A 56,020-nucleotide genomic window follows, 5' to 3' on the forward strand; every position below is an offset into this window, starting at 1 on the left:
GCCGTTTCAGACTGTTCTCCACGTTCCAATCGCTCGCTCAAGATGACCACGGGCTCTTCAGTCAGCCTACAAGCTTACTCAACCGGGCGAGGAGACCGATATCTCAGGCTGACTTCAAAACAGACAGCCCTAGTCGTCCTTGAGTATTCGTCAATCGACCAAGTGCCAACTCGACAGTGCGTTGAATTCGGGCGTCACTTGGTCTGCTACGCCCGAATTTGACGGCCTCTCACAGGCTGGTTGGCCAGGGCCAGTTTTGCAGCACCGTGCGGATTGCGGTATCGAAAGGCGTTCGTTGCCCGATCTTCAAAACCTCCAACGCATCCGATGCCAGATGGCAGTTCCGCGGTCGAGGCGTAGTATCGGTCGGCGTGTGCTGTGCCGTGATACGGGCATCAATGTTCAGCACTTGCGCGATCCGCTGCGCAATGTCGAACTTTGTCATTGGCTCATTACCGGACCAGTGCTGAACGCCCGTTACCGCTTCGCCAATTTCGTGACGTTCCAGCAACTGCCGGATCACAACCGCCACGTCGGGCGTGAAGGTGGGGTAGCGCGTCGCCCAAGCGTCCATTAGCGCGGGCGCTATCCCTCGAGCCGATTCCACGATCGCTGGCGTCAAGCTCGTCACTGCTGACTCACCCCGGTCGATCACCGGACCGTACAGGAGCGGCAAACGCAGCACGCAGGACCGCGCACCGCCTCGCAGCAGCGCTCGCTCTCCGTCAAGCTTGCTGCGGCCATAGGCGTTAAGAGGATTCGGTGCATCGTCCGGATGATAGGGCGGTCGTGTGCCATCGAAGACATAGTCGGTCGAGATTGAGAGGATCCACGAACCGATTTCATGTGCGGCGCTCGCGATAGAGCCTAACGCGTCGACATTCAACGCTCGTGCGAGCATCGGGTCATTCTCACAAACGTCCGGACGTCGCTCGGCCGCAGCCACAATGATCGCGTCAGGCACCTGGTCAACAATGAACTCCCGAACAGCGCCTTCATCGAGGATATCGAGCGTGATAGTACTCGCGTCCCCATGACGAAAAGCTGTTCGCACCACCTGCCACCGGGTTATCGAGGCTAGTTCATTTGAAACGGCGCGTCCAAGCAACCCGGACGCGCCAATCAACGCAACCTTAAAGTGCGGCCCGCGAGTCATGCGGCGGTCGCCGATACAACTGTGTAACCCGCTTCATCGATCGCTTCCTTGAGCGCATCGATAGTTTCGGTCGATGCCACCACTACACGTCCGTGCTCGAGATCCACTTGAACTTGCGCGGCGGCATCGATTTCGTGGATGGAGCGCGTGACGGCGGCGACGCAATGCTGGCAGCTCATGCCTTCCACCTTGAATTCAGCCATATCAATTCCTTGCCTGGTTTTTGTAAGAGCGAACCATGCTATACGTTCCTATCGTTGGAAGGTGTAGAGTCTATGGAAAATTTTAGGAGTATCGGCGATGAACATTGGCGAAGCGGCTCGCGCGTCTGGGGTGACGGCCAAGATGATCCGGTATTACGAGAGCGTTGGCCTCTTGCCACCGGTGGACCGGACAACATCTGGGTACCGCATGTACGGGTCCCAGGAGGTCCATGCACTACGCTTCGTTCGGCAAGCACGCCGGCTGGGCTTTCTGGTCGACGATATTCGCAAGCTCCTGGCTTTGTGGCAGGACCGGCAGCGTGCCAGTGCAGAGGTCAAGGCGATCGCGCTGGAGCATGTCGCGGAGCTCGACAGGCGGATCGCGGAGCTCACGGATATGCGGGACACGCTCGCTCATTTGGCGGTTAATTGCCACGGTGACGGACGGCCCGATTGCCCTATTCTGGAAAGGCTGGCAGAGTGATCGTGTTGGTGCATATTGGTAAACCGTTCATCTTACTTGTGCACAATAAATGTGCGAAATAAAAGGGCCGGGTTGAAAATTCCCGAGAAGAGTAGAGAAATCAACTACTTGTTCCGAGGCGGTGCATGCACCATTCCAAAAAAGAATGCACCCAATGCAGGCATTTCACTAACACCTGCGGCACGGTTCGTCTATAATCCGGGTTAACCCTTTCGAGGGATATCCCTGACCCGAACCGCCGGGGATTCATTTGAAATCCTTGGAGAAATAATCATGTTTGCATTCTTGCTCGAAAAAGTCAGCATCTGGTTTGAAACCGCCGAACGTAATCGTCGCGAAGAATATCTGGCGCAATCGTCGGATATCGTCCAGCTCGAAAAGCGTATCCGCTCGTTGGAAACCGAAGGCTACTCGCTGTAATTTCAGCTGAAAACGCCCGGTCGAAAATTGAACAAGCCCCGCATGCGGGGCTTTGTCATTTCCGGGCACCTTTCGCCGATCAGGCCACGTCGCTCACTTTTTCTGAGGATGCGTCGCGAGCCATCGCTTCATGAACGCAATTTCCTTGTCCTGCGAAGCGATGATCTCCTTTGCCAAGGCCCGCAACTTGGCGTCCTTGCCGTACTTCAACTCGATCTTTGCCATCGCGACCGCGCCTTCGTGATGCGGGATCATGTGCGCTACAAAATCATGATCGGCGTCACCGGTGTATTCGACACCGGACATGCTGGACATCATCGAATGATCGGCTGCCTGGAACTCCTTCGTCGACGCAGAATCTCCTTGGCTGCCGCTGGCGGCTGACATGTCCATGCCCGCCATCGATGCTGAGGATGCCGGCGTCTGGGCAAACGCAGCGGGCATCGAGACAACGATTGAGACTGCAAACGCGGCTGCGCCAGCGAGAAAGGTTTTCGGGAACGTCATCGAATCTCCTTGAATATCGACTTTCGGGAGAGCTAGCTTAAAGCTTGCCATCGCGGTAAGGTAAAGCGCTTTTGTATGATATGAACTGAATCGGCCCGATATGCGTGTCGGTTGTCATTCATTCGCTAAGGGGGCGGTATGAGTCCAGAACTTCGACCTGTCAAATATGTGGCGACCGCGGCGCTATGGCTTGTTTCGGGGTTGACGACATTCAACGCAGCCGGACAGGCAGGTGGCCAGCCGCTCATTCTGGATACGCAGGCAGGGATTCATAGTGGCGCAGGGGGCACCGTTTTGCAGACGGGGCCGCTCACTGGTTCTGGCATCGTGCCAGCGCGTCCGACGGCCACGTTGCCCGAATTGCCGCAGCAAGATCAGCAGACGATCATCGTTTCGCCTTACATCGACCTTCAGCAGGGTGGGAATCGTGCAGGGCAGGGGTATGGAGCAGCAACGGGCTCGCAGCCGTCGTCTTCCAATTACCAGCATCGACCACGTACTTCGTCGCCACATTCCGGCGCTTCTTACGGAGTGCCTACCGGCACTCAAACCCAAGCCCCCACTTCGATGCAGCCGGCAGTGCCGCAAGCGAGACAATCTCCGGGCCAGCCTCCCATCATCACGCCGATACCCATCGCAACGCCTCGATCCATCGCGACCCCGAGCCCCGCGCCGACCGTGCCAACCCGATCGTCGGACCGGCATACCGTAACCGGCGTGGTTTCCACGTCGCTTGATTAACGGCGAGGGGTACAGACGTTTTCAGTCGCCGCGATGTTCGAGTTTGAACGCCGCCTTGCTGTCCTGACCGAGTGCGTCGACGAGATACGGCAGCGTCTCTTTCAATTCAGCCGCGAGCGTATATGGTGGATTCACGATAAACATGCCACTCCCGAACAGGCCAAAGCCGTCGACGGGCGGCTTGCTCACGGTCAATGACGCATGCAGCCAATTCTTGGGTTGCACACGCTTTAATTGATCGGCGAAACGCTGGGACTCCAGCCGGGTCACTTGCGGATACCAGATTGCATAAGTGCCGGTCGCAAAGCGCTTCAGGCTTTCCTCAAGGCAGTTCAACGTGCGCGCGTAGTCTCGTTTGTCTTCGTACGACGGATCGATCAGGACAAGCGCGCGACGCGGCGGTGGTGGTAACAGCTTGATGATGCCCTCAAAACCATCGCCTTCGAAGAGCACTGCACGCCGGCCTGCATCGCGGAAATTATGGCGCAGCACGTCGATTTCGGTGGAATGCAGCTCAAACAACCGCATGCGGTCCTGCTCGCGCATTACCCGCCATGCGAGATAGGGCGAGCCGGGATAGAACTGCAGCGAGCCGTCTGCATTCAGCGCTTTGACTTCTTTGACGTAATCCTTGAGCAAGCCCGGCAAATCGCGCTTGGTCCAAATCTTGGCAATGCCTGTTTCAAACTCGCCCGTCTTGGTCGCGAAGCCATCGGTCAGAGAATAAACGCCGGCGCCCGCGTGGGTGTCGATATACCAGAACGCCTTGTCCTTTTGGGCAAGGTGTTGCAGCAACTGCACGACGACCGCGTGTTTCAGCACGTCTGCGTGGTTGCCTGCGTGAAAGGCGTGTCGGTAACTAAGCATGGCAAATGAGTGAGCAAGACGAGAATGAGCGCGTCCTGAGCCAGACGGACGAAGAAAGTGCCTAAGCGCCAAGATGCAAAAGCGCGCCGCGGCACTACAAGGCACACGCGGCAGGGTCGTTATTGTAGCCGACGACCCTGCCTGTCCAAGATCAAGCGTCAGACAAACGCGTCGCCCACGATTTCTTCAATGCGCTGCTTGATCTCCGGCGTGATCTTTTGCACGACGTCGATGGCCTTCATGTTCTCGTGAATCTGCTCGACCCGCGATGCGCCCGTAATCACTGTACTGACATTCGGATTCAGCAAAATCCAAGCGAGTGAAAGCTGTGCCAGCGAGCAGCCCAGCTGGTCGGACACTTCCGCGAGGCGCCCGACAATGTTATTCGCGCCCTTGTCAGTCAGCTTCTTGGCCAACCATTCGTAACCTTGAAGCTGCGCGCGGCTATCCGACGGAGCACCATCGCGATACTTGCCGGTGAGCAGCCCCGAAGCGAGTGGGCTCCAGGTTGTCAGACCCAGTCCAATGTCTTCATAGAGGCGCTTGTATTCGTTCTCGACCCGCTTGCGATGCAGCAGGTTGTACTCGGGCTGCTCCATTACGGGTTTGTGCAGATGATGCCGCTCGGCAATGTCATACGCGGTGCGAATTTCGTCGGCGCTCCATTCCGATGTGCCCCAATACAACGCTTTGCCTCGCGCGATGATGTCGCTCATTGCCCACACGGTTTCCTCGATCGGCGTATGCGGATCGGGCCGATGGCAAAACACGAGGTCGACGTAATCGAGTTGCAGACGCGCAAGCGAGCCGTCTATGGCGTTATGCAGGTACTTGCGGCTGAGCGTTTGCTGCTGGTTTGGTCCTTCGTTGATGCCAAAGAAAAACTTGGTCGACACCACGTAGCTGACTCGCGGCCACGCGAGCTCCTTCAACGCACGGCCCATGATTTCTTCGGACTTGCCTTTGGAGTAGACCTCGGCGTTATCGAAGAAATTTACGCCGTGATCGCGGGCGGCAGCGAGCGACTCGCGCGCCGCGCGATGGTCGACCTGCGTCCCGTAGGTTACCCACGAGCCGATCGACAATTCGCTGACCTGCAGGCCGGAACGTCCTAGCCGACGATAGTTCATGTTCATGATCTCCAGTTTTTGGGTTTCAGTTGCACCAGGCGGGTTTCAAAGCTTAATCCGATTTCAGGATTCGCGCGGCGATGCCCAGCTTGCCGAGCTTTGCGTTCATTGCATTTGTGATCGAACAATAACCCGGCGCGGTGGCGTCGGATACCTGACCAAACGGCCTATGACATTTATCGAGGTTGATCGGCGCCGCGTTGCGTGGTTTCATAGTTCGAACCTGAACAGAGGAGGGGTGGCAAATGACATCACTGAATACGAGTCTGGCGGGCAAGGTGGCGGTGGTCACGGGCGCGGCGAGCGGGATCGGTAAGCAAATTGCCCTGACTCTGGCCGAGGCGGGCGCAGCGGTCGCCATCGCTGATTTGAACCAGGACGCCGCTAACGCCGTGGCGGAGCAGATCAGGTCGCAGGGCGGCCGAGCATTAGGCGTGGTCATGGACGTTACCGATGAGCAGGCGGTGAATACGGGTATCGATCGGGTGGCGGCGGAGTTCGGCTCGGTCGATATCCTTGTGTCGAACGCCGGTGTGCAGATCGTCAATCCGATCGAAAACTACGCGTATTCCGACTGGAAGAAGATGCAGGCCATTCACGTCGACGGGGCGTTCCTGACCACGAAAGCTGCGCTCCAGCATATGTACAAGGACGATCGCGGTGGTGTCGTGATCTATATGGGATCGGTGCATTCGCACGAGGCGTCGGCGCTCAAGTCCGCGTATGTCACGGCCAAGCACGCGTTGCTCGGACTAGCGCGTGTATTGGCGAAGGAGGGCGCGAAGCATCACGTGCGCTCGCATGTGGTGTGCCCTGGTTTCGTGCGTACGCCGCTGGTCGACAAGCAGATTCCTGAGCAGGCTAAGGAACTTGGTATCAGCGAAGAAGACGTGGTTAAGAACGTAATGCTGGGTGGTACGGTCGACGGCGTCTTCACAACGGTGGAAGACGTGGCCCAAACGGTTCTGTTCCTGGCAGCTTTCCCCACGGCCGCCCTCACGGGCCAATCGGTCGTGGTCAGCCACGGCTGGTTCATGCAGTAAGGCTTCAAACAGGAGTTTCGATGGTAGAGCGAACGGGCAGTGCGCGAAGACTCAATGACACGACAGGAACGAAACGGGCGAAGGCGGCGAAGGAGCCTCGCAAGATGACGTCGCTCGACCTTGGCGAACCGTCCGAGGCATTTGCCTTGGGCGGTCCTGAAACGGACAAGCGCATCAAGTTGCCGCCTTATGAAACTATCGCGTTGATGTTGCAGGGCGGTGGGGCGCTCGGTGCTTATCAAGCTGGCGTATATCAGGGGTTGAACGAGGCTGGCATCCATCCGAACTGGGTTGCCGGGATTTCCATTGGCGCGTTGAACACGGCGATCATCGCGGGGAACGCGCCCGAGGATCGCGTGCCGCGTCTGCTCGAGTTTTGGGAGACGATCTGCCAGCCAGCCTTCATGCCGCCGTTGCCCGCTTTCATAGAACACGCGTTCTTCAATTCCACTGACGAGATCCGCAAGGCTTTCACCGCGATGCAGGCCACGAGTGCCTTGGTCGAAGGACAGAGAGGATTTTTCGTTCCGCGGTTTCCGCCGCCGTCACCGTTGGCTGCGGGAGAGCCGGGCACGGCGAGCTTCTATGACACACTTCCACTCAAGGGAACGCTCGAACAGTTCTGCGATTTCGATCGGATCAATTCGCGTGAGACCCATGTATCGGTGGGCGCGGTGAACGTTGCTACCGGCAATTTCGCGTATTTCGACAACACTCGCATGAAGTTGCGCGCGGAGCATTTCATGGCGTCGGGGGCGTTGCCGCCGGGTTTTGCGGCCGTCGAGATCGATGGCGAGTATTTCTGGGACGGTGGCCTGATGTCCAATACGCCGCTGTACGAGATCGTCCATGCTACGCCGCGTCGGGACACGCTCGCGTTCCAAGTCGATTTGTGGAGCGCGCGCGGGCCGGTGCCGGACAGCATTGTCGATGTGATGGGACGCGTCAAGGACATTCAGTACTCCAGCCGGACGCGGCTTGTTACTGACACCTTGCAGCGCTCACAGCGGTTTCGCAACGTATTGAGGGAAGTGCTGGACAAAGTGCCGGTGGATATCCGCAACAGCGACCCGTGGTGCAAGACGGCGGAGGAACTTGCGTGCTCGAAGCGGTTTAACGTGATTCACCTCATATATAGGCACAAGGAGTACGAAGGGAACTACAAGGACTTTCAGTTTGGGCTGTCGACCATGCGCGAGCATTGGGAAAGCGGCTTGTCGGACATTCGCGGCACGCTCACGCATCGGAACTGGCTCGACATGCCGAACAACGATGCAGGTTTCATCACGCACGACATTCATCGCGACGAGCGTTGATCGGGCGTCAAGCTTATCGAGAGGGCGCAAGAGTGGATTCGTGGCCGGTAAAGTGTTTGCAACACACCCGCGACCTCAAAAAAAACGGCGCTCACACGGAGCGCCGTTTTTAGAACACCCAAAGCAAACTTACTTCAGCACGGTCGCAATGGCGTTGGCCACCACTTCAAGATTGCGCGTATTCAGCGCGGCCACGCAGATGCGGCCCGTGCTGACGGCGTAGATCCCGAATTCCTCTCGCAGGCGATCGACTTGCGCCGAGGTCAGGCCCGAGTACGAAAACATGCCGCGCTGCTGGTTCACGAAGCTGAAGTCGCGCTCCACGCCCGCTGCCTTGATGTGCTCGACCAGGCCGTTGCGCATCGCGCGAATGCGGTCGCGCATTTCGCCGAGTTCCTGTTCCCACGTGGCGCGCAATTCGGGCGATGCGAGCACCGCAGCGACAACCGAACCACCGTGCGTCGGCGGATTCGAATAGTTCGTGCGAATCACGCGCTTGAGTTGCGACAGCACGCGCGTGGCTTCTTCCTTGGAGCTCGTGATGATCGACAGTGCGCCCACGCGCTCACCATACAGCGAGAACGATTTGGAGAATGACGACGACACGAATACGTTGATATCCGCTTTGGCGAACAGGCGTACGGCCGCAGCGTCAGCGTCGATGTTCTCGCCAAAGCCCTGATAAGCGATATCGAGGAACGGTACCAGCGAGCGTGCCTTGACCGTTTCCACGACCTGTTGCCATTGCGCCGGGGTCAGGTCGACGCCGGTCGGGTTATGGCAGCACGCGTGCAGCACGACGACCGTTCCCGCCGGGTAGTTGTTGAATGCTTCCAGCATGGCGTCGAACTTCACGCCGTGCGTGGCTGCGTCGTAGTAAGGGTAGTTCACCACGTCGAAACCCGCGTATTCGAACAACGCGCGGTGGTTTTCCCAGCTCGGGTCGCTGATGGCGATTTTGCCCGTGGGATTCAGCCGTTTCAGGAAGTCGGCGCCAATCTTGAGCGCGCCCGTTCCACCGAGTGCCTGAGCCGTGATCACGCGGCCGTCAGCGATCAGTTGTGAATCATTGCCGAGCAGCAGCTTTTGCACGGCTGCGTCATAAGCGGCAATGCCTTCAATGGGCAGATAACCACGCGGCGCGGCGAGTTCCGTGCGCGCTTTTTCGGCTTCGCGAACGGCGCGCAGGAGCGGAATCTTGCCTTCTTCGTTGAAATACACGCCCACGCCGAGATTGACCTTGGTCGTGCGCGGATCGGCGTTGAAGGCTTCGTTCAGGCCCAAAATGGGGTCACGGGGGGCAAGCTCGACGGCTGAGAAAAGAGACATGATTTATCGGCGGTAGTGGATAAGGCGGCACGGGCGATCGGGATGGGAAATCGGCTGTTCAACCGCAGAAAGCGGTGCAAACCGGACCTCAAGGAGCCAACAGGAGCCAACAAAACTCCGTCCCCATCGATGAAAACCCCAGTTCGGCATTGTAACGAATCGGCCGCTGCTTTTCGGCCTGACGAAATGGAAGAAACGCGGGTTTTGGCTATTTTTTTCGGGCAATTTTCTGGGTTTTTACGAAAATCAGCACGACGAGCCACCGCGTGACGGAATATTGTCCTCAAGCTTTCACTAACCAAAACAATCACTTGCGATTTCGCCGTGCTGCCCCATCTTGGAAACATTGGGCATTCTGCGAAAGCTTGGCGCAAATCGCCCGAACCTCTTCTGACAATCCTCATCCGCCGTCCAAACCCGCTCCAGCGCGAACCGCTAGAATGGGTGTTTGCTCTCGGCCAAGGCACTTCATCCTCATGTCCGATACCCCGCTACTCGAAACTGCCGAAACCCTCGACGAATCCAAATTCGTCCGGTTCGAAGGCTCTCCGTTCCAGCTTTATCAACCCTATTCACCCGCGGGCGACCAGCCCACGGCGATCGCAACGCTTGTGGAAGGGATCGAGGACGGTTTGTCGTTCCAGACACTGCTTGGCGTAACGGGCTCGGGCAAGACGTTCACCATGGCGAACGTGATTGCGCGTATGGGCCGCCCTGCCATTGTGTTCGCGCCGAACAAGACACTCGCCGCGCAGCTCTACGCGGAATTTCGTGAGTTTTTTCCTCGCAATGCCGTTGAGTACTTCGTTTCTTACTACGATTACTACCAGCCGGAAGCCTACGTTCCGCAGCGCGATCTGTTTATCGAGAAGGACTCGTCGATCAACGAACACATCGAGCAAATGCGGCTCTCGGCGACTAAAAGCCTGCTCGAGCGGCGTGATGTGGTGATCGTGGCGACGGTATCGGCAATCTACGGTATCGGCAATCCGTCGGAATATCACAAGATGATTCTGACGCTGCGCACTGGCGACAAGATGGGGCAGCGCGACATCATCGCGCGCCTGATCGCGATGCAGTACAGCCGCAACGAAGCCGATTTTTCACGCGGGACATTTCGCGTGCGGGGCGACACCATCGACATCTTCCCGGCGGAGCACGCCGAAATGGCCGTGCGCGTAGAGCTGTTCGACGACGAAATTGAGTCGATGCAACTCTTCGACCCGCTCACTGGCCGCGTGCGCAACAAGATTCCGCGTTTCACCGTTTATCCGTCGTCTCACTATGTGACGCCGCGCGACACGGTCATGCGCGCCATCGAGACAATCAAGCTGGAGTTGCGCGAGCGGCTCGAGTTCTTCCATAAGGACGGCAAGCTGGTTGAGGCGCAACGGCTGGAACAGCGCACGCGTTTCGATCTGGAAATGCTGCAGGAGCTGGGTTTCTGCAAAGGCATCGAGAACTATTCGCGGCATTTTTCCGGCGCGGCGCCGGGCGAGCCGCCGCCAACGCTCGTCGATTACTTGCCGCCCGACGCGCTGATGTTGCTCGACGAGTCGCATGTGCTGATCGGCCAGTTGAACGGCATGTACAACGGCGACCGGGCGCGCAAGGAGAATCTCGTCGATTACGGTTTCCGGATGCCGTCGGCGCTGGACAACCGGCCGCTCAAGTTCAACGAATTCGAACGCAAGATGCGCCAGGCGATCTTCGTTTCAGCCACGCCGGCCGATTACGAAAACCGCACGGCGGGGCAGGTGGCCGAACAGCTTGTGCGGCCGACCGGTCTGGTCGATCCCGATATTGAAGTGCGTCCGGCACGCTCGCAAGTGGACGACGTGCTCGGCGAGATCAATGCGCGCGTCAAGGTGCACGAGCGTGTGCTGGTGACGGTGCTGACCAAGCGCATGGCTGAACAACTGACCGAGTTTCTCGCGGATCACGGCGTGAAAGTGCGCTACCTGCATAGCGACATTGACACGGTCGAGCGCGTGGAAATCATCCGCGATCTGCGTCTCGGCACGTTCGACGTGCTGGTCGGGATCAACTTGCTGCGAGAAGGGCTGGATATCCCGGAAGTGTCGCTGGTCGCGATCCTCGACGCCGACAAGGAAGGTTTCCTGCGCGCGGAACGTTCGCTGATCCAGACGATCGGCCGGGCTGCCCGTAACGTGAACGGCAAGGCGATTCTCTACGGCGACAAAGTCACGGACTCAATGAAACGTGCGATCGGCGAGACCGAACGGCGCCGCACAAAGCAGATTGCGCACAATCTCGCGATGGGCATTACGCCGCGTGGCGTGACCAAGCGGATCAAGGACATTATCGACGGTGTTTATAACGCCGACGATGCCCGCGCCGAGCTGAAGGAAGCCCAGACCCGCGCGAAGTTCGAGGACATGTCTGAAAAGCAGATATCGAAGGAAATCAAGCGGCTCGAAAAGCAGATGATGGATCACGCGAAAAATCTTGAATTCGAAAAAGCTGCGCAAACCCGCGACCAACTGTCGCTTCTGAGGCAGCGCGTGTTCGGCGCGAATGTGGGTGACCACATTACGGGCATCAGCTAAACGTAAGGGATTCAGGGCAGGGAACGCGGCAACCCAAACGGGTTCGCCGCGTTTTTTTTGCCCGAAATTTCGCCGTAAGAACGTCCCGCCCTCTCAACAACCCAACACGCACAAGGCTTGTTGATTTCCATCAAATTGTTCCGTCCTCCGATCAGTGCTAAACTCCACACCCATTGAGAATGGTTCGTATTAACGTTGTTGGTTACGTTCTCATTGCGATTTCCTATCATCGACGTCAAATTGATCGATGAACTGACCGGATTGGAGCGAGCGCACGCAGCGCATCACCGATCAATAACAAGAAGGAGTGACGGATGCAGGTTTCAACTTTTGCACGCGGCGCGGTAGCCGCAGTCGCGCTTGCGGCAATGGCGTCGGCATCGGCTGCCGAATATCCGATCGGCAAGCAGCATATCGAGAACGGCATGGAAGTTGGCGCGGTGTACCTGCAGCCGATCACCATGGAACCGGAAGGCATGATGCGCAAAGCCTCGGATTCCGACGTGCACCTCGAAGCCGACATCCACGCCGTGAAGAACAATCCAAACGGCTTCGCGGAAGGCGACTGGATGCCTTACCTGCAAGTGACGTACGAGCTGACCAAGGTCGGCACGACGCAAACCATCAAGGGCGACATGATGGGCATGGTCGCGAGCGACGGCCCGCACTACGGCGACAACGTGAAGCTGTTCGGCCCGGGCAAATACCACCTGAAACTCAACATCGCGCCGCCGATGCAAACCGGCCACATGGCGTTCGGCCGTCACGTCGACAAGGAAACCGGCGTGGGTCCGTGGTTCAAGCCCTACACGATCGAATACGATTTCCCGTTTGCCGGCATCGGCAAGAAGGGTGGTTACTGAGTAGTCGAGTCAGGCGTCCGGCAACCGTGACATGACGTGAAAACGAAGCGAAACGTCGCGCCGGGCGTCGCAGCCAGGAAGCATGCATGCAACGCAAAACCAAGTTGATCGCCGCCTCGCTAGCCTTGGCGGCTGGATGGTTCGCCAGTGCCGCGGCAGCGCAAGCCGCCGACCTGCCGACCTTCAAGCTGGAAATGAACGACGGCAAGCTCAATCCCACGCGTATTGAAGTGCCGGCGGGGCAGCGCATCAAGATCGAAGTGCACAACATCGGCAAAGGTGCGGCTGAATTCGAAAGCATCCAGTTGCGCAAGGAAAAAGTGCTCGCGCCGGGCGCCGATTCCTTCGTCGTGATTGCGCCGCTGGAGAAGGGTGAGTACAAATTCTTCGACGATTTTCATCAATCGGCGCAAGGCGTCATCGTCGCGAAGTAAGGTCACGCCGGGCCGGTTTGCGTGCTGTCCGTTCAGCGTCACGCGCAACCTGCTTCGGCCTGCAAGAGCGGGGGATAAGTGATGGGTCAGGTTCTTTTCATCGTGTGGCGGGAGAGTGTCGAGGCGCTGCTGGTCGTCGGCATCCTGTATGCATGGCTGAAAAATGGCGATGCCGATGCGCGTCGCGGCATACCGTATTTGTGGGCGGGTGTGGCGGCGGGGTTGCTGGCGGCAGTGGCGCTGGGCGCGGCGCTGGTCGGTTTCACCGAAGAGTTATCCGGTGATGCACAGGATTATTTCCAGACCGGCATGGTCCTGGTGGCGTGCGTACTGATCGTGCAAATGGTGCTGTGGATGAAGCACCACGGGCGGTCAATGAAACGCGACATGGAAGCATCGCTGCAAAAGAGCAAGCAGGACGCGAACTGGTGGGGCGTGACCTTGCTGGTCGCGCTTGCGATTGCGCGTGAAGGCAGCGAGACCGTGATTTTCCTGTACGGCCTCGGCTTCGGCCAGTCGGGCCACGTCGATCCCATGCAGTATCTGGCGGTCGCGATTGGTCTGGCGCTGGCGTTTCTGACGTTTTATCTCCTGCAGCTTGGCGGCAAGATTTTCTCGTGGCGGCTCTTTTTCCGCGTGACGGAAATCATGTTGTTGTTCCTCGCGGCGGGCTTGTTTCAAACGGGTGTCGATAAACTCATCGATAAGGAGATCCTGCCTGTCGTCATGAATCAGGTGTGGGACACGTCCTGGCTGCTCGATGACTCCAGCACCTTTGGCTCGCTGGTCGCCACGCTCACGGGTTATCGCGCGCATCCGGCCGGCATGAACCTGATTGCGTACGCGGTGTACTGGGCGGTGATCTTCCTGCTGCTGCGTCGATCGAAAAACCGGATGGCGCAAAAATCGGCGCGAAGGGTGGCATGAGCGGCATGAGCGACGCGATGAATCGGCCCGGCCGGCTGCAGCAAGCCGGGCAATGGATGCAACAACATGGCAGCCTGATCCGCGGCATTCAGTGGGTCGTGGTTGCCGTGTATGCGTTTCTGATTCTGGTTCCAGCCGTCTTGCCGCTGCCGGACGGTACCGCGCATCTCTGGACCAACCTCACGCTGGCTGCGCAGTTTGTGTTCTGGGGTATCTGGTGGCCGTTCGTGCTGCTTTCCATGGTGATGCTCGGCCGCGTGTGGTGCGGCGTGCTGTGTCCCGAAGGCGCACTGACCGAGTTTGCGAGCAAGTTCGGCCGCGGCTGGGCGATTCCACGCTGGTTGCGCTGGGGCGGCTGGCCGTTCGTTGCGTTCGGCATCACCACCATCTATGGTCAGATGGTCAGCGTTTATCAGTATCCGAAAGCCGTGTTGTTGGTACTAGGGGGCTCGACGGTCGGCGCCATGATTGTTGGCGTGCTGTATGGGCGCGAGAAACGCGTGTGGTGCAAGTATCTCTGCCCCGTGAACGGGGTATTTTCCCTTCTGGCACGGCTCGCGCCCTTCCACTTCAAGGTCAACGAGGACGCGTGGCGCCGCTCGTATAAAGAGGGCGAGCACGGGCATCGCGTGATCCCGGTCAACTGCGCGCCGCTCGTGCCGCTGCGCGCCATGAAAGGCGCGTCGGACTGCCACATGTGCGGCCGTTGCAGCGGTCATCGGGACGCTATTTCGCTCGAGTGGCGCTCGCCTTCGGCCGAAGTCGTGCAACTCGGCGATAAACAAGCGAATCCGTGGGACACCGCGCTGATTCTGTACGGCTTGCTGGGCATCGCTATTGGCGCGTTCCACTGGACCGTGAGCACGTGGTTCGTCGACTTGAAGCAGATCTTTGCGTCGTGGCTGATCGATCACAACATCCTCTGGCCGCTCGATACAAACGCGCCCTGGTTCCTCTTCACGCATTATCCCGAACAAAACGATGTTTTCTCGTGGCTCGACGGCGGGATGGTCGTGGGTTATATCGTGGTCACGGGGCTCGTTTATGGCACGGCGCTTCTGGCCTTGCTGGCCGTTGGAACCCGCATGCTCGGGCGTTTCAGTTTCACTCGCCTGCATCACCTGACGCAGGCGCTGATACCCGTGGCAGGATGCGGCGTGTTCCTGGGTTTATCGGCGACTACCGTGTCATTGCTGCGCGCTGAACATCTGCCGCTCTGGTGGGTGACCGATGTGCGCCTGGGCTTGCTCGGCGTTGCGAACCTGTGGAGCGCGTGGCTCGCCTGGCGCGTCATCGGCCGGTATGCAACTGGGCGTTTTGTCTCGCAAAGCGTTGCGATGCTGTGGTTTATCGCCGCTCTCGCCGTGGTAGATAGCGCCTGGTACCTGATGTTCTGGGGCTTTTCGCGGTAACGTTGCGGGTATCGCGCCAGTCGCGAGCTAATCGCGGGGCCAATCCCTTTATCAACGCAACGACTATCCTCCAACAACAGGTGACGAGAATGAGAACAAAACCCGTATTGACCGACGCGGACGTAAAAACCATCGCGGCCGCGGCTGAAGCGCATGCATTGGCGAACAAGTGGTGCGTAGCAATTGCTGTCGTCGATGACGGCGGCCATCTGCTTCACCTGCATAGGCTTGAGGGCGCAGGCGCAAGCACGGCAGAGATGTCCGCGGGCAAGGCGCGTACCGCTGCGCTTGGACGGCGCGAAACGAAAGTGTATGAAGACATGATCAAGCAAGGCCGCACGGCGTTCTTGAGCGCCCCGATGACTGCCATGCTGGAAGGCGGGGTGCCGATCGTGGTGGGTACGGATATTGTCGGCGCGGTGGGCGTCTCGGGCGTGAAGTCGGACCAGGATGCGGCAGTGGCGCGAGCGGGTATCGCGGCGTTGGGGATCGAAAGCGTTTAAGGTTTCTGACGCGTTCTTCGGAGCAGCTTTGCTTCGCGACGATCAAACTGGTCGGCCTAAACAAAAAAAGCACGTTTTCGCGAGAAAACGTGCTTTTTGCTTATCAAATGGTGCTGTTCAAAGCACACGATGGGAACCAAAAAAAGCGGCTTCGCTGGCTATCGACGACTGGCTGGTGTTTGCACGAAGGGGTCTAAATTCTCGCGTGCAAGCCGTCATTGCTGGCTAGTGCCAAACACCTCTCGAAGAGGTGGTCCCCACAATACCCGGTACTGAAATCCCGTCCTGCGTGTCGATGTGCTCCTGCGCGTTACTTGGTGAGAATCAGCTTGCCCAGTCGCGTGGCGCGCAACTGATAGGTTTCACCGTTATGCATGATGCTGATGTGGCTATGACCTTGCAGCAACGTGTCGCTGCGCAGTGATCGATCGGAACGCTCGCCGCTTTCCGACACGCTGCCCGACGGCGCAGGGCGCGCGGTCGTGACAGCTGCCGTCCGGGGCCGTGAGATAGTGGCTGCCGCGGAGCGTTCGACGGGACGACGTAGCCGAAGCGTGTTGGAGCGCAGGAGGTCGGTCATGTCGAAGAGTCCGTTCGTTGAGTCGATGGAGTAATCTTAATGATAACCATTCCCATTTACAACAACGAAGTATTCATCGATCACACGTTTCGATAGTCATTGGCTGTCTGGCTATCGAAACGGTGTGGCGCCTCAGTGCAGCGGGCCTTCGAGATTGCTGTGAGCGAATTGCCGGATCAGCCGGACGGTGTCGATATCCGCTTCCCGATACGCAGACTTCACAATCTCCTGCGTCTGAAGTGCGTCGGGGCTGGCGTTTGGATCGTCGGCGACGGGCAGGGTGGTGGCGTAGGTGAAACGCAGGAACAACTGGAGCTCGTCCGGTTGCTCGATTGCCATGGTCAGCGAGCCGCCCACGTATTCGGCGGTCGGCAGGATGTCGTAGCGAACACTGGCTTCGGGAATCAGCGTTACGCGGTCACGCACGACGGCCTGACCGTAGTGCAGTTCGCGTTCGAGCACATCGCCGGCACGCGACAGGATCACGCAGCGGTCTAGGCCGATCACGAACAATTGCGGCTGTTCCGCACGCAGCACGAGTCCGTGCCAGACCTGTTCGCGGGTCATCGATTCCACGAATGGATTGAGCGGGTCGTTGATCTGGATGAGGTGTTCGAAATTCAAAACGACAGTTTCCTTGGGTTGTTCGATGAGTGAGCGATCGCGTAGTCCGCGTTGTAGCCCGCTTACGCAGGCGTCAGGCCCGAATGAATCATGATCGCGCCGCTGAGAATCTTGTGCACGGGACACGCATTCGCAATTTGCAAAAGCCGTTCCCGCTGGGTGCCATCCAATTCGCCGGTCAAGAGGATCTGGCGGTCGATCACCGTGCCTTCGGGCGTGATGTCCAGCGTGAGCGTCACGTGCACCGCTTCGAGCGGCCATCCCTTGTGCTTCGCGTACATCTTCAGCGTGATCGACGTACACGCGCCCAGGCTCGACAGTAGCAAGCTGTGGGGCGTTGGGCCGGTATCTGCGCCACCGAGTGTTGACGGTTCGTCGGCGATCCAGTCATGCTGGCCGTCGCTCAGCGAAACCTGAAAAGCCGTTGCACCGATGCGGGCGCTGACAGACGGCGTCACAAACTTTTCGGACATGCGGTACTCCAGAGTTAGCAGATGGGCAGTGCAGGAAAAAACGCAGACGATAAAAAACGGCGCGGCACGAACGACTATTGTGACGCAAATAGTGTCATTCGTGCCGCGCCGGTGAAACATGCACGGTCGGGGCGCTCGAAGGCTTGGGCCAGTCTAGTGGTTGATCGACCCCATGCGTCCCGCCTGGTAATCGACCACGGCCTGGCGGATCTCTTCCTCCGTGTTCATCACGAACGGGCCGTAGCGGACCACGGGTTCCTTCAGCGGCACACCACCGATCAGCAGCAGTTCAAGCGGCTCGTCGCCGGCGGCGAACGTGACCGTATCGCCATCGTCCGCAAACACGACCATCTGCTGCGCCTGCACGGCTTGCTTCGCCTCGCCGTACAGACCGTTCCCCGACAACGCATAACCGAACACTCGAAAATCCCGTGGCACCGGATGCACGATCGACGCGCCCGGTTGCAGCGAAAAATGCTGGTAAAGAATGGGCGTACGCGTTTCGATTGCTGCCTTAACGCCAAGCGCTTCACCCGCGATGACCTTCACGCGCACGCGGCCGTCATCGCTGGTGGCGACCGGAATCCGCTCCGACGCGATTTCCTGATAATGCGGCGCGATCATCTTGTCGCGCCTGGGCAGGTTCACCCAGAGCTGCAAGCCATGCACGCGGCCGCCAGTTCGGGTGAATTCGGGATCGGGCATTTCGCTGTGCACTACGCCCGCGCCGGCCGTCATCCATTGCACGTCGCCCTGGCGCAGTGTGCCGGAATGCCCGGCCGAATCCTTGTGGCCGAACTGGCCCTCAAGCACGTACGTCACGGTTTCGAAGCCGCGGTGCGGATGATCCGGCGCGCCTTTCGCCTCGCCGGGCGCGTAGTCGACGGGACCCATTTCATCGAGGAGCAGGAAAGGATCAAAATCCATCAAGAGCCGCGTCGGGAACGGGCGATGTACGACAAAACCGCCGCCTTCGACGGTGCGGAGCGCGGCAATCGTGCGTTCGATACTGCGTGTGCTTTCCATTTTGTCCTCGCTTGGGTCGGGCCAGCGTGGCCGATGCAACGGGTGAGGCATTAGCGCCAAATTTAAAACATAGCGCTATTATATGGACGCTATTTCGCAGAAAAAGCCGTCAAACCGCAATGGATTGTCCCACCTGTAGAACAACGAGATTCCAACGAAAACACCAATGAGCGCCCTGGCCGCATGAAACCTGATTCGCATGACCTCAATGATCTGATGTATTTTTCGTACGTTGTCGAGCACGGCGGTTTCTCAGCGGCGGAGCGGGTATTGGGTATCTCCAAGTCGCGTTTGTCGCGGCGCGTGTCCGAGCTTGAGACGTCGCTCGGCGTGCGTCTGATGCAGCGGTCCACGCGAAAACTCGCACTGACCGAGGCTGGCCAACTCTTCTACCAGCATTGCAAGGCGATGCTCGCCGAAGCCCAAGCCGCTGTCGATATCGTGCATAGCTTGCGCGATTCACCGCGCGGCAGTGTGCGGGTTAGCGTGCCGGTGACGATCGCGCAGACGTTCTTGTCGGAGGTGATGCCTGATTTCCTGCATCGATACCCCGAGGTTCGCGTCATCCTGAGCGTGACGAACCGCGTGATCGATTTGTTCGAAGACGCTATTGACGTCGCATTGCGCGTGCGCTCGGAGCCACCGGTCAATTCGACAATCGTCGCGCGCCCGCTGTGGCGCACGGAACAGATGCTGGTGGCCGCGCCCTCGCTGCTCAAGCCGAACGCGCCGCCGCTCACGCCGTCGGAGCTCGCCCAGTTCGATACCATCGATGTCCCGGCCACCGATGGCCGCCACGTCTTTCGCCTGATCGCGCCAGACGGCACGCGTCACGAATTCGAGCACGAACCGCGCCTTGTGACCGCGGACCTCGGCATGATCCGGGAAGCGGTGCTGCGGGGTGTGGGTATCGCGGCGTTGCCGGAGATGATGTACGGCGCGGCGCTGCGGACCGGACAAATGTCGCCGGTGATGCCCGGCTGGACTTTTCCGACACCGCAGCTCTATGCGGTGTTTTTATCGCGGCAGGGCATGGTGCCGGCAATTCGCGCCTTCGTCGATTTTCTTGTCGAGTCGATCAATGACAGCAATCGCTTCCCGGGAGAATGTCCTCTCACCACGGAGCCTGCTCGCGAAACAGTGTGACTAATCTCGGCGCAGCCGCAAGTTTCTGACATTGAAGCGGGCGCTTGCGATGGTCAGATTCAATCGGCGCCGGCTTGAACGTGCTGTGCTCGGGCGCTATATTGGAATCTCTTCGCTAAGGAGCTGCTTATGCGAAAACTCACGGCCACTTTTATAGTAGGCCTGATAGGGCTAATAGCGCTGTCCGTGTCGAGCACGGCTGTCGCATGCAGCGATACTGCGGATTCGAATGTCTCGACGCCAAAGTAACCGCTAGCCCGAATGTGCCGGCGCGCACACAAAAAAAGGCCTTCATCATTGCGATGAAGGCCTTTTCCTTTGTGGTTTTTTTAAGCGATGCAAACGCGTCCGTCGGGATGCGTTACTTGCCGCCGGCCTTCGGCTCGGTGACAAACCCTATCTTCGATAACCCGCCGCCTTGCGCGGCCGACATGACATCGGCGACACGCTCATACGGCACCTTGCGGTCCGCGCGCAAACGCAATTCCGGTTGCGGCGTCTGCTTCGAGGCATCGGCTATGCGCGATGCCAGCGCGGTATCGTCGACCTTCTGGTCGTTCCAGAGCACCGTGCCGTCCGCTTCGACGGCAACGTCCACGTGCGCCGGTTTCGTGTCCTGCGGCTGGCTGCTCGCCTTCGGCAAGTCGATTTTCACCGCATGGTTAATCGCGGGAATAGTGACGAGAAAAATGATCAGGAGAACCAACATGACGTCGACGAGCGGCGTCATGTTGATCTCGCTCATCATGCCGTCGTCCTCGTCACTGGAGAAAGGGCTCATGGCCATGGCGACGTCCCCTTAGCTCACACGCGATGCAGGCTGCTTGGATCCAGACGCAGACGCAGATCCGGCAGCCGCCACCGTCGCGGTGCTCGCAGCGTACTGCGTGGCCAGGCGCAGGCCGTCTCCGCGCTTGCTGGACGCGAGCTTGGTGCCCGTCACGAAGAACGCGTGCAGTCCATGCGCAAAACGGTTCAGCTTAGTGACAATAGTCTTGTTCCCGCGCGTCAGTGCGTTGTAGCCGAGCACGGCCGGAATCGCGACGAACAGGCCGAACGCCGTCATGATCAGCGACTCGCCGACCGGTCCTGCGACTTGATCGATCGACGTTTGACCCGTTGCGCCAATGGTCAACAGCGCGTGATAAATGCCCCACACCGTGCCGAACAAGCCGACGAACGGCGCCGTGCTGCCGATCGATGCAAGCACGGCGAGCCCCGCTTGCATGCGTCCGACGCCTTCATCCATGGTGTCCTTCAGGCAGCGCGTGATCCAGTCCGACACGTCCATGCGGTCGTGCAGATGCGGTTGCGTCTGATGATGGTGATCGGCTGCATCCTGCCCGGAGAGGGCGAGCGCGAGGAACGGATTGTCCTGCGCGTTCGAGGAATGGCTGCTCAGCTTCTTGATGCCGTCGGCGAAATCGTCCGAATGCCAGAACGCCAGCTCCGCGTTCTTCGTGAGGCGCTTCAGGCGCACCACGTTCAGGCCCTTCACCAAAATCACTGTCCACGACAGGATCGACATGATCGCCAGCGCGAGCGCGATACCCCGCGTGACGAAATCCCCTTGCGCCCAGACATGCGCCAAGCCGTAGTTTTGCATTGCAGTTCCTGTAGATATCTAGAAATTAGGTCGAATTTTTTTGGTGTTATTCAGCGTTCGTTGGATCGGTCCCGACTGTGGCGCTAGTCGTTCAACCCAAATACGAACGGCTGGGAATATGCAGCGCGGATCGCCACGCCATTTTCCTTGTAGGGCTTGCATGCGCTTGAGCGCATGGCATCGAGCGCGGCGTCATCGAGTCGCGACGAACCGCTGCTCTTCTTCAGTTCGATGTTCTCGATCTTCCCCGTCAGCCCCACGACAAACTTCACCAGCGCCGTCCCCGATTCCCCCCGACGCCGCGATAACGCCGGATAGTCCGGCATCGCGATGTTGCACTCGAGATGAGCGACGTCCTTCGGCGCGTTCAGCTCCATGGTCGGACGCCCGATGGCCGGCGCCGCGGCGGCCGGCGCTGCCGCAACCGGCGGCGTGGGCGGAGCGGGAGCGGGCGCAGGCGCGGCTGCCGCCACAGGCGACGGCGCCGTGGTTTCCGGCAACGGCGTTGGTGCGGCCTTCACGCGCGGCTGAACGACGGGCTTGGGCTTCAGTTGCGGTTTCGGTGGAACCGGTTTCGGCGGCGGAGGAACGGGCGTCGACTGAATGGCCACAGGCGCTGCAAGCGGTTGCGGCGGCGCGGGGCTGATCAGTTCGGCCGTGATTGTCTTCGATTCGATCGGGCGCGGCGGCGGCTCGTTACGCAGGGTGAGCACGACAGCCAACAGGCCCACGTGAATCGCCGCCACGGCAACACTCGCGGCAATCACGCGCGGATTGAAACCTGAGGATTCGATCGAACGGGAGGAGTGAGCGTTAAGCGCCGCTGCCGAATTGGCGGGCGAGATCAGGGGAGACGGCATATCAGCGTGGTTGAACGGCGGCGACGCCGTACGAACGGCGAAAGCCCATGCAGCATGTAAGACTGGAGGACTTCATTTTCGAAAGATGAGCAGAGAAATAAACAGCGTGGTCACGAAACCGATCAGCAATTCCATCATTCCCTCCTTGGATGGGGGTTGGCGGGCTGGCTCAATGTGACCTGGCTTGCGGGCGGAGAAGCGGGGACTGCGATTTACATCTGGCAACGCTAGCGGCCGTGACGATCGGCTTGAAAACCGCGCCTCGGAGTGGCCGCATAGTCATTGCATTAACACGGCAGCATTCATGGTCAGCATTCGTGGTGATCAAGCACCAGACGATTCGCCGTTGACCTGTAGCGTGCTTACGCGGCCTTGCGTTCGTAGAACGTGAGCGGTACGGCCTGATGCTGATCGCCACGACTGCCGCAATGCGACGCGCAACCGCTTTGCAACATGACGTCGCGCACGGTTTCTTCGCATTTGCCGCAGCACATGGCAACACCCAGTTCGAATTGCAGTTCGTCGAACGTAGCGACGCCATCCGCAATCGAGGCGCGAATCTTTCTGTCCGACACTGACTTGCACACACAGACGATCATGATTAACCGCGATAGCTAACGTTAATGCGAATTATTATCATTCCTTATGCGAAGGTTGGCAATAGGGGTGAACAGTTTTTTTCGGGGTGCGGCGGATGGAAAAAAGGGACGGGGCGGAGAGCCTTGCCGCGCAAGGTGCCATGTTGATGTAAAAAACTGAAAACCGGACGCTCGAAAGGGCTTTTGAGCCGCTAAAGCAGGTTTTTATGGCTTGGAGAGAGGGTGGTGCGGCTCGGAATCGTTCGAAGTCGCCTGGAGCCGCGGTCTCAGACCGGATCGGATTCCAGTGCCAGCGTGCGTCGTGAGGGGATCACGACGCGTTCGACGGTCACGTCCAGTCCGAGCAGCGACGCGGCGAGTTGTCGCAGAGCGTGGCCGTCGCTGGTGGAGTAAAAGCGCGGCAATTCGATTGCCTGAGCTTGAGCTTGAACGTGAGCCTGATCCTGCACGGGTGCTGCACGCAGTCCAAAAGAATCCAGTTGCCGTTCGAGTTGCCGCGCAATCGCGATACTGGTGTCGATCAGCGTGAGCCGGTCGCCGGAAATGGAGCGGATAGCCTGATCAAGGAAGGGGTAGTGCGTGCAGCCGAGCACCAGTGTGTCGGCGTTGGCGTCGAGCATGGGTTGCACATAGCTTCGCAGCAGGGCAACGAGTTCAGGTGAGTTCGTGTCGCAGCGTTCCACCGCCTGCACGAGGCCGTGCCCCGGCTGCAGGATGAAGTGGCAGTCACTCGTATGGCGCTCAGCCAGCGCTTGAAAGCGCGCGCTGCGTAACGTGACGGCTGTTGCCAGTACGCCCACCACGCGCGTTTGCGACGTAAGCGCCGCTGGCTTGATGCCCGGCTCCACGCCGATCACGGGAATGGGCAAGCGTTCACGGGTTTGAGCGATGGACTGCGAGGTCGCCGTGTTGCACGCAACCACCAGCGTCTTCGCGCCCTGCGACACCAGCCATTCGCCGATCGCGAGCGTCCGGTCGGCGATAAAGTCGTCATCGCGTTCGCCGTACGGGGCGTACAGCGAATCCGCCACGTAGATCAGCCGTTCGTCCGGCAAGGCGGCACGTACCGCGCGCAACACGGACAAACCGCCGAGGCCCGAATCGAAAATAGCAACGGGCGCGTTCGAACCGAGCGCCTCGGGAGAGGAGCTCACAGCGGAACTGACAGCGGAGCGAGCCGCTGAACGAAGGGCATCAAAGGGCATGGTGGCCGGAAGTTTACTCGTTCTCGCCCATCATGGTTTGCTGATAGTTCTGGATGCCGACCTTCGCCACCAGATCGATCTGCGTTTCCAGCCAATCGATATGCTCTTCCGTATCGTCGAGAATCTTCACAAAAATTTCACGCGAGATGAAATCGCGAACCGATTCGCAATACGCGATCGCTTCCTTGCACGTGCTCTGCGAAATCTGTTCGAGCTTCAAGTCGCACTTCAGGATTTCTTCGGTCTCTTCACCAATCAGCAGCTTGTGCAGGTCCTGCAGGTTCGGCAGGCCGTCGAGCATGAAAATACGCTGGATCAGCCAGTCGGCATGCTTCATTTCGCCGATCGACTCGTCGTACTCGTGCTTGCCAAGCTTCTCCAGCCCCCAGTGCTTGTACATGCGTGCATGCAGGAAGTACTGGTTGATCGCAGTCAGCTCGTTCTTCAGCTGCTGGTTGAGGTATTCGAGGACTTTGATATCGCCTTGCATATTTGTTCCTTGTGTGGGCGTTTCAGCTTTTCAAACATAACCGCTCAAGTTTAAAAAGCCAAGATGAAAAATGGTGTTTTCTCCGCTATTGAGCGGGGATTTTCGTATTTACGCGAGTGGAATGAGAATGCAAACAGTTCTCTTCACAACAGCCCGAAAATGAAAGAGCCGGGCGCGTGGCCCGGCTCTTTTTAGCTCGTTTTGCTAAGGCGCTAGTTTAAACCGTCGCGACCGGAATCTTGCCGATTTTCGCTTGCCATTCTTTCGGTCCCGTCTGGTGAACAGAGGTTCCGGTCGAATCAACGGCGACGGTTACCGGCATATCCTGCACATCGAATTCGTAGATGGCTTCCATGCCCAGGTCTTCGAACGCGATGACCTCCGCGCCGCGAATCGCCTTCGACACCAGGTATGCCGCGCCGCCCACGGCCATCATGTAGGCGGCCTTGTGCTTCTTGATCGCCTCGATGGCAACCGGGCCGCGCTCTGCCTTGCCGATCATCGAGATCAGGCCGGTCTGCGACAACATCATGTCCGTGAACTTGTCCATGCGCGTGGCCGTGGTCGGGCCCGCCGGGCCAACGACTTCCTCACGCACCGGATCGACCGGGCCAACGTAATAAATCACGCGATTCGTGAAATCGACGGGGAGCTTTTCGCCCTTGGCCAGCATGTCGGCAATGCGCTTGTGCGCAGCGTCGCGGCCGGTCAGCATCTTGCCCGAGAGCAGCAGCGTCTGGCCCGGCTTCCACGCGGCGACCTGTTCCTTCGTCAACGTGTTCAGGTCCACGCGCTGGCTCGTTTCCGTGTTCGCGACCCATTCGACTTTCGGCCATGCGTCGAGCGAAGGGACGTCGAGTTTCGCCACGCCTGAACCATCAAGCGTGAAATGCGCGTGGCGCGTAGCTGCGCAGTTCGGGATGATCGCGATGGGTTTCGATGCCGCGTGCGTGGGTGCCGCCATGATCTTCACATCGAGCACGGTGGCGAGGCCGCCCAAACCCTGCGCACCGATACCCAGCGCGTTGACCTTCTCGTGCAACTCGACGCGCAATTCTTCGATCCAGTCCTGCGGTCCACGCGCAATAACGTCCTGGATATCGATGGCGTCCATCAGCGATTCCTTCGCCATGACCATCGCTTTCTCTGCCGTCCCGCCAATGCCGATTCCAAGCATGCCGGGCGGGCACCATCCGGCGCCCATCAGCGGCACGGTTTTCAGCACCCAGTCGACGATGGAATCCGACGGGTTCAGCATCGCGAACTTCGTCTTGTTCTCCGAGCCGCCGCCTTTGGCCGCGATCTGGACGTCGACTTTATCGCCGGGGACGATTTCGTAGTGGATCACCGCCGGCGTGTTGTCCTTCGTGTTTTTGCGCGCGCCTTCGGGCGGGCTCACGATGGAGGCGCGCAGCACGTTGTCCGGATTCAGGTAGCCGCGGCGCACGCCTTCGTTGATCATGTCGGTGACGCCCATGGTGGCCGAACCTGACTCACTCGCCCATCGCACGTCCATGCCCACCTTCACGAACACCGTGACAATACCGGTGTCCTGGCAGATCGGCCGATGACCTTCCGCGCACATGCGGCTGTTCGTCAGGATCTGCGCGATGGCGTCTTTCGCGGCCGGACTCTCTTCGAGTTCGTATGCGCGGCCCAATGCCTGGATGTAGTCGAGCGGATGGTAATAGCTGATGTGCTGCAACGAATCCGCAATGCTCTGAATCAGGTCTTCCTGCTTGATGATGGTCATGGCTTGAACGTGTGTGGGAACGGGACGTTATCGGGACTGTTTGCGGCGCTTTGAATAGCGCTCATGGTGTTGTGCCACTGCTTGCCTGTGCTTACTCGTGCGCCTTCGCGGGCGTGCCGGAAGGTTCGTGAAAATGCTCCGGGTGCGTGTGCGTGGTCAGGCGGTCGACCCACGCCATGATCAGCGCCGACGCGAGGAATGCCACGTGAATGATCACTTGCCACATCACCGCGTGCTCGGAGTACTGGTCCGGATTGATGAAGGTTTTCAGCAGATGGATCGACGAAATGCTGATCAGCGCCATGGATAGCTTCACCTTCAGCACGCCGGCATTCACGTGATCGAGCCATTCCGGCTGGTCGGGATGGCCTTCCACGCCGAGCCGTGAGACGAAGGTCTCATAGCCGCCCACGATCACCATGATCAGCAGATTCGAGATCATCACCACGTCGATCAGGCCGAGGACGACCAGCATGATGTTGGTTTCGTCGAGCGTCGTCATATGGGTGACGAGGTGCCAGACTTCCTTCAGGAACAGGACGACGTAGACGCCCTGCGCCACGATCAGGCCGAGATAGAGCGGCACCTGGAGCCAGCGGCTCATGAAGATGACTGCTGGAAGGGGCTTCATGGAACGGCGGGGAGGACGGGTGCCGGGGATGTTCGGGGATGCGGACATGAGCGGTGCCGGGTCGTGGAAGGTTGGTTGAATCGAGTACGTGCTTTGGACGAGGCGAGCGCGAAACGGTGAAACGGCAAAACGTCATTCGCGCGCATTTTTTTGAGAAAGCGCGTCATTGTAGCGCGACGCCGCCAGGGGGTTGCGGGTCAACCCTGAGGAAGTCGGCCCGCGCGGCGGGTTCCGCCCACCTACTCGCTGGCGGTTCCGCCGAAGGTGCGTGACATGCGAAATCCGTACGAACGCCGTTTGGAAGCCGTCCCTGGTTAAGAAATCATCGATGGTGCCGTTTTCGCCTTCATGCACGCCAGAGCGCGTAACGATTCAAGCTGGAATCCGGACGACGAGTTCAGTTAACATGGCGTGGCGCGTCACGGATTGCGCGCGGCGGAAGCAGCGCGTGAGCGCAAAGCGCATCATTGATTGATGCGTTGAAAGTCCCGCAGCGTAAAAGTCCCGGTCCGTACGTGTATACCCCGTGGTCATCGGGTGGGTTGCGTAAGTAGTGGGTAAGGCGCGCGGCTTATCTTCGCCGTATAAAGTCTGGCGCGCATGCTGCGCTGCATCGAACAGGCAACGCATAGAGGCAGGAGACACGGCACAACGCTTGCAGCGATTGCAAAGCGTGCGCCGTTCACGCCGAAAAGACATGGCGGCTTCGGAGCTTGGGCTCCGGCGTCGCGGTTATCAGATTCACCATCAAAGAAGGGGTTGTCGATGTCTGCGATTGAATCCGTACTCCAGGAACGCCGTATTTTTCCGCCTTCGGCCAAAGCAATGGCCGGTGCAGCGATCTCTGGCATGGACGCGTACAAGGCTTTGACGTCCGAAGCCGAACGCGATTACGAAGGCTTCTGGGCGCGTCTCGCGCGCGAAACGCTCAGCTGGCACAAGCCGTTCACGACCGTCCTCGACGAGTCGAATCCGCCGTTCTACAGGTGGTTCGAAGACGGCGAGATCAACGCGTCGTATAACTGCATCGACCGTCATGTGGAAGCCGGGCACGGTGCGAAGAACGCAATCATCTTCGAAGCCGATGACGGAACCGTCGTGAACGTCACGTACCAGGATCTGTTGCAGCGCGTTTGCCGCTTCGCCAATGCGCTGAAGAAGCGCGGCGTGAAGAAGGGCGATCGCGTGGTGATCTACATGCCGATGTCGGTGGAAGGCGTCGTCGCCATGCAAGCTTGCGCGCGTATCGGTGCGACGCATTCGGTCGTGTTCGGCGGGTTCTCGTCGAAGTCGCTCAACGAACGGCTCGTGGACGTGGGCGCGGTCGCGCTCATCACGTCCGACGAACAAATGCGCGGCGGCAAGGCGCTGCCGCTGAAGAGCATTGCCGATGAAGCCATCGCAGCCGGCGGATGCGAAGCCGTCACGAGCGTCATTGTGTACAAGCGCACGGGCGGCAAGACGCAATGGCATGAGGGCCGCGATCTCTGGATGCACGAGCTGGTCGAGCATGAATCCGATCAGTGCGAGCCAGAATGGGTCAGCGCCGAACATCCGTTATTCATTCTGTACACGTCCGGTTCCACGGGCAAACCCAAGGGCGTTCAGCACAGCACCGGCGGCTTTTTGCTGTGGGCTGCACAGACCATGAAGTGGACCTTCGACGCCAAGCCTGACGACGTGTTCTGGTGTACCGCCGACATCGGCTGGATCACGGGGCATAGCTACATAGCGTATGGTCCGACCGCTATTGGCGCGACCCAGGTCGTGTTCGAAGGCGTGCCGACGTACCCGCACGCCGGGCGCTTCTGGGACATGATCGCGAAGCACAAGGTCACGATTTTCTACACCGCGCCGACCGCTATCCGTTCACTCATCAAGATGGCCGAAGCCGATGCAAAAGTGCATCCGAAGAGCTTCGATCTCTCGTCGCTGCGCATTCTTGGTACGGTCGGCGAGCCGATCAATCCGGAAGCGTGGATGTGGTATCACGAGAACGTGGGCCGCGGCGTGTGTCCTATCGTCGATACGTGGTGGCAGACTGAAACCGGCGGCCACATGATCACGCCGCTGCCGGGCGCAACGCCGCTCGTGCCGGGTTCCTGCACGCTGCCGTTGCCCGGCATCATGGCGGCGGTTGTCGATGAAACCGGTCAGGACGTGCCGAACGGGCAGGGCGGGATCCTGGTGATCAAGCGGCCGTGGCCGTCGGCGCTGCGCAATGTGTGGGGCGATCCGGACCGCTACAAGAAGAGCTACTTCCCTGAGGAGCTCGGCGGCACGTTGTATCTCGCCGGCGACGGCGCCGTGCGCGACAAAGAGACGGGTTACTTCACGATCATGGGCCGTATTGACGACGTGCTGAATGTCTCCGGGCATCGGCTGGGGACCATGGAGATCGAGTCGGCGCTGGTATCGAATCCGATCGTGGCGGAAGCGGCTGTGGTCGGCCGTCCTGACGATACAACCGGCGAAGCGGTGTGCGCGTTTGTCGTGCTGAAGCGCTCGCGTCCCGAAGGCGATGAAGCGAAGCAGATCGCCAACGAATTGCGCGCGTGGGTCGCGAAGGAGATCGGTCCGATCGCGAAACCGAAGGACATCCGTTTTGGCGAGAATCTTCCCAAGACCCGTTCAGGCAAGATCATGCGGCGGTTGCTGCGCTCGCTGGCGAAAGGCGAGGAGATTACGCAGGATATCTCCACGCTCGAGAATCCCGCGATTCTTGATCAGCTCGGCGAAGCGCGCTGACTTTGCGCTAGTATCATCGAGCTTGAAAGAACGGCTCCCTGTTTCAGGGAGCCGTTTTTGTATCCCGGGCCGGCGCACGATGTCGATCCCGATTGCCGCTTCTCAAAGCATTTGGTAGATAAGCACATGCCCTCGATTCCACCGCCTGCTTCGAGTCCTGCCGAACCACCGCCCGTCACGGCGGCGATGGCGCACGCGCATCGGTTGTATTGGCGAACGAATCTTGCGCTGATCTCGGTGTTGATGCTGATCGGCTTCGTGGTGTCATTCGGCATTCCCCTCATGGCAACGCGGCTCGCTCACGTGCGTTTCGCGGGTTTTCCGCTGCCGTTTTACTTTGGCGCTCAGGGCGCGATCCTGGTGTATGTCGCGTTGATCGTGGTGTATATCGTGCTGATGCAATTCGCCGATGCACGCCTGCAACGCACGCTTGCCGTAGCTAAGACCGAGCCATGAAGCGCCGATGAAGCTCACCCATCGACTCATCCGGGCCTACGCGCTTTACACGCTCGGCTTCTTCCTGTTCATCTATGTGATGGCGCGGATCGAGCGCGTGACCGGGCCGGGCATGTGGATCGGCTATGTGTTCCTGTTCGTGCCAATAGCCGTGTATGCCGTCATCGGTTTGTTGTCGCGGACATCGGATTTGGTCGAGTATTACGTGGCCGGGCGGCGCGTGCCGTCCGCGTTCAATGGCATGGCCACCGCGGCGGACTGGTTATCGGCGGCGTCGTTTATCGGGCTGGCCGGGTCCATCTACGCAACCGGTTACGACGGTCTTGCCTACATGATGGGCTGGACCGGCGGTTACTGTCTCGTTGCGTTCCTGCTCGCGCCCTACGTTCGCAAGCTTGCCCGCTACACCATCCCCGACTTCCTCGGCACACGCTTTTCGAGCAACCTCGTGCGCGGGATCGCGGCGTTCGCGGCCATCTTGTGCTCGTTCGTTTATCTCGTCGCGCAGATCCAGGGCATCGGGCTGATTGCGTCGCGGTTTATCGGTATCGATTTCGCTATCGGGATCTTCTGCGGGCTCGCCGGTATCCTCGTGTGCTCGTTTCTGGGCGGCATGCGTGCGGTCACGTGGACGCAGGTCGCGCAGTACATCATCCTGATCAGCGCCATGCTGATCCCCGTCTCGATGATCGCGCATCGCGAGGGGCTCGGCTGGTTGCCGCAGCTCTCGTATGGACGCTTGCTGGAGCGTGTGGAAGTGCTTGAGCGGGCGGTTGAACGCTCGCCCGAAGAAGCCCGGGTCCGCGACGATTACCGGCGTCAGGCGCAGCAGATCCAGACGCAGATTGATGAGTTGCCGGCGTCGTTTCATACCGGGCAGGCGCGGCTTGTTGAGGAGATAGCGGACTTGCGCCGGCATAACGGGCCTTTGCGCGATATTAGCGAGCGGGAAAGCGAACTGGCGTCGTTCCCGAAGACAGCCGCCGAGGCGCACGTTCAATGGAGCCGCGCTCGTGATGCGATGCTCGAACGCGCTGCGCCGCCGGTGCCAATGGCTGAAGCATTTCCCCCTTCCGACGATGAAAACTCGCGATTGCACAGGCGGAATTTCTTGTCGTTGCTGCTGTGCTTGTCGCTGGGAACGGCGAGCTTGCCGCATATTTTGACCCGCTATAACACGACCACATCGGTGGCTTCCGCGCGGCGCTCGGTCGGCTGGACGCTGTTTTTTGTCGCGCTGTTTTATGTGAGCGTGCCCGTGCTCGCGGTACTGATCAAGTACGAGATGCTGACGGGAATTGTCGGGCACAAGTTCGCTGATCTTCCTACGTGGGTCATGCAATGGCGCAAGGTCGAGCCGTATCTGATTCGTATCGCCGATGTGAACGGTGACGGCATCGTGCGCTGGTCCGGTATTCAGATGCAGCCGGATATGGTGGTGCTCGCCGCGCCGGAGATTGCGGGGCTGCCGTATGTGATGTCGGGCTTGATCGCGGCGGGGGCGTTGGCCGCGGCGCTTTCTACCGCCGATGGTCTGTTGCTGACGATTGCGAATGCGCTTTCGCACGACGTCTATTACTGCATGGTCGACAAGACCGCGAGTAGTCAGCGAAGGGTCACCCTATCGAAGATATTGTTGCTGGGGGTGGCGCTGTTTGCTTCTTACGTGGCGTCGCTCAATACGGGGAACATCTTGTTCCTGGTGGGGGCGGCGTTTTCGTTGGCGGCGTCCGGGTTGTTTCCGGTACTTGTGCTGGGCGTGTTTTGGAAGCGGACGACGAAGCTTGGAGCGGTCGCGGGGATGCTGGCGGGCTTGAGCGTGTGCGTCTATTACATCGTGTCGACGTATCCGTATTTCACGCAGATCACGGGGTTCGCGGGAGCAAGATGGTTTGGGATCGAGTCGATCAGTTCAGGAGTGTTCGGGGTGCCGGCGGGGTTTGTGGTGGCCGTCGTGGTGAGCCTGTTCGATCGGAAACCGGACGCGTATACGCGGGCGTTGGTGGATTATATTCGGCATCCGTGAGGCGATGGTTTTGCGGTTTTTGGTCGCACAGGAAAACAAAAAACCCGCGTCGGCACAAGGCTCGATGCGGGTTTCGGGGATGCTCAACAAGGTGAAACGTATTCTGGCGGAGAGACGGGGATTCGAACCCCGGTTAGGTTTGACCCTAAACACGCTTTCCAGGCGTGCGACTTAAACCGCTCATCCATCTCTCCGGCAAGTCGCGGATTATAGCAAACTCCCGCGTCTGTGCCAGCCCCCTAGTGGAGAAGAGGTGATCGAGGTTGAAATCTGGCGGCGACGTGACTCGCCACCCGTCACTCACCCCTGGTGCTTAACCTCCAGCCGAAACTTATGCAGCAACGGCTCCGTATACCCGCTCGGTTGCGCGCGCCCCTCAAAAACCAGCGCCTTCGCCGCCTTAAAGGCCAGCGACGTTTCAAAATCCCCGGCCATCGGCTGATACTGCGGGTCGCTGGCATTCTGCGCATCAACGACCTTAGCCATCCGCTCGAACGTCTCGTTGACCAACGCTTCCGACACCACCCCGTGATGCAGCCAGTTGGCAATATGCTGGCTTGAAATCCGCAGCGTCGCGCGATCTTCCATCAACCCGACATCGTGGATATCCGGCACCTTCGAACATCCCACGCCCTGGTCGATCCACCGCACCACGTAACCCAGAATCCCCTGCGCGTTGTTCTCGATCTCCTGGCGGATTTCCTCATCCGACCATTGCGCCTTTTCGACAACGGGAATCGTCAGCAGCCCATTGAGCAGTTCATCGCGTGCACCGCTGTAACCGGTCTTCTCCAACTCCTGCTGCACGGCTTGCACATCGACTTGATGGTAATGCAGCGCATGCAGCGTCGCGGCGGTCGGCGAGGGCACCCATGCCGTATTCGCGCCCGCTTTCGGATGCGCGATCTTCTGCTCGAGCATCGCGTGCATCAGGTCGGGCATGGCCCACATGCCCTTGCCAATTTGCGCGCGCCCACGCAGTCCCGAACTCAACCCCGCCAGCACGTTATTGCGCTCATAAGACGTGATCCACGCCGACGATTTCATGTCGCCCTTGCGCATCATCGGACCGGCTTCCATCGCGCTGTGCATCTCGTCGCCGGTGCGGTCGAGGAAGCCCGTATTGATGAACGCCACCCGCGCCGATGCCACCGCAATACATGCCTGCAGGTTGACGCTGGTGCGTCGCTCCTCATCCATGATGCCCATCTTGATGGTGTAGCGCGGCAGGCCGAGCAGGTCTTCCACGCGCCCGAACAGCTCATCGGCGAATGCGACTTCCGCCGGGCCGTGCATCTTCGGCTTGACGATGTAAATCGATCCCGTGCGCGAATTGAGCTTGTTTTGCAAGTCGTGCATGGCTCCGAGCGACGTCATCACGGCGTCGAGAATGCCCTCGGGAATCTCGTGCCCGTCGCGATCGACAATAGCCGGATTCGTCATCAGATGCCCGACGTTACGAATGAACAGCAACGAGCGGCCATGCAGCTTCACCGTCGAACCATCGGGCGCGGTGTATTCCCGATCGGCGTTCAGGCGGCGCGTAAAGGTCTTGCCGTTCTTGGTGACTTCCTCCGCCAGATCGCCTTTCATCAGGCCGGTCCAGTTGCGGTAGAGCTCGACCTTGTCGGCGGCGTCCACGGCTGCAACCGAATCCTCGCAATCGATAATGGTCGAGACCGCAGCCTCCATCAGCACGTCCTTCACATGCGCGGCATCGGTCTTGCCGATGGAATCGGTTGCGTCGATCTGGATCTCGAAGTGCAGGCCGTGATGCTTGAGCAGCACGGCAGAAGGCGCGCCCGCATCGCCCTGGAAACCAATGAATTGACCCGGCGATTTCAACGCCGACGAACCGTTTTTCAACGTCACCACAAGCTTGCCGCTTTCTACGCGATAAGCGGTGGCATCGACGTGAGAACCGTTGGCGAGCGGCGCGGCTTCATCGAGGAACGCGCGAGCGCGTGCGATCACGCGCGCACCGCGAGCCGGGTTGAATTGCGCGGTACGCCCGGCGCCATCGGTGTCGGGGATTGCGTCTGTGCCGTAGAGCGCGTCGTACAGGCTGCCCCAGCGCGCATTCGCGGCGTTGAGCGCATAGCGCTGGTTCGACAGCGGCACGACAAGTTGCGGTCCGGCTTGTTCGGCGATTTCCGTATCCACGTTCTGGGTCGTGGCCTGCACAGCCGCGCTTGCCGGCACGATATAGCCGATGCCTTCCAGAAACGCGCGGTACGCCTTCAGATCCCGCACCGGTCCAGGATTCGCCTTGTGCCACTGATCCAGCTCGGTCTGCAACCGGTCACGTTCAGCGAGCAGCGCGCGGTTCTTCGGCGCGAGGTCGTGAACCAGGGCATCGAAGCCTTTCCAGAACGCTTCGCTTTCTATACCGATACCTGACAGCGCTTCGTCATCGACATACTGGCTCAGTTCGGCTGCAACCTGCAATCCGTTTCGCTTGATCATTTGACTCATGGGTAACTCCAGCTCTGTTTGTATTCTGTCCGCGTAAAGCGTTCGACGCCTTGCAGCAATGTACTGCCATGTTAACGCTTCTTGATTGCTTCGATCCGATTCCGGCGTAGTCGATCACCTCGATACGGCCGCGGCGCGTCAAGACAAGATCCGCAGGAGTGACTATATTTGTCGTCCTGTGCGTCGAAACAGTCCAATAAACCGCTCCGCCGAGGCGTTATTGCCGCGCTCTCCATGCTTTTGTCTAAAGGATAACCATGTCCGATTTGTCCGCTTTCCCCATCACAGCGAAATGGCCTGCGCAGCATCCCGACCGGATTCAGCTTTATTCGCTGCCCACGCCCAACGGCGTCAAGGTCTCGATCATGCTGGAGGAGACCGGGCTGCCGTACGAGCCGCATCTGGTGAGCTTCGAGACGAACGACCAGATGTCGCCGGCGTTTTTATCGCTGAATCCCAACAACAAGATCCCCGCAATCCTCGATCCTAATGGCCCGGACGGCAAGCCGCTGCCGTTGTTCGAGTCCGGCGCGATCCTGATCTATCTTGCCGACAAGACCGGCCAGTTCATCCCACAGGACGCGGCCGGCCGATATGAGACGATCCAGTGGGTGATGTTCCAGATGGGCGGCCTTGGCCCGATGTTCGGCCAGCTCGGCTTCTTCAACAAATTCGCCGGCAAGGATTACGAGGACAAGCGCCCGCGCGACCGCTACGTGGCTGAGTCGAAGCGTCTGCTTGGCGTACTCGAGCAACGGCTGGAAGGGCGCGAATGGATCATGGGCGATACCTATACCATCGCTGATATCGCAAGCTTTCCGTGGATACGAAACCTGGTCGGCTTCTACGAGGCGGGCGAGCTGGTCGGTATCGAAAACTTCCCGAACGTCAGGCGCGTGCTCGATGCGTTCGTCGCTCGGCCGGCGGTGGCACGAGGACTGAATATCCCGAAGCGGGGGTGAGGGGTTCGAGGGCGGAGTGGCTCAGGCGTAAGCCTCCTCTATGAAGATGAGGACAGGGGGAACCCCTTAATGCGATTCCCCGGTTGACACCTCACCACGCGTACTTGACGCCGAGGCGCACGGCGTACTCGTGATAGCTCTGTGCGCCCCATGCACCGCTGACGTTGCTCCACGCCGCCCATCGTTTTCCAAGATCGCCATTTACGCCTAGCTTGAGCTGGTATCGATTGGCGGGATACAGACTACCGATTGGCAACTGATTGAACGAGACGGTGCTGTCGGTGTTCGTATGCCACCAGTTAGCTGTCGCGTAGAACTGCGCCTTTTTGTCCGCGCTGCGTTGAAAGGTGCGTTGCAGCCGGACTCCAAGGCGGGTGATTACGCCGCTGGAATTGGCTCCGTCCACGTAAGTGCCATTGGGCTCGGTCAGCGAGTTTTCCTGATAGTCAACGTAGATGAGCTGTCCCTGTGGCACGAATACCCAATCGCCAATCAGGGGGAGCGCATAGCCCAGCTCGCTGGATATCGCCCAGCCGTGGGCGTTGTAGTTCACCGTGGGCAGTTGGTCGCCCTCGACGTTGTTGTTGAACCAGCCGTACTGGACCCAGGTGTCCGCATAGGCTCCGAGTCGACGCTCGTCGCTCTGATACCAGGTTCCATAACCCCCGACGCTGTAGCCTTGAACGTTTCCGTGTGCGCGTGCAGGGTTGTCCGCTGCGTCTACGTTGCTCCGGGCTGTCATGTAACTTGCCGTCAGTCCGAGATGCAGGAGATCGCCACCGTTGGTTAGCCTTTTTTGGGCGACTTCCGCGCCCCCTTGCATCTGGAAGGAGTCGGTGTTCACGTTGAATGTCCCGTCACGGCTATCGCTGCCTTCCGAGCGTCCCTCGACCCTTAACCACACCGTGCCTGGCCTGGTCGATTTACCGCCGGAGCTGGCGCTTTGCGAGGTGTCCCCGTCGCGATCGTCCAGACTGTGAACAAACATTTCCGCTGCCACACGCTGGTTAGCCAGGTAAGCCGCCACTTCTGGCCGGTAGAGCGGCTGAGGCGGGCCGGGCGGTGTGGGTGGCGAAGGTGGCGAAGGTGGAGCAGGCGGTGTCGGAGGGATCGGATCGCGTTCGGAGCGCAAGTACCAGTTCCCGTCCGGATTTTTTTCGCCGCCCTGAAACAGCTGATATTCAAACGGTCCAGCCACTGCGCGGCCGACCAACGCAAAAGCGCCTGCCGCCGAGTGGCTGGGGTCCTGAACCTGTACCACCTGGATTCCATTTCCCAAGGTCCCGGCACCCGCGCCGCCGACGTTGGTCACCGCTATCTGCGTCGCGCCTTTAGCGCCAACCGACGTGGCGTCGACCACCAGCAAATCGGAGTTCGAAGCGGGGCCACCTTCGTTCAGCACAGCGTCGATCAGGACTTTCCCTCCGTTCGACGTATACGTGCCGCCCGAGACAATCATGCGGTCACCGCTGACGCCATTGGACATCGTAATCGTGCCGCGATTGTCAAGGTTGCCCGCAACGGTAAAGGTCGCATCCGGGCCATTTGCGAAGGCGGGCAACGCATTGCCCACGCCAATCAGACCATTGTTGATGACGGATCCCGTGACTTTGCCGTAGCCGCCCAGTGCACCGGCTGCGTCGACCGTGACCAGGCCCCCGCCCGCCAGTTCGGCTCCGGTATGTACCGGATCTCCGACAGCCAGGGTGCCGGCCGTGATATTGGTACTGCCGCTGTAAGTCTGCAAGCCGTTGAAGATGACCTTGCCGCTACCCGCCTGTGTCACCGATCCCGTGCCGCTGATGATGCCGTCAAAGCGCAGGCTGTCCGAGCGGTTGAAGACCAATGCCCCGTTGTCGGTCACATTTCCGACGATGCTGCCGCTGGCGCCGCCGTTGCCGATTTGCAGGGTGCCGGCGGCAATGGTGGTGCCCCCGCTGTAGGTGCTGTTGCCGGTGAGTATTGTGGTGCCGCTGCCGCTTTGGGTCAGGGTGCCGGTGCCGCTGACGACACCGGCATACGTGCTGGCGTCGCTGCGGTTGAGCACGACGGCGCCGTTGTCAGTAATGTCGCCAGCGTAGCTGCCACTGGCGCCGCCATCACCGATCTGCAGGGTGCCGGCGGCAACGTTGGTGGTCCCTGTGTAGGTATTGTCGCCGGTGAGAATGAGGGTGCCGCCGTTGTTGGTCAGCGCACCACTGGTGCCGCTGATAAGGCCACTGAAGGTGCCGCCGTTGTTGATGGTGAGGTTGCCAGCGTTGATGTCGAGGGTGCCCGCACCGCCGAGTGCACCGATTGTTTGGGTCTTGCCGTTGATGTCTGCCGCGGTGCCCGCATTCAAGGCCAGTAAAGCGGTGTTGCCCAACGCGCTGTCGCTGCCGAGCACGAGGGTGCCGCCGCCAACCGTGGTGTCGCCGGTGTAGTCGTTGGCGGCGTTGTTCAGGGTGATGCTGTTGGTGGCGTTAATGAGCAAGCCGCCGCTGCCGGTGATCCTGGCTTTCATGTCGGCGCCGCCGGCCACGGTGTCTGTATCGCCGGCCAGGGCGAGGGTCTGTCCAGCCTGCAAGTTCAGCTGGCTGAGTGTGTAGGCAGCGTAGAGGCCGGTGCCGTTGCCGCTGCTCAGGCCGTAGTTGTAGCTGCCGATAGCGACGGTGTCGTTGTTTTGGCGGATGCCGACTTGCGATTCGATCAGGGGCTTGCCGGTAAGGTCAGTGAGCGCCAGGTTTCCGGCGCTTCCGCTCACGCTGGCGGCGCTGATCAGTTGAGTGGCCGCGCCGTCGTCTTGCTGCAGCAACGAGGCTCCCTGGCTGACCGTACTGACGGGGTCGATGCTGACCGTGCCGCTATTCAGGGCGAGGGCGAGGGTGCTGATGCTGCCGGCCGGCAGGTCGGCAAACGACACGGCGCCGCCATTCAGTGTGAGGTTGCCGACTGCTTGAGTGCCTGTCGCGGACACGTTGGTGATATTGCCGGTGTTCAGTTGCAGGGTGGCGTTGTGCAGCGTATTCGTGTTGTTGCCGGACAGGTTGAAGGTGCCCTGATTGAGGACAACGGTGCCGGCGAAGGCGCTGCCCACGCCTGTGCCGAAGCTGAAGATATCGGTGCCGCTGCCCAGTGTGACGTCGAATGCGCCATTACCCGTCAGGGCATTGGCGAAGGTGGCGTTTCCACCGGCCGGGGCGCTGATTAAAAGCGTGCCGGCGGCGCCGATGTTCGCCGCGCCACTGCCAATGCTGCCGCCGTTGCCAATTTGCAAAGAGCCGGCGCTGACGTTGGTGCCGCCGGTATAGGTGTTGTTGCCTGTCAGAATCAAGGTGCCACCCTGGCCCGCCTGGGTGAGGCCGCCGGAACCACTGACCACATTGGCGTAAGTCACCGAATCAGACCGGTTGAAGCGCAACTGACCGCCGCTGTCGGTGACTACATTGCCGTTGACGCTACCGGCGGCGCCGCCGTCACCTATTTGCAGCGTGCCGCCGTTGGAGACGCTGGAGCCGCTGCCCGCACCGCCGTTCGTGACCTGGCCCGTAATGATCAGCGTGCCGTTTTGCACGTTGAGCGCGGCAGCACTGGCTGCTGTCGTCCCTACGTTGCCGCTCAATGTCCATGTGCCGCTGCCCAGTGCAGAGACAGTGGATAAACCGCTGAACGTATTGCCCGCGCTGCCATTTCCTTGTAACGCGAGCGTGTTGTTGCTGCCACTGCTGGTGACCGAGCCGTTCAGCACACTGCCGGTCTGCAGGATCAACTGGTTATTGTTGGTGGAGAAATTGACGGCGATGCCGCCCGTTCCGGTGATGGTGCCGGAGTTGGTTAACGTGACTGCCGCGGTGCCTTGCAGGAAGACACCTGCTCCAGCACCCGAGATAGTGCCCGTGTTGGTGATCGTCCCGGTACTTGTGCCGCGTATATACAGCCCAAACGATGCCGAGGAAGTAATTAGGCCGGCATTGTTGATCGTTATGGGTCCGCTATTATTTATGATACCGGGAGCGCTACTACTAAGCGTGCCAGTAGCGGATTGTGTGACAGACCCGCCATACGTGAGTGCGACTGCGCCCGAGCTGCCGGAAATATTGCCGTCATTAAAAATATTGGTCACAGCCGCCGCGGTACGGCCCGTGGCCAAGATGCCATAAAATTGACCCGAACTGATACTGGCTCCGCCATGATTGACGATGGTGCCACCATTGTTCAACTGGACTGCGGCAACCTGATTCGGGGCACTGATGCTACCGAAGTTATCCAGTTTAACGCCGCTGGCCGTGGCTGAATCGAGCTGAATTCCAGCATCGAAGCCACTGCTAGTCGTCGTGATCGAGCCGTTGTTGGTCAACTGCCAGTCCTTCGAATTGTTTCCGGAAATGCCCGTTCCGGTCACCTTGATCGTGGTGGCGGCTGGCGCCACAAAGGTAGCGGTGGTTGGGTCCAGCGTTTGCAAGACGACGGTAGTGGTCGAGCTATTGATTGTCGTTGCGTAAGTTCTTCCTGAAGGAGTCAACCCCAGTAAAAACGGAGCTCCGATGACAAGCGCATTGATTGTTGCGCTGATCAATGGATAGCGCAATTTAAGGATAGTTACCTGTCTTGGCGAACACGATTTAGGCATGTTGGTAATCTTCGGACGAACCCAGGATGTCTTGATCGCTCAAACCTTTCGGCGCAGAAACGCTCGGCGGGGGAAGTATCTTGAATTGAAGAATAGTTTGCTACATTTTTAACATCCCCATTGATTTCAAAATTTCGTTTTTATACATATGCTGGAAATTCTGAACATTATCGAAATGCTGCTTGATCTGATTGTATTTCAGTAATCTATTTTTTTAAAAAATAGCGTTAACGTTTGAGTCGATCACGTGAAATAAAATGCGGGAAAATTATTTTCAGGATCGGCTGGCAAAAATCACGCGAGAGACAGGTGTTATCAGTGGAATCCATTGTCGGACACATTATTTACAACGGTGTTGTCAGGCGCCAACATGTTGAAGTGCATGTGTTCACACAACCAGAAATGCCGGCGCCGCAGCTGGTATTTGATTTTAGGTGGGATGACCTGTTTATTCTAAACCTCTTGAAATTCTGATTCAATCTATAAAATTTCAGGATTAAAAATCTTGAAATAATTAAGCCGAATCATGCTCCGACCAAAACAATAAATCCCTTGACGCCTTCTCCGTGTGCGCCAACAATCACCCCCACAGCATCTCAAAAACAGGATGCTAATCGCACAGCCTCTGGTATTTCATAATCATGACGGAAACCGAAACTCCCCTTCGAAAGACGGAAGAGCTCCGTAGCTTCCTCTTTCTGACCATCATCATGGTTCCTGTATTGACCATCATGTTTGTTGCCATTTATGGCTTCAGCGTGTGGTTCTATCAAATGCTGATCGGCGGTCCGCCTCACTGAATAACGCGCGGATTAATTCGTTTCATGTAATTGAAAGCGACAGGAGTCGATTTATGTCTGCACGCCTGAAAAATGCATTCGTTGAACTCGTTTCAATTCCCGAGGCACATATTGCGGGAATTGTCGTGCATGCAAGTCAATCGAATCTTGAAAATATCAAGCAGGCTATTTCACTTCTGCCGGGGTCCGAGATCCACGTGACCAGTCCTGAAGGGAAAATAATCGTGACCCTGGAGGCGCGCCGCTCCGTTGACATCGTCGATCAACTGAATGCCATCCATGCGCTTCCGGGTGTGTATTCGGCTTCGCTTGTTTATCAGCATCACGAGGATATTGAAGCGCTCGACCAGGAGATTCGTGATGAGCCTGACGCGTCGAAGCTTTATTAAACAGACCGCGGCGGCTACCGCCGCATCAGCGGCCGGCGTCGCGCTGCCGGTGCTCTCCGCTAGTGTGAACAAGGCCGTCGCCGCTGTCGCCGAGGCCGACGTGACCTGGTCGAAGGCGCCATGCCGCTTTTGCGGGACGGGCTGCGGTGTGAGCGTAGGTGTAAAAGCCGGCAGGGTGGTCGCTACCCAAGGCGATCCGCTCGCCGAGGTGAATCGCGGCCTGAATTGCGTAAAAGGTTATTTTCTCTCGAAGATCATGTACGGCGAGGACCGCCTGACCACGCCGCTGCTGCGCATGAAGGACGGCAAGTACGCGAAGGACGGCGAGTTCACCCCGGTCTCGTGGGACCAGGCATTCAGCACGATGGCCGATCAGTTCAAGCGCGTGCTGAAAGCGAAGGGGCCGACAGCGGTCGGCATGTTCGGCTCGGGTCAGTGGACGGTGTTCGAAGGCTACGCGGCGGTGAAACTCATGAAGGCGGGGTTTCGCAGCAACAATCTCGATCCGAACGCGCGGCATTGCATGGCGTCGGCGGTGACCGGTTTCATGCGCACCTTCGGCATGGACGAACCCATGGGCTGCTACGACGACATCGAGCAAGCCGACGCATTCGTGCTGTGGGGATCGAACATGTCGGAGATGCATCCGATCCTCTGGACCCGCGTGACGGACCGCAAGCTGAGCGTCCCGAAGACAACGGTCGCGGTGCTGTCAACGTTCGAACATCGCAGCTTTGATCTTGCCGACTATCGGGTGATCTTCACGCCCCAGTCCGACCTCGCGATCATGAATTACATCGCGAACGTGATCATCAAGACGAATCGCGTGAACAAGGACTTTGTTTCGAAGCACGTGACGTTCAAGGAAGGTAATACGGATATTGGCTATGGCCTGCGTCCCGATCATCCGTTGCAGAAAGCCGCTAAAAATGCAGGCGATCCGAATGGTTCGAAGCCCATGGACTTCGATGCGTTCGCGCGCTTCGTCTCGAAGTACGACGCGGATTACGTGACGAAGTTGTCGGGCGTGCCCAAGGTGAAGCTCGATCAGCTTGCGGAGCTTTACGCCAATCCGAATATCAAGGTGATGTCGTTCTGGACCATGGGTTTCAACCAGCACACGCGCGGCACGTGGGCGAACAACATGATCTACAACCTTCACTTGCTGACGGGCAAGATCACAACGCCAGGCAACAGCCCGTTCTCGCTCACGGGCCAACCGTCGGCATGCGGCACGGCGCGGGAAGTGGGGACGTTCTCGCATCGGCTGCCGGCGGACATGGTGGTGACCAACCCCGAACACAGGGCACACGCGGAGCAGATCTGGCGGCTGCCCGCGGGCACGATTCCGGAGAAACCTGGCTATCACGCGGTGATGCAGAACCGCATGCTGAAGGACGGCAAGCTGAACGCGTATTGGGTCATGTGCAACAACAACGTTCAGGCGGGCGCGAACCTGAACGAAGAGACGCTGCCGGGATATCGGAACCCAGAGAATTTCATTGTGGTGTCGGACGTGTATCCGACCGCAACGGCCGTGTCCGCCGATCTGATCCTGCCCGCGGCGATGTGGGTGGAGAAGGAGGGAGCGTACGGCAATGCCGAGCGCCGGACGCAGTTCTGGCATCAACTGGTGGAAGCGCCCAATGGCGCGCGCTCCGATTTATGGCAACTGATGGAGTTCTCGAAGTACTTCAAGGTCGAGGAAGTCTGGCCGCCGGAGTTGATTTCGAAGAAGCCGGAACTGAGGGGAAAGACGCTATTCGACGTGCTATACCGCAACGGCCAGGTCGATAAATTTCCCAGTAAAGATAGCAATCCGAACTATAAGAACAATGAAGCGAAGGCCTTTGGTTTTTATGTGCAGAAGGGGCTCTTCGAGGAATACGCGAGCTTCGGCCGCGGGCATGGTCACGATCTCGCCCCCTTCGACGCTTATCACGAAGCGCGCGGTTTGCGTTGGCCGGTCGTGGATGGCAAGGAAACGCGTTGGCGTTATAAGGAGGGATCGGATCCTTACGTAAAAGCCGGCACCGGTTACCAGTTCTACGGAAACAAGGACGGCCGCGCAGTGATTTTCGCGTTGCCGTACGAACCGCCGGCGGAGGCGCCCGACAAGGAATTTCCGTTCTGGCTCGCAACGGGACGCGTGCTCGAACACTGGCATTCCGGATCGATGACGCGCCGTGTGCCGGAGTTATATCGAGCATTCCCGAACGCCGTATGTTTCATGCATCCCGACGATGCAAAAGCACTCGGCTTTCGACGCGGAGATGAAGTCAAGGTGATGTCGCGACGCGGTTTTATCCGTACGCGGATCGAGACACGCGGTCGTGACAAACCGCCGCGCGGTCTCGTGTTCGTACCGTGGTTCGACGCGAGCCAGCTGATCAACAAAGTAACGCTCGACGCCACCGACCCGATCTCGCTACAGACCGACTACAAGAAGTGCGCCGTCAAGATTGTCCGAGTCTGAGGAGGCGGCCATGCGAGCGTGGACCGTGGTGGTTGCAGCAAGTCTTTGCGTTTTTTCCCAGGCGGCGTCGACCCAGCCGGTGATTCCTGCCGAACCGTTTCACGACGCCATGCGCGGCACGACGCCGATCGATGAAGAGGCGAAACCGCCGTTGATTGCACCTATCGAAAATAAGGATGTCATCCGTGGCCGCGCCTATGCACAGCAGCCGCCGACGATCCCGCACAAGATCGACGGTTATCAACTCGACAAGAACGCCAACCGCTGCCTCGCGTGCCATGCGAGGAGCCGCGCGGCCGAGAGTGGAGCCGTGCCCATCGGCGTATCGCATTACCTCACCCGAGACAACGTCACGCTCGGAAGCCTCTCGCCACGGCGCTATTTCTGCACGCAGTGTCATGTCCCGCAAGCCGATACGAAGCCGCTTGTCGGCAACACGTTCAAGGATGCGGAAGATGTGCGCGTCGCGCCCGGGCCTCTCGGTTCGTTCGGGCCGAATGCGGCCGGGAAGAAGTAGGAGTGTGCGATGTTCGACCTGATAAAGCGCTACTGGCAGACGATCAACCGTCCAAGCACTTACTACAGCCTGGGCTTCCTGACGCTAGGCGGGTTTATCGCGGGCGTGGTGTTCTGGGGTGCGTTCAACACGGCGCTGGAAGTGACGAGCACTGAGGCGTTCTGCACGAGTTGCCACGAGATGCACGACAACACGTTCGCAGAGCTGAAGAGCACGATTCATTACAGCAACCGTAGCGGCGTGCGTGCGATCTGCTCCAACTGCCATGTGCCGCACAACTGGACGGACAAGATCGCCAGAAAGATGCAGGCGTCGAAAGAGGTGTGGGCGAAGGTGTTCGGCACGGTCAGCACGCGTGAGAAGTTCCAGGAGAAACGGCTCGAACTCGCCGAACACGAATGGCGCCGCATGAAAGCAAACGATTCGCTGGAGTGCCGAAATTGCCACTCGTTCGAGTCGATGGATTTCACGCGCCAGAGTCCGCGGGCGCAGAACGCGCATCAGCGTTTTCTCGGCACGGGCGAGAAAACGTGTATCGATTGTCACAAGGGTATTGCACACGAATTGCCGGACATGACTCAGGCAATGCGAGATCAACAGCTGCGCGAAGCGCGTTCACATTGAGAGGTCTACGATGAAGCAGAACACGTTTATCCCGTCGGAATTCTCTTCGGCACGATCGGCAAATGCACTTTTGTCTGTCGACAAACTAGCCTTCGACCGTGGGGGGCAAAGGCTCTTTAGCGACGTCGGGTTCGACGTTGACGCCGGCCAGGTGCTGCAGATCCACGGCCCGAACGGCAGCGGCAAGACCACGCTGCTGCGCGTGCTCGCGGGTCTGTTGCAACCGAGCGCGGGCACGGTGCGATGGCGCGGCAGGGATGCGCAGGCACGTCCGGAAGTGTGGCGGCAGTCACTAGCCTATCTTGGGCATCTGAACGGCATCAGCGACGATCTGACCGCTGCCGAGAATTTGACCTTCAGCTCGGTGCTAGGCGAGGTAGCCGAAGAGCGGATAGAGGTCGAGGAGAAAGCGCTGGAGAGCGTGGGACTTGACCGCTACCGGCACGCGATTGTGCGCGGCTTGTCCGCGGGACAAAAGCGCCGGCTCGCTATTTCGCGGCTGTTGCTCGAACACAAGCCGCTGTGGTTGCTCGACGAACCGGCGGCAGCGCTGGACGAAGAGTCGTCCGGCGTGCTCGAACGCTGCATTGCGGGACACCTGGAGCGGGGCGGCATCGTATTGATGACTACGCATAAGCTCATCACCACCGCGCCCTCGGCCACCCGCAATCTCTACTTCGAACCGTGCGGCCGATGTTCCGACTGACGGTGCGTATCGTGCAGCGCGAACTGGCCCTGACGTGGCGGCGACGCACCGCCGCCCTCGGCTGCCTGCTGTTCTTCGTCATCGCGGGGAGCTTGTTTCCGCTCGCGGTCGGAGCGGACCCTGTGCTGTTGCAAGCTATCGCGCCCGGCGTGTTGTGGGTGACCGCGCTGTTCGCCGCGATGCTCTCGCTGGGGCGTTTATTCGGCCCCGATTTCGCCGATGGCGCGCTTGACCAGATGCTGCTTTCGCCACGTTCGCTGCTGACGATAGTCACAGCGAAGATCGGCGCGCACTGGCTAACGAGCGGCTTCGCGCTCGTGTTGCTTGCGCCAGTTCTCGCACTTCAATACGGTTTGCCCTTCGATAGCGTCTGCCGTCTCACCGCAGCGTTGTTGCTCGGAACGCCCGTGCTGAGCCTCATCGGTTCGATGGGCGCGGCGTTGACGCTCGGCGTGCGGGGCGGCGGCATGCTGCTCGCGGTATTGGTGCTTCCACTCGAAACGCCGGTGCTGATCTTCGGTACCAACGCGGCCGATCCATCACGCGCCGGCGCATGGTCAACGGCCAACTTTTCGCTGCTCGGCGCAAGCCTGCTGGCTGCGCTCGCGCTGTGCCCGGTCGCAACCGTCGCGGCGTTACGGATTTCGGCTGAATGAGTGGGCGCAATGAGTCGGCACAATGAGTGGGCCAATGAGGACACATCGATCATGAATTCGTCTATCGCGCTGACCGGCTGGTTGCGATACGCATCGCCGAGACCCTTTCACCGGCTGGCGGGGAGGATGATTCCCGGCTTCGCTATTGCAGCGTTATTGCTCGTGATGCCGGGCATCCAGATCGCGTTGTTCATCGCGCCCACGGATGCTGTGCAGGGCGACGTTTATCGGATCATGTTCGTCCATGTGCCGGCGGCGTGGATGTCGATGCTGCTCTATGTCGTGATGGCCGTTTACGCAGCGCTCGGCTTGATACTCAACGCACGCCTGTCCGCGATGATGGCCCGCGCAATCGCCCCGACCGGTGCGCTTTTCACGGCCCTCGCGCTTGTGACGGGCGCGCTCTGGGGCCGTCCGACGTGGGGGGCTTGGTGGGTCTGGGACGCCCGGCTCACGTCTGAACTGATTCTGCTGTTCTTGTACTTGGGCTTCATGTCGCTGCATGGCGCCATCGACGACACCCGCCGTGCCGATCGTGCCTGTGCCGTGCTCGCGCTCGCCGGGGTGGTCAACGTGCCCATCATCTATTTCTCGGTGCAGTGGTGGTACACGCTGCATCAGGGTGCATCGCTTTCGTTCGGCAGTGGTGTATCGATGGACAGCTCGATGCTCGCCGGCCTCGTCGTAATGACGATGGCATTCTGGTGTTACGCGATTGCCATTGTGCTCGTACGGGTGCGGCGGATTATCGATGAACGAGAGGCGGCGTGATGAACATGATGAACAGCTTGACCGGCCGCGGTGGCGATCTCTGGTACCTGTGGGTCGCGTTTGACATCACGTTCCTTGTGCTTGCCATCGAGATTGCAATAACCGTCGGTTCGAACAGGCGGCAGCGCAGGCGCGGGCATGTTGTCCAGCCGCGCACGCGCGGCAGCACGTTGACGGAGAAACCGTGAAAGGGCGCACGCGGCGCGCGTGCGGTGTCGCCGCCGGGCTTGTGGCGCTCGGCGGCGCGGCCGCGCTCGTGTTGAATGCGTTCAACGCCAACGTGATGTTCTTCGTCACGCCCTCGCAGCTAGTCTCGGGCAGCATGAAACACGTGGCACGACTGCGCGTAGGCGGCCTGGTGGAGCGCGGTTCGGTCGAACGCGATGCCAGCGGCTTGACCGTGCGTTTCATGATCACCGATACCGCTCACGAGATTCCAGTGCTTTACCGCGGCGCGCTGCCTGATCTGTTTCGCGAAGGCAAAAGCGTGGTTGCGCAGGGCAGGTTGTTGCCGGACGGAGTGTTCCTCGCGGATCAGGTGCTGGCCAAACACGACGAGAAATACATGCCACCGGACGCCTCTGAAGCGATCAAACGTGCGCGCTCAATGCGAGTTTCGGACAACGTACTTGTTTCTGCCGGGCGGCAGCAATGATCCCCGAACTCGGCCAGTTCGCGTTGATTGTCGCGATGCTGCTCGCCATTGCAACGGGCGTGCTGCCGCTGGTCGGCGCGGCTCGCGGAATCACCGGCTGGACGCGAAGCGCGTGGGCGCTCGCGCGTGCCCAATGCGCATTCGTCACGATGGCCTTCGCTTGCCTGGCGGTTTCGTTTGTAGACAACGATTTCTCGGTGTCGTATGTCGCATCGAATTCCAATTCGATGCTGCCGCTCATCTACCGCTTCGCGGCGGTCTGGGGCGGCCATGAAGGTTCGTTGTTGCTCTGGACCTTGCTGCTCACGTGGTGGATGGCGGCGGTATCGGTATTCAGCAAGCAGCTTCCCCTTCCCATGGTCGCGCGCGTGCTCGGCGTGATGAGCTGGATCAACGTGGGCTTCCTGGCGTTCATGCTGTGGACTTCCAACCCGTTCACACGCCTCCTGCCACCGGCAATGGATGGCCGCGATCTCAATCCGTTGCTGCAAGACCCGGGCATGGTCTCCCATCCCCCCATTCTTTATATGGGGTACGTCGGCTTTGCGGTGGCGTTTTCGTTTGCTATCGCGGCGTTGTTGTCGGGCGAACTTAATGCCGCCTGGGCGCGCTGGTCGCGCCCGTGGACCACAGCGGCGTGGACCTTCCTCACGCTAGGCATCATGCTCGGCAGCGGCTGGGCATACTACGAACTCGGATGGGGCGGCTGGTGGTTCTGGGACCCCGTGGAGAACGCCTCGTTCATGCCGTGGCTCGTCGGTACGGCGCTAATGCACTCGCTCGCCGTCACCGATAAACGCGGCAGTTTCCGCGCGTGGACCGTGTTGCTTGCCATCTGCGCGTTTTCGCTGAGCCTGCTCGGCACGTTCCTTGTGCGTTCGGGCGTCATTACGTCGGTGCACGCATTCGCCTCGGATCCTACGCGCGGCATTTTCATCCTGATGTTTCTCTCAATAGTGACCGGCGGCGCGTTGATATTGTTCGCATGGCGAGCGCCAAAGATCGGACTGGGTCCGGGGTTCGCCGCGATATCGCGTGAATCGTTGCTGTTATCGAACAACGTCTTGCTGATGGTCGCGGCCGCTTCGGTATTCCTCGGCACGTTGTATCCGCTCGTACTCGATGTGCTCGGGCTCGGAAAAATTTCCGTCGGTGCGCCGTATTTCGACACAGTGTTCGTGCCGTTGATGACGCCCGCTGTATTCCTCATGGGCATTGGACCAATCGCGAGGTGGAAGTCCGCACGCCTGCCCGATATTGCCGTGCGTTTGTGCTGGGCATTGGTGGTCAGCATAGCGTCGGCGATTGCGTTGCCGTGGCTCGCGGGCGGATGGAAACCGATGGTCGCGCTCGGCATGCTGCTGGCCGTGTGGTGCGCGACGACCATGCTCACTGCGCTGGCCGGACGTATCGCGGAGCAGCAGGGAGCATGGATCTTGCGATTCTTTCATGTGCCGCGCGGGTTCTACGGCATGCTGCTCGCGCACTTCGGCATCGGCATTTTTATCGCCGGGGTGACACTGGTCAAAGGCTATGAAACGGCCGGCGATGCGCGGCTTGATATCGCGCAATCGATCGAGTCCGGCGGCTACACCTTTCGCTTCGATGGCACAAAGCCGGTCGACGGTCCGAACTATCGCGCACTGCGGGCGAACATAGTGGTGAGTCGCGAAGGGCGCGTGATCGCGGTAATGCATCCGGAGAAACGTTTCTTCGTCGTGCAGAAAACGACAATGACCGAAGCCGCCGTCGACCGCGGCGTGTTCCGCGATCTCTACGTCGCACTCGGCGATGCAGCCGATAACAGCAACACCGCGTGGACCGTGCGTGTGCAGATCAAGCCATTCGTCGACTGGATCTGGGCCGGGTGTTTGTTGATGGCGTTCGGCGGTGTGTTGGCGGCAAGCGATCGGCGGTATCGGCTGGCCATGCGTGAGCGTCGGCAGGCTGCGTCGGGTGCGCCGCATGTGCGTATTCGAACTCAGGCGGCTATCGCGGCGGCGAACGTAGCCAACGTAGCCAACGTAGCCAACATCAAGGAGACGAAATCATGAAACGCTTCCTGCTCCCGCTGGTTCTCTTCGCAGGCTTGAGTGTCGTGCTCGCTGCGTCGCTATCGAACGATCCGGGACGCTTGCCGTCGACGTTCATCGGCAAGCAAGCGCCCACGTTCGACCTGCCGCGTCTCGATGCCACCGACCGGAAATTGTCTCCTGAAGCGTTGCGCGGCCAGGTATGGGTGATGAACGTTTGGGCTTCGTGGTGCGAGTCGTGCCGCGATGAACATTCAGCACTCGTGGCGCTCGCGGCTAAGAATATCGTGCCGATCTACGGGCTCGATTACAAGGATGAACCGGACGCCGCGCGACAGTGGCTCAAGCAGGCGGGCAACCCGTATATTGCATCGATGATGGACCGATCGGGGCAGACGGCTATCGACTATGGAGTGTATGGCGTGCCTGAAACGTTTGTCGTCGACCGTCGTGGTGTGATCCGCTTCAAACGCTCAGGACCACTGACGCAAGCCGCACTCGACACGCAAATCTTGCCGCTCGTGCGAAGTCTTCAAGGCGAGAGCAGTGATGAATAGGATCGTGGTCGGGTTGTGTTGCGTGTTCGTGGTGAGTGTGGCAAGTGCAGTCGCAAATTCCGGTGTCGTGATGATTGCCGAAGCCGACGTCAGCGCTCAGGGAGCCACTACCTTTCCCGCTGACGTTGCCACACAGGGTCAAAGCAACGCGCGAACGCAAGCTGCTGCCGGCACGAGCGCCGGAATCGCCGTGATGGCGAGCGCCACCCCGGCGCTCGCCGCCCGCATCCGCGGCCTTGAATCGAATTTTCGCTGTCTTGTCTGCCAGAACGAAACCATCGCGGATTCCACGGCCGATCTCGCCGCCGATCTACGTTTGATCATCCATGAGCAAGTCCAGCAGGGTGCAACCGATGCGCAGATTCGCGACTACATGGTGACGCGTTACGGAGATTTCGTTCTTTACGATCCGCCGTTCAAAACGCTGACGTGGGTCCTTTGGCTCGGTCCGTTCGTGCTCCTCGCGCTTGGCCTCGGAGTGTTCGCAGGCATCGTTCTGCAACGCCGGAAGATGAGGCCGCCACCGCTCACCGACCTGGAGCAGTAACGCGCCAGACGTCTGCTGGGCAACCCATGATTACCTTCTGGATCATCGCAGCCGTGATGTTGATCGCTGCCGTCCTGTGCGCAGTCGTGCCGCTCATGCAGCGGGAAAGTGCAGCCGATGCACCGAAGGTTAGCGCGTTGAGCGTGTCGCTGTATCAGTGGGAATTGGCCGATGCCGACGCGGATCTGCGCACAGGCGCGTTATCGCCCGACCAATATGCAAGCGTGCGCGGCGATATAGAACAGCGCGTGCTGGACGATACCGCCGCTTCGCCCTCGCTTGCACGCAGGTCCACGCCGCGTACGGCTACGCGCGCCGCAACGTGTGCCGTGCTGATTGCGCTGTTCCCGAGCGCTGCGTGCCTGCTGTATCTGAAGCTCGGCGAACCGGCCGCGCTTAAACTGAACAACCCGCTGGACGACTCGCTGGGTGTTTCGCACGACATGTCGTCGATGTCGGTGGAGATGATGGTTTCCCGTCTCGCATTTCGTCTGCGCGATCATGCGCCAGATCCTCGCGATGCCGCCGCCTGGGCCACGCTCGCGCGCTCGTACACTGTGCTCGAACGGCCGACGGACGCAGTCACGGCTTACACGAAGGCGGTCTCGCTCGATCCGGGCGACGCAGCGCTGCGGGCCGATTTCGCCGATGCAATCGCCAGCGCGGATGACGGCCGGCTCGCCGGGCGAGCCTCAGAGGAGATCGCGGCAGCGCTCGCTATCGATTCCGCTGATCCGAAAGCGCTGGCGTTGGCGGCATCGGCGGCGTTTGACGCGCGGGATTATGCCCATGCGATCGGGTATTGGCGAAGGTTGCTCGCGACGCTCAAGGCGGATTCGCTCGATGCGATGAAGGTGCAAAAGAATATCGATGCGGCTGTGGGCTTGAGCGCGGTGACCGTGGATATTCGATTGGCCGATGGCGCGAACGTCGCGTCCGATGCAGCGGTCATCGTGACGGCTCGCATGAGCGACGCACCGGCTTCGACGAATCCGGCGAGCGCGCCCAACACGTTGCTCGCCGAGCGTCGGCTGTCTGCAGGTGAACTTCCCACTACGATTGTTCTTGATGACTCGCTTGCCATCAATGCAACCGACACGCTCTCGGCGCACCAGCAAGTTGTGGTGGCAGCGCGGATTGTTTCGGTATCGGGCACGAACGACTTGACCGGACGAGGCGACGCCAAGGGATTGGAGAATCGCCACGCCAGCGTGGTAATCGCGGCACCCTCGCCATAGGCGCTTCATATCAACCGCCAACGTCCTCAGCGGTCCGATTTTCGACCCGCTGCAAAAACTTGTTAAGCTCGGCATTCGATCACTTCATTCGATCACTTAATGCCCGGCATGTTCGAGTTCGAAGAGCTATTGCTCATTGCCTATAAGAAGGAGCGCGCGACGAGCCGGCGCTTATCGAAGCTCACTTCGCTCTCCGCTCACGCCGCGTTGGCGCAGACGCTGGAAAAATCCGCCGGCACGCAGACGCTCGCGGAACTCGTGAGCGATCGGCGCCGGGAAAGGGCCGCGACGGAGCTGGCGCGACACTATCGTGAAGAAGAACGCGCCGCGGCTCGCGCGGCCAGAAAAGTGCGGCCTGCTGTCCGCGATTCCGTGGCCTGGCACGCCTGGTTCGACGGCTCGGCGCATCCAAATCCGGGCAAGATCGGCATTGGCGGCCTGCTGGAGGGCCCAAACGGCGATGTGGTGAAAATCAGCGCGCGGGCCGGTCATGGCGACAGTTGCGAGGCAGAATATCTCGCGCTGATCGCCGTGCTCGAAGCCGCGGTGTCACGAAAGCCCGCGCCGGCCAAGTTGGTGATTCATGGCGACAGTCAGGTCGTCATTGAAGACGTGCTGCGTGATGAAGCCAGCAGTGCGCCTGCGCTAAGCACCTACGCGGCGCAGGCGCGCGGTCTGATCGCGCAACTCGCCGATGTCCGCCTTCAGTGGATTCCCCGCGCCCGCAATGCCGCTGCCGATGCGCTTTCGCAGCACGCAGTTCGCAGTGACACTCATGCGGACTCTCTGCTAGACGCTCACGACAGTTCGCGTACGTCCACCACGGGCGTGTCGCCGAACGTATCGCTCAACGCGTAGTCGAGCACTTTTTGCGCAGCGTCGGCCGGGGTGGAAAGCTGGCCGCTGCGCTTGAGCTCTTCGAACTTCTCCCGCAACGGGAATTGCTCCAAACCCGTGCCGCGAATCTCGGCTTGCATGTCGGTATCGACCACACCCGGTGCAACGCTGCATATTTTCAACGCCCGGTTGTTATCCAGCGCGACCGCGCGCGCGTGATGATCGAGGGCTGCCTTCGTCGCGCAATAGATGCTCCAGCCGGGATACGCGTTGCGCGCCGCGCCGCTCGAGATATGCACGATACGTCGATCAGACGCTGACGAGCTTGCTGCTGCCACTGCCGCCGATAACATCAACGGCGCGGCAACATTCAGGCTCACGGATCGCCCGATCGCGTTCACGTCCTGTCCTTCAATTGCTCCCACCGGCTGCAACATGCCGGCATTGTTGATCAGCAGGACGGTATGTGCGCCATCGACAAACCGGGCTAGCGTTTCAGTTCCAAGCCATTCACCGAGCACGGCGGGATTCGCGAGATCGAGTTCGACTTCCTGCAGGAGGGGCGAAGCGGGCACGTTGCTGCGTGTGCGCGATACCCCAAGCACTGCTATGCCGCGCGACAGCATGAGGCTGGTCAGCGCCGCACCGAGACCGCGTGTGTGACCGGTGAGAATCGCCTTGATAGTGTTCATGTCGATGCAACCTGAGGGTGGATTGAAGACACAAAGTTACCACGAGTTTAAAAAAGTCACCGAACCGGTAATCTACCGTCTGAATAGATCGTTATCCGAAATGATTGAAGGTATACAAAAACGCATTCAATCTGAAGAAGAATTAACGGCAATCAACCAATAACATCGCAAACTCCTCCCGCGTGGCATCCAAATTTCATCCGTCGCCTTAGTCTCGAAAAACTGAACGCTGTATGTGCAAGCCTTTGCCACACATTTCCAAAGGGTGCTGGGATAATCGCGACTTCCAATGTATCGGACTCCTGTATTAATGAACCGATTGCGTTTTTTCCACATCGCCCGTCGGGCGTGTGGGTCGCGAACGGTTCGAAGGCAGGGGGTGCCGTCCAACCCTATCGAGATTTACCCATGACTCCACATCCGTCCGGCGCGTCTCAGACGCGCTCGTTCACGACTGTTTTCCTGATCGAGATGTGGGAGCGTTTCGGTTATTACGGCATGGCTGCGTTACTCGTGCTGTTCATGATCGACAAGCTCGGTTTCGCCGATTCCCACGCGAACCTCACGTGGGGCGCGTTCACCGCGCTCGTGTTCTCGGCGCCGGCAATAGGCGGCTGGATCGGCGACAAGGTGCTGGGCGCGCGGCGCACGATGATCTTCGGCGCGTGCGTTTTGGCATCGGGTTATCTGATGCTTTCTATTCCGTTCGATTCATTGGGGTACCTGTACGCCGCGCTTGGTGTGATCGTGGTCGGCAACGGTCTCTTCAAGGCGAACGCGGCGAATCTCGTGCGACGTATTTACGAAGGCGATGACGCGCGCCTCGACAGCGCGTTCACCATCTACTACATGTCAGTCAATATCGGCTCGACCATTTCGATGCTCGCAACGCCCTGGATCAAGGATCACTGGGGTTGGCACGCCGCCTTCGCCGTGTGTTTTGCCGGCATGGTGCTGGGCTTGATCAACTTCATGGTGATGCGGCGAACAGTGGGGAACATCGGCTCCGCTCCTGACGACGAGCCCATGAAGTGGGGCCGCTTTGCAGCGGTCGCGGTGGGCGGCGTGGCCTTGGGTCTCGCGACAGTATTCGTGCTGCAAAACGAACACGTGGCAGCGATCTGCGTGTACGCAGCAGGTCTTGCCGTTCTCGTGATCTTCGGCTGGATGCTGTTGAAATGCGATCGAAGCGAACGCGCTGGTTTGCTCGCTGCGTTGATCCTCACGCTGCAGGTCATCCTGTTCTTTATCTTTTATCAGCAGATGTCCACATCGCTGACCTTGTTCGCGCTGCGCAACGTGGACGCGTCGTTCACGCTCTTCAACGTGACCTTGTTCTCATGGAGCGCCGCGCAGTTCCAGGCGTTGAATCCGCTCTGGATCATGCGGCTGAGTCCGTTCCTCGCGATCGCTTATACGCGGCTCGCGAATAGCGGCCACGATATCCCCATCGCCGCAAAGTACGCGCTTGGGTTCATGGTGGTCGCGCTGGGCTTTTTCGTGTTCGCGTTCAGCGGCCGTTATGCCGTCAATGGCCGTGTGTCGTCGTGGTTCATGGTTGGCGGCTACGGGCTCTATTCGCTTGGCGAACTGCTGGTGTCCGGGCTGGGCCTCGCGATGATCGCCCACTACGTGCCTGCACGCATGAGCGGTTTCATGATGGGCGCGTATTACGTCGCGACGGGTGTGTCGCAGTATCTGGGCAGCGTGGTCGCCAACTTTGCACGCATGCCGTCCAACGACTTGAGTTCGCTGCAGTCGCTGCCGCTTTATACGAAGCTCTTTTTCGGACTCGGTTGGCTCGCCGCGGGTGGTGCCGCGGTGGCAATCATTCTGTTGCCGCTGTTGAGCCGGTTGTCGCGAGAACATCGGCGTTGCGTGGAGGCGGTACGTCGCGGGGCTGACCCGTACCCTCGGCCGAAGCCGGCATCGCTGCAATAAATTCAACGTATTCGCATTCGATATCAATATTCTTCGATTCGGTTTGACCTGTCATACCCTTAGCGCTATAATCTTTTTCGCGGGGTGGAGCAGTCTGGCAGCTCGTCGGGCTCATAACCCGAAGGTCGTAGGTTCAAATCCTACCCCCGCAACCAGAGATTCAACGCATAAAGCCCGGTCTATCCGGGCTTTATGCGTTTACGGTCGTGCTTGGTTGGAAAATGCTTCGATGAGTGATCATCAAGCGCAGAAGGGAACCCATGAATGCACGCAGGGAAGTGCAAAAAGCCTACACGATATGAAACGTGCAGGCTGTCGAATTCTCGATGCGCGGGCAAGGTCGATACAGTGCTCAACGCCCTGAGACTGGTTCGCAGCTCAATGACAGTTCAACGGAAGTAGCGCAG

Annotated in this window: 54 protein-coding genes and 2 tRNA genes; 33 read left to right on the plus strand and 23 right to left on the minus strand. The window is 59.5% G+C overall.

Features of this window, described 5'->3' with window-relative positions; all coding sequences use genetic code 11:
- Positions 1–229: 229 nt before the first annotated feature.
- Together GSQ93_RS03495 and GSQ93_RS03500 are read right to left on the minus strand one after the other, a co-directional pair.
- A complete protein-coding gene (locus GSQ93_RS03495) occupies positions 230–1,156 on the minus strand; it encodes an SDR family oxidoreductase (protein WP_158934248.1) in 927 nt (308 codons plus the stop codon).
- Complete coding sequence (locus tag GSQ93_RS03500; protein ID WP_158934249.1) at positions 1,153–1,359, minus strand: cation transporter; 207 nt, start codon at positions 1,357–1,359, stop codon at positions 1,153–1,155. Before GSQ93_RS03500 ends, GSQ93_RS03495 begins: the two co-directional genes overlap by 4 nt.
- Positions 1,360–1,456: 97 nt before the next feature.
- On the opposite strand from GSQ93_RS03500, the gene cueR reads away from it, so the two are divergent.
- Both cueR and GSQ93_RS03510 read left to right on the plus strand, forming a co-directional pair.
- The gene (gene cueR, locus GSQ93_RS03505; protein ID WP_158934250.1) at positions 1,457–1,843 is read left to right on the plus strand and encodes a Cu(I)-responsive transcriptional regulator; all 387 of its coding nucleotides are present in this window, start codon (positions 1,457–1,459) and stop codon (positions 1,841–1,843) included.
- A 273-nt stretch (positions 1,844–2,116) separates the two neighbouring features.
- A complete protein-coding gene (locus tag GSQ93_RS03510) occupies positions 2,117–2,263 on the plus strand; it encodes a DUF3563 family protein (RefSeq protein ID WP_087882081.1) in 147 nt (48 codons plus the stop codon).
- Between the two features lie 93 nt (positions 2,264–2,356).
- On the opposite strand, the gene GSQ93_RS03515 is transcribed toward GSQ93_RS03510, so the two are convergent.
- Positions 2,357–2,707 (minus strand): DUF305 domain-containing protein, encoded by a 351-nt coding sequence (locus tag GSQ93_RS03515; protein ID WP_158934601.1) that lies wholly within the window; start codon positions 2,705–2,707, stop codon positions 2,357–2,359.
- 201 nt (positions 2,708–2,908) lie between these two features.
- Here GSQ93_RS03515 and GSQ93_RS03520 point away from each other — a divergent pair, with 201 nt between their 5' ends.
- Positions 2,909–3,511, plus strand: coding sequence for a hypothetical protein (locus GSQ93_RS03520; RefSeq protein WP_158934251.1), 603 nt, complete (start codon positions 2,909–2,911; stop codon positions 3,509–3,511).
- 21 nt (positions 3,512–3,532) lie between these two features.
- Here the strand turns inward: GSQ93_RS03520 and GSQ93_RS03525 are convergent, their stop codons facing one another.
- The 3 genes from GSQ93_RS03525 to GSQ93_RS03535 all read right to left on the minus strand — a co-directional run bounded on the left by GSQ93_RS03525 (position 3,533) and on the right by GSQ93_RS03535 (position 5,722).
- A complete protein-coding gene (locus GSQ93_RS03525) occupies positions 3,533–4,378 on the minus strand; it encodes a 23S rRNA (adenine(2030)-N(6))-methyltransferase RlmJ (protein WP_158934252.1) in 846 nt (281 codons plus the stop codon).
- Positions 4,379–4,536: 158 nt separating this feature from the next.
- Positions 4,537–5,508 (minus strand): aldo/keto reductase, encoded by a 972-nt coding sequence (locus GSQ93_RS03530; RefSeq protein ID WP_158934253.1) that lies wholly within the window; start codon positions 5,506–5,508, stop codon positions 4,537–4,539.
- 52 nt (positions 5,509–5,560) lie between these two features.
- Positions 5,561–5,722 carry a hypothetical protein gene (locus GSQ93_RS03535; RefSeq protein ID WP_158934254.1) on the minus strand — a complete coding sequence of 54 codons (162 nt, stop codon included), beginning with the start codon at positions 5,720–5,722 and terminating at the stop codon, positions 5,561–5,563.
- 31 nt (positions 5,723–5,753) lie between these two features.
- Between GSQ93_RS03535 and GSQ93_RS03540 the strand changes: the two genes are divergently transcribed.
- Together GSQ93_RS03540 and GSQ93_RS03545 are read left to right on the plus strand one after the other, a co-directional pair.
- The gene (locus GSQ93_RS03540) at positions 5,754–6,551 is read left to right on the plus strand and encodes a 3-hydroxybutyrate dehydrogenase (RefSeq protein ID WP_158934255.1); all 798 of its coding nucleotides are present in this window, start codon (positions 5,754–5,756) and stop codon (positions 6,549–6,551) included.
- 20 nt (positions 6,552–6,571) lie between these two features.
- Positions 6,572–7,867 carry a patatin-like phospholipase family protein gene (locus GSQ93_RS03545; protein WP_254073733.1) on the plus strand — a complete coding sequence of 432 codons (1,296 nt, stop codon included), beginning with the start codon at positions 6,572–6,574 and terminating at the stop codon, positions 7,865–7,867.
- Between the two features lie 129 nt (positions 7,868–7,996).
- On the opposite strand, the gene GSQ93_RS03550 is transcribed toward GSQ93_RS03545, so the two are convergent.
- Entirely contained in the window at positions 7,997–9,196 is a 1,200-nt protein-coding gene (locus tag GSQ93_RS03550) for an amino acid aminotransferase (RefSeq protein WP_158934256.1), read from the minus strand.
- 476 nt (positions 9,197–9,672) lie between these two features.
- Here GSQ93_RS03550 and uvrB point away from each other — a divergent pair, with 476 nt between their 5' ends.
- The 6 genes from uvrB (at position 9,673) to GSQ93_RS03580 (ending at position 15,905) form a co-directional block, all read left to right on the plus strand.
- Entirely contained in the window at positions 9,673–11,766 is a 2,094-nt protein-coding gene (gene uvrB, locus GSQ93_RS03555; RefSeq protein ID WP_158934257.1) for an excinuclease ABC subunit UvrB, read from the plus strand.
- A gap of 314 nt (positions 11,767–12,080) precedes the next feature.
- Positions 12,081–12,629, plus strand: a complete 549-nt coding sequence (locus tag GSQ93_RS03560) for an iron transporter (protein WP_158934258.1) — start codon at positions 12,081–12,083, stop codon at positions 12,627–12,629.
- A gap of 86 nt (positions 12,630–12,715) precedes the next feature.
- Positions 12,716–13,063 (plus strand): cupredoxin domain-containing protein, encoded by a 348-nt coding sequence (locus GSQ93_RS03565; RefSeq protein ID WP_158934259.1) that lies wholly within the window; start codon positions 12,716–12,718, stop codon positions 13,061–13,063.
- 81 nt (positions 13,064–13,144) lie between these two features.
- On the plus strand, positions 13,145–13,990 hold the full coding sequence (locus tag GSQ93_RS03570) for an FTR1 family protein (RefSeq protein ID WP_158934260.1): 846 nt from the start codon (positions 13,145–13,147) through the stop codon (positions 13,988–13,990).
- 5 nt (positions 13,991–13,995) lie between these two features.
- Positions 13,996–15,402, plus strand: coding sequence for a 4Fe-4S binding protein (locus GSQ93_RS03575; RefSeq protein WP_174254578.1), 1,407 nt, complete (start codon positions 13,996–13,998; stop codon positions 15,400–15,402).
- An 89-nt stretch (positions 15,403–15,491) separates the two neighbouring features.
- Positions 15,492–15,905 carry a heme-binding protein gene (locus GSQ93_RS03580; RefSeq protein ID WP_158934261.1) on the plus strand — a complete coding sequence of 138 codons (414 nt, stop codon included), beginning with the start codon at positions 15,492–15,494 and terminating at the stop codon, positions 15,903–15,905.
- A 310-nt stretch (positions 15,906–16,215) separates the two neighbouring features.
- Here GSQ93_RS03580 and hemP read toward each other — a convergent pair whose 3' ends face one another.
- The 4 genes from hemP to GSQ93_RS03600 form a co-directional block, all read right to left on the minus strand.
- Positions 16,216–16,485 (minus strand): hemin uptake protein HemP, encoded by a 270-nt coding sequence (hemP, locus tag GSQ93_RS03585; RefSeq protein ID WP_158934262.1) that lies wholly within the window; start codon positions 16,483–16,485, stop codon positions 16,216–16,218.
- A gap of 132 nt (positions 16,486–16,617) precedes the next feature.
- On the minus strand, positions 16,618–17,109 hold the full coding sequence (locus tag GSQ93_RS03590) for an SRPBCC family protein (protein WP_158934263.1): 492 nt from the start codon (positions 17,107–17,109) through the stop codon (positions 16,618–16,620).
- Positions 17,110–17,171: 62 nt separating this feature from the next.
- Positions 17,172–17,582 (minus strand): OsmC family protein, encoded by a 411-nt coding sequence (locus GSQ93_RS03595; protein WP_158934264.1) that lies wholly within the window; start codon positions 17,580–17,582, stop codon positions 17,172–17,174.
- 153 nt (positions 17,583–17,735) lie between these two features.
- Positions 17,736–18,608 carry a pirin family protein gene (locus GSQ93_RS03600; RefSeq protein WP_158934265.1) on the minus strand — a complete coding sequence of 291 codons (873 nt, stop codon included), beginning with the start codon at positions 18,606–18,608 and terminating at the stop codon, positions 17,736–17,738.
- Between the two features lie 183 nt (positions 18,609–18,791).
- On the opposite strand from GSQ93_RS03600, the gene GSQ93_RS03605 reads away from it, so the two are divergent.
- On the plus strand, positions 18,792–19,754 hold the full coding sequence (locus GSQ93_RS03605) for a LysR family transcriptional regulator (protein WP_158934266.1): 963 nt from the start codon (positions 18,792–18,794) through the stop codon (positions 19,752–19,754).
- Positions 19,755–20,115: 361 nt separating this feature from the next.
- On the opposite strand, the gene GSQ93_RS03610 is transcribed toward GSQ93_RS03605, so the two are convergent.
- The 8 genes from GSQ93_RS03610 to GSQ93_RS03645 all read right to left on the minus strand — a co-directional run bounded on the left by GSQ93_RS03610 (position 20,116) and on the right by GSQ93_RS03645 (position 26,946).
- Positions 20,116–20,541: a biopolymer transporter ExbD gene (locus tag GSQ93_RS03610; RefSeq protein WP_158934267.1), complete on the minus strand. Its 426-nt coding sequence runs from the start codon at positions 20,539–20,541 to the stop codon at positions 20,116–20,118.
- A gap of 12 nt (positions 20,542–20,553) precedes the next feature.
- Positions 20,554–21,360 carry a MotA/TolQ/ExbB proton channel family protein gene (locus tag GSQ93_RS03615; RefSeq protein ID WP_158934268.1) on the minus strand — a complete coding sequence of 269 codons (807 nt, stop codon included), beginning with the start codon at positions 21,358–21,360 and terminating at the stop codon, positions 20,554–20,556.
- Between the two features lie 83 nt (positions 21,361–21,443).
- On the minus strand, positions 21,444–22,220 hold the full coding sequence (locus GSQ93_RS03620) for an energy transducer TonB (RefSeq protein ID WP_158934269.1): 777 nt from the start codon (positions 22,218–22,220) through the stop codon (positions 21,444–21,446).
- Between the two features lie 362 nt (positions 22,221–22,582).
- Complete coding sequence (locus tag GSQ93_RS03625) at positions 22,583–22,819, minus strand: bacterioferritin-associated ferredoxin (protein ID WP_089158865.1); 237 nt, start codon at positions 22,817–22,819, stop codon at positions 22,583–22,585.
- A gap of 266 nt (positions 22,820–23,085) precedes the next feature.
- The gene (gene murI / locus GSQ93_RS03630) at positions 23,086–24,024 is read right to left on the minus strand and encodes a glutamate racemase (protein WP_158934270.1); all 939 of its coding nucleotides are present in this window, start codon (positions 24,022–24,024) and stop codon (positions 23,086–23,088) included.
- 13 nt (positions 24,025–24,037) lie between these two features.
- On the minus strand, positions 24,038–24,514 hold the full coding sequence (bfr, locus tag GSQ93_RS03635; protein WP_158934271.1) for a bacterioferritin: 477 nt from the start codon (positions 24,512–24,514) through the stop codon (positions 24,038–24,040).
- A 217-nt stretch (positions 24,515–24,731) separates the two neighbouring features.
- Positions 24,732–26,267: a fumarate hydratase gene (locus GSQ93_RS03640; RefSeq protein WP_158934272.1), complete on the minus strand. Its 1,536-nt coding sequence runs from the start codon at positions 26,265–26,267 to the stop codon at positions 24,732–24,734.
- 91 nt (positions 26,268–26,358) lie between these two features.
- The gene (locus tag GSQ93_RS03645; protein WP_158934273.1) at positions 26,359–26,946 is read right to left on the minus strand and encodes a TIGR00645 family protein; all 588 of its coding nucleotides are present in this window, start codon (positions 26,944–26,946) and stop codon (positions 26,359–26,361) included.
- A 717-nt stretch (positions 26,947–27,663) separates the two neighbouring features.
- Between GSQ93_RS03645 and acs the strand changes: the two genes are divergently transcribed.
- From acs to GSQ93_RS03660, 3 genes are all read left to right on the plus strand, one after another.
- On the plus strand, positions 27,664–29,646 hold the full coding sequence (gene acs / locus GSQ93_RS03650; protein WP_158934274.1) for an acetate--CoA ligase: 1,983 nt from the start codon (positions 27,664–27,666) through the stop codon (positions 29,644–29,646).
- A 126-nt stretch (positions 29,647–29,772) separates the two neighbouring features.
- Positions 29,773–30,102 (plus strand): DUF4212 domain-containing protein, encoded by a 330-nt coding sequence (locus GSQ93_RS03655; RefSeq protein WP_158934275.1) that lies wholly within the window; start codon positions 29,773–29,775, stop codon positions 30,100–30,102.
- A gap of 7 nt (positions 30,103–30,109) precedes the next feature.
- Positions 30,110–32,128 carry a sodium:solute symporter family protein gene (locus tag GSQ93_RS03660; protein WP_158934276.1) on the plus strand — a complete coding sequence of 673 codons (2,019 nt, stop codon included), beginning with the start codon at positions 30,110–30,112 and terminating at the stop codon, positions 32,126–32,128.
- A 104-nt stretch (positions 32,129–32,232) separates the two neighbouring features.
- Here the strand turns inward: GSQ93_RS03660 and GSQ93_RS03665 are convergent.
- Positions 32,233–32,322, minus strand: a tRNA-Ser gene (locus tag GSQ93_RS03665).
- 106 nt (positions 32,323–32,428) lie between these two features.
- Positions 32,429–34,603, minus strand: a complete 2,175-nt coding sequence (locus GSQ93_RS03670; protein ID WP_158934277.1) for a malate synthase G — start codon at positions 34,601–34,603, stop codon at positions 32,429–32,431.
- Between the two features lie 257 nt (positions 34,604–34,860).
- Between GSQ93_RS03670 and GSQ93_RS03675 the strand changes: the two genes are divergently transcribed.
- The gene (locus GSQ93_RS03675) at positions 34,861–35,565 is read left to right on the plus strand and encodes a glutathione binding-like protein (RefSeq protein ID WP_158934278.1); all 705 of its coding nucleotides are present in this window, start codon (positions 34,861–34,863) and stop codon (positions 35,563–35,565) included.
- A gap of 91 nt (positions 35,566–35,656) precedes the next feature.
- Here the strand turns inward: GSQ93_RS03675 and GSQ93_RS03680 are convergent, their stop codons facing one another.
- Positions 35,657–40,120, minus strand: a complete 4,464-nt coding sequence (locus tag GSQ93_RS03680) for an autotransporter outer membrane beta-barrel domain-containing protein (RefSeq protein WP_158934279.1) — start codon at positions 40,118–40,120, stop codon at positions 35,657–35,659.
- A gap of 695 nt (positions 40,121–40,815) precedes the next feature.
- Here GSQ93_RS03680 and GSQ93_RS03685 point away from each other — a divergent pair.
- The 15 genes from GSQ93_RS03685 (at position 40,816) to GSQ93_RS03755 (ending at position 53,001) form a co-directional block, all read left to right on the plus strand.
- Positions 40,816–40,974, plus strand: coding sequence for a periplasmic nitrate reductase, NapE protein (locus GSQ93_RS03685; protein WP_158934280.1), 159 nt, complete (start codon positions 40,816–40,818; stop codon positions 40,972–40,974).
- A gap of 53 nt (positions 40,975–41,027) precedes the next feature.
- Positions 41,028–41,363, plus strand: a complete 336-nt coding sequence (locus tag GSQ93_RS03690; RefSeq protein ID WP_158934281.1) for a chaperone NapD — start codon at positions 41,028–41,030, stop codon at positions 41,361–41,363.
- Positions 41,335–43,839, plus strand: coding sequence for a periplasmic nitrate reductase subunit alpha (gene napA / locus GSQ93_RS03695; RefSeq protein ID WP_158934282.1), 2,505 nt, complete (start codon positions 41,335–41,337; stop codon positions 43,837–43,839). Before GSQ93_RS03690 ends, napA begins: the two co-directional genes overlap by 29 nt.
- A 10-nt stretch (positions 43,840–43,849) precedes the next feature.
- Entirely contained in the window at positions 43,850–44,356 is a 507-nt protein-coding gene (locus tag GSQ93_RS03700; RefSeq protein WP_158934283.1) for a nitrate reductase cytochrome c-type subunit, read from the plus strand.
- 9 nt (positions 44,357–44,365) lie between these two features.
- A complete protein-coding gene (locus GSQ93_RS03705; RefSeq protein ID WP_158934284.1) occupies positions 44,366–44,980 on the plus strand; it encodes a NapC/NirT family cytochrome c in 615 nt (204 codons plus the stop codon).
- Between the two features lie 10 nt (positions 44,981–44,990).
- The gene (ccmA, locus tag GSQ93_RS03710; RefSeq protein ID WP_158934285.1) at positions 44,991–45,686 is read left to right on the plus strand and encodes a cytochrome c biogenesis heme-transporting ATPase CcmA; all 696 of its coding nucleotides are present in this window, start codon (positions 44,991–44,993) and stop codon (positions 45,684–45,686) included.
- On the plus strand, positions 45,674–46,342 hold the full coding sequence (ccmB, locus tag GSQ93_RS03715; RefSeq protein WP_158934286.1) for a heme exporter protein CcmB: 669 nt from the start codon (positions 45,674–45,676) through the stop codon (positions 46,340–46,342). Before ccmA ends, ccmB begins: the two co-directional genes overlap by 13 nt.
- Positions 46,343–46,393: 51 nt before the next feature.
- The gene (gene ccmC, locus GSQ93_RS03720; RefSeq protein ID WP_158934604.1) at positions 46,394–47,113 is read left to right on the plus strand and encodes a heme ABC transporter permease CcmC; all 720 of its coding nucleotides are present in this window, start codon (positions 46,394–46,396) and stop codon (positions 47,111–47,113) included.
- Positions 47,113–47,301, plus strand: coding sequence for a heme exporter protein CcmD (ccmD, locus tag GSQ93_RS03725; protein WP_158934287.1), 189 nt, complete (start codon positions 47,113–47,115; stop codon positions 47,299–47,301). Before ccmC ends, ccmD begins: the two co-directional genes overlap by 1 nt.
- Positions 47,298–47,768 carry a cytochrome c maturation protein CcmE gene (ccmE, locus tag GSQ93_RS03730; RefSeq protein ID WP_158934288.1) on the plus strand — a complete coding sequence of 157 codons (471 nt, stop codon included), beginning with the start codon at positions 47,298–47,300 and terminating at the stop codon, positions 47,766–47,768. The genes ccmD and ccmE overlap by 4 nt, the downstream gene beginning before the upstream one ends.
- Positions 47,765–49,822 carry a heme lyase CcmF/NrfE family subunit gene (locus GSQ93_RS03735; protein ID WP_158934289.1) on the plus strand — a complete coding sequence of 686 codons (2,058 nt, stop codon included), beginning with the start codon at positions 47,765–47,767 and terminating at the stop codon, positions 49,820–49,822. Before ccmE ends, GSQ93_RS03735 begins: the two co-directional genes overlap by 4 nt.
- Positions 49,819–50,358: a DsbE family thiol:disulfide interchange protein gene (locus tag GSQ93_RS03740; RefSeq protein ID WP_158934290.1), complete on the plus strand. Its 540-nt coding sequence runs from the start codon at positions 49,819–49,821 to the stop codon at positions 50,356–50,358. The genes GSQ93_RS03735 and GSQ93_RS03740 overlap by 4 nt, the downstream gene beginning before the upstream one ends.
- Positions 50,351–50,905 carry a cytochrome c-type biogenesis protein CcmH gene (locus GSQ93_RS03745; protein WP_367889731.1) on the plus strand — a complete coding sequence of 185 codons (555 nt, stop codon included), beginning with the start codon at positions 50,351–50,353 and terminating at the stop codon, positions 50,903–50,905. The genes GSQ93_RS03740 and GSQ93_RS03745 overlap by 8 nt, the downstream gene beginning before the upstream one ends.
- Before the next feature lie 26 nt (positions 50,906–50,931).
- Entirely contained in the window at positions 50,932–52,143 is a 1,212-nt protein-coding gene (ccmI, locus tag GSQ93_RS03750) for a c-type cytochrome biogenesis protein CcmI (RefSeq protein WP_158934291.1), read from the plus strand.
- A gap of 99 nt (positions 52,144–52,242) precedes the next feature.
- The gene (locus GSQ93_RS03755) at positions 52,243–53,001 is read left to right on the plus strand and encodes a ribonuclease HI family protein (protein WP_367889732.1); all 759 of its coding nucleotides are present in this window, start codon (positions 52,243–52,245) and stop codon (positions 52,999–53,001) included.
- On the opposite strand, the gene GSQ93_RS03760 is transcribed toward GSQ93_RS03755, so the two are convergent.
- Entirely contained in the window at positions 52,941–53,672 is a 732-nt protein-coding gene (locus GSQ93_RS03760; protein WP_158934292.1) for an SDR family oxidoreductase, read from the minus strand. The two genes, GSQ93_RS03755 and GSQ93_RS03760, sit on opposite strands and share 61 nt — an antisense overlap.
- A 408-nt stretch (positions 53,673–54,080) precedes the next feature.
- Here GSQ93_RS03760 and GSQ93_RS03765 point away from each other — a divergent pair, with 408 nt between their 5' ends.
- Together GSQ93_RS03765 and GSQ93_RS03770 are read left to right on the plus strand one after the other, a co-directional pair.
- Positions 54,081–55,613: a peptide MFS transporter gene (locus GSQ93_RS03765; protein WP_158934293.1), complete on the plus strand. Its 1,533-nt coding sequence runs from the start codon at positions 54,081–54,083 to the stop codon at positions 55,611–55,613.
- A 78-nt stretch (positions 55,614–55,691) separates the two neighbouring features.
- Positions 55,692–55,768 (plus strand) — tRNA-Met (locus tag GSQ93_RS03770).
- The last annotated feature ends 252 nt before the right edge of the window (positions 55,769–56,020 follow it).

Source organism: Burkholderia sp. S171, from assembly GCF_009766085.1.
GTDB lineage: Bacteria > Pseudomonadota > Gammaproteobacteria > Burkholderiales > Burkholderiaceae > Caballeronia.

Bases quoted from the DNA above. Each gene is read 5' to 3' on its own strand.
- GSQ93_RS03495 (WP_158934248.1), bottom strand. From the start codon at position 1,156: ATGACTCGCGGGCCGCACTTTAAGGTTGCGTTGATTGGCGCGTCCGGG.
- GSQ93_RS03500 (WP_158934249.1), bottom strand. From the start codon at position 1,359: ATGGCTGAATTCAAGGTGGAAGGCATGAGCTGCCAGCATTGCGTCGCC.
- cueR (WP_158934250.1), top strand. From the start codon at position 1,457: ATGAACATTGGCGAAGCGGCTCGCGCGTCTGGGGTGACGGCCAAGATG.
- GSQ93_RS03510 (WP_087882081.1), top strand. From the start codon at position 2,117: ATGTTTGCATTCTTGCTCGAAAAAGTCAGCATCTGGTTTGAAACCGCC.
- GSQ93_RS03515 (WP_158934601.1), bottom strand. From the start codon at position 2,707: ATGCCCGCTGCGTTTGCCCAGACGCCGGCATCCTCAGCATCGATGGCG.
- GSQ93_RS03520 (WP_158934251.1), top strand. From the start codon at position 2,909: ATGAGTCCAGAACTTCGACCTGTCAAATATGTGGCGACCGCGGCGCTA.
- GSQ93_RS03525 (WP_158934252.1), bottom strand. From the start codon at position 4,378: ATGCTTAGTTACCGACACGCCTTTCACGCAGGCAACCACGCAGACGTG.
- GSQ93_RS03530 (WP_158934253.1), bottom strand. From the start codon at position 5,508: ATGAACTATCGTCGGCTAGGACGTTCCGGCCTGCAGGTCAGCGAATTG.
- GSQ93_RS03535 (WP_158934254.1), bottom strand. From the start codon at position 5,722: ATGAAACCACGCAACGCGGCGCCGATCAACCTCGATAAATGTCATAGG.
- GSQ93_RS03540 (WP_158934255.1), top strand. From the start codon at position 5,754: ATGACATCACTGAATACGAGTCTGGCGGGCAAGGTGGCGGTGGTCACG.
- GSQ93_RS03545 (WP_254073733.1), top strand. From the start codon at position 6,572: ATGGTAGAGCGAACGGGCAGTGCGCGAAGACTCAATGACACGACAGGA.
- GSQ93_RS03550 (WP_158934256.1), bottom strand. From the start codon at position 9,196: ATGTCTCTTTTCTCAGCCGTCGAGCTTGCCCCCCGTGACCCCATTTTG.
- uvrB (WP_158934257.1), top strand. From the start codon at position 9,673: ATGTCCGATACCCCGCTACTCGAAACTGCCGAAACCCTCGACGAATCC.
- GSQ93_RS03560 (WP_158934258.1), top strand. From the start codon at position 12,081: ATGCAGGTTTCAACTTTTGCACGCGGCGCGGTAGCCGCAGTCGCGCTT.
- GSQ93_RS03565 (WP_158934259.1), top strand. From the start codon at position 12,716: ATGCAACGCAAAACCAAGTTGATCGCCGCCTCGCTAGCCTTGGCGGCT.
- GSQ93_RS03570 (WP_158934260.1), top strand. From the start codon at position 13,145: ATGGGTCAGGTTCTTTTCATCGTGTGGCGGGAGAGTGTCGAGGCGCTG.
- GSQ93_RS03575 (WP_174254578.1), top strand. From the start codon at position 13,996: ATGAGCGACGCGATGAATCGGCCCGGCCGGCTGCAGCAAGCCGGGCAA.
- GSQ93_RS03580 (WP_158934261.1), top strand. From the start codon at position 15,492: ATGAGAACAAAACCCGTATTGACCGACGCGGACGTAAAAACCATCGCG.
- hemP (WP_158934262.1), bottom strand. From the start codon at position 16,485: ATGACCGACCTCCTGCGCTCCAACACGCTTCGGCTACGTCGTCCCGTC.
- GSQ93_RS03595 (WP_158934264.1), bottom strand. From the start codon at position 17,582: ATGTCCGAAAAGTTTGTGACGCCGTCTGTCAGCGCCCGCATCGGTGCA.
- GSQ93_RS03600 (WP_158934265.1), bottom strand. From the start codon at position 18,608: ATGGAAAGCACACGCAGTATCGAACGCACGATTGCCGCGCTCCGCACC.
- GSQ93_RS03605 (WP_158934266.1), top strand. From the start codon at position 18,792: ATGAAACCTGATTCGCATGACCTCAATGATCTGATGTATTTTTCGTAC.
- GSQ93_RS03610 (WP_158934267.1), bottom strand. From the start codon at position 20,541: ATGGCCATGAGCCCTTTCTCCAGTGACGAGGACGACGGCATGATGAGC.
- GSQ93_RS03615 (WP_158934268.1), bottom strand. From the start codon at position 21,360: ATGCAAAACTACGGCTTGGCGCATGTCTGGGCGCAAGGGGATTTCGTC.
- GSQ93_RS03620 (WP_158934269.1), bottom strand. From the start codon at position 22,220: ATGCCGTCTCCCCTGATCTCGCCCGCCAATTCGGCAGCGGCGCTTAAC.
- GSQ93_RS03625 (WP_089158865.1), bottom strand. From the start codon at position 22,819: ATGATCGTCTGTGTGTGCAAGTCAGTGTCGGACAGAAAGATTCGCGCC.
- murI (WP_158934270.1), bottom strand. From the start codon at position 24,024: ATGCCCTTTGATGCCCTTCGTTCAGCGGCTCGCTCCGCTGTCAGTTCC.
- bfr (WP_158934271.1), bottom strand. From the start codon at position 24,514: ATGCAAGGCGATATCAAAGTCCTCGAATACCTCAACCAGCAGCTGAAG.
- GSQ93_RS03640 (WP_158934272.1), bottom strand. From the start codon at position 26,267: ATGACCATCATCAAGCAGGAAGACCTGATTCAGAGCATTGCGGATTCG.
- GSQ93_RS03645 (WP_158934273.1), bottom strand. From the start codon at position 26,946: ATGTCCGCATCCCCGAACATCCCCGGCACCCGTCCTCCCCGCCGTTCC.
- acs (WP_158934274.1), top strand. From the start codon at position 27,664: ATGTCTGCGATTGAATCCGTACTCCAGGAACGCCGTATTTTTCCGCCT.
- GSQ93_RS03655 (WP_158934275.1), top strand. From the start codon at position 29,773: ATGCCCTCGATTCCACCGCCTGCTTCGAGTCCTGCCGAACCACCGCCC.
- GSQ93_RS03660 (WP_158934276.1), top strand. From the start codon at position 30,110: ATGAAGCTCACCCATCGACTCATCCGGGCCTACGCGCTTTACACGCTC.
- GSQ93_RS03670 (WP_158934277.1), bottom strand. From the start codon at position 34,603: ATGAGTCAAATGATCAAGCGAAACGGATTGCAGGTTGCAGCCGAACTG.
- GSQ93_RS03675 (WP_158934278.1), top strand. From the start codon at position 34,861: ATGTCCGATTTGTCCGCTTTCCCCATCACAGCGAAATGGCCTGCGCAG.
- GSQ93_RS03685 (WP_158934280.1), top strand. From the start codon at position 40,816: ATGACGGAAACCGAAACTCCCCTTCGAAAGACGGAAGAGCTCCGTAGC.
- GSQ93_RS03690 (WP_158934281.1), top strand. From the start codon at position 41,028: ATGTCTGCACGCCTGAAAAATGCATTCGTTGAACTCGTTTCAATTCCC.
- napA (WP_158934282.1), top strand. From the start codon at position 41,335: ATGAGCCTGACGCGTCGAAGCTTTATTAAACAGACCGCGGCGGCTACC.
- GSQ93_RS03700 (WP_158934283.1), top strand. From the start codon at position 43,850: ATGCGAGCGTGGACCGTGGTGGTTGCAGCAAGTCTTTGCGTTTTTTCC.
- GSQ93_RS03705 (WP_158934284.1), top strand. From the start codon at position 44,366: ATGTTCGACCTGATAAAGCGCTACTGGCAGACGATCAACCGTCCAAGC.
- ccmA (WP_158934285.1), top strand. From the start codon at position 44,991: ATGAAGCAGAACACGTTTATCCCGTCGGAATTCTCTTCGGCACGATCG.
- ccmB (WP_158934286.1), top strand. From the start codon at position 45,674: ATGTTCCGACTGACGGTGCGTATCGTGCAGCGCGAACTGGCCCTGACG.
- ccmC (WP_158934604.1), top strand. From the start codon at position 46,394: ATGAATTCGTCTATCGCGCTGACCGGCTGGTTGCGATACGCATCGCCG.
- ccmD (WP_158934287.1), top strand. From the start codon at position 47,113: ATGAACATGATGAACAGCTTGACCGGCCGCGGTGGCGATCTCTGGTAC.
- GSQ93_RS03735 (WP_158934289.1), top strand. From the start codon at position 47,765: ATGATCCCCGAACTCGGCCAGTTCGCGTTGATTGTCGCGATGCTGCTC.
- GSQ93_RS03740 (WP_158934290.1), top strand. From the start codon at position 49,819: ATGAAACGCTTCCTGCTCCCGCTGGTTCTCTTCGCAGGCTTGAGTGTC.
- GSQ93_RS03745 (WP_367889731.1), top strand. From the start codon at position 50,351: ATGAATAGGATCGTGGTCGGGTTGTGTTGCGTGTTCGTGGTGAGTGTG.
- ccmI (WP_158934291.1), top strand. From the start codon at position 50,932: ATGATTACCTTCTGGATCATCGCAGCCGTGATGTTGATCGCTGCCGTC.
- GSQ93_RS03755 (WP_367889732.1), top strand. From the start codon at position 52,243: ATGCCCGGCATGTTCGAGTTCGAAGAGCTATTGCTCATTGCCTATAAG.
- GSQ93_RS03760 (WP_158934292.1), bottom strand. From the start codon at position 53,672: ATGAACACTATCAAGGCGATTCTCACCGGTCACACACGCGGTCTCGGT.
- GSQ93_RS03765 (WP_158934293.1), top strand. From the start codon at position 54,081: ATGACTCCACATCCGTCCGGCGCGTCTCAGACGCGCTCGTTCACGACT.